Raw genomic sequence first — 57,671 nt, 5'->3', positions numbered from 1 at the left:
AATAGCAGCCTGTCCAATTGGGGTAAACATGGTGCCTTCTGGCAGCCAGAAGGTGAGATAATTGATCACGGCGGCCAGATCGGCAATACCAACCAGCACCCAACCTAACCAATAGGTCCAACCCATGTAATAACCAGCCCATGGTCCAATCAGATCATGCGCCATATCGACAAAGGATTTGTAATGCAAGTTGGCAAGCAACAATTCACCGAGCGCCCGCATTAAGAAGAAGAACATGCCACCAATGATCATGTAAATAAACAGAATTGATGGGCCTGCCAAAGAGATGGTTTTGCCTGAGCCCATAAAGAGCCCTGTACCAATTGCACCGCCGATGGCGATCAACTGCAAATGGCGATTGGAGAGTTTACGTTGTAAGTCTTGGGGCGACTGTTCGCCTTCTGACTGATGAGATGTAACCGTCATATAAAGTTCCTTTTACTTTTTTCCTAAATGAGTCAGCACTTGATTTATACGCCATACCCTAGCTGTCTTTTAAAGACGGCTGACTCATTTCGATTGCAAGAAAATACGTATCTGACTACGTTTTATCTACTGCAAATACGTTACTTTTCTTCTTTTTTTATATTTTTTAAACAAAAATAAAGCGGATCGCTTTATTTTTGTGCTGCAACGACTGCAATTTCGATCAACCACTTCGGATTGACCAAGTCTGCCTGAATGGTGGCACGCGAAGGTGCAACATGACCTTTTAACCAGTCAATCCAGATGGTGTTAACCACAGGGAAATCGGATAGGTCTTTAACAAATAATTGTGCAGACAATAAACGTGATTTATCAGTTCCTGCTGAAGCCAAAAGTTGTTCAATGGTGGCCAACACTTCACGGGTTTGCCCTTCAATATCTAAGTCCGCATTTTTAGGCACTTGTCCTGATAAATACACCACTTGATTGAAGACCGTCACTGCGCTCATGACTTCATTGGTATTGAGCTTTTGAATATCTGAGTTAGACATAAGAAATCCTTATTCCTGAGTAATAAATGAAACACGTGCAGTCACGCCACACATCAGTTCATAACCGATGGTGCCTGAACCTGCTGCCACTTCATCAATGGCTAAAATTGTGCCTGAACTGGACTGGCCCCAAAGCACCACTTCACTGCCAACATCGGCATCGCTGATCGGGCTGAGGTCCACCGCCAGCATATCCATGCTGACCCGTCCAATGATTTGGGTCCGAATCCCATTGACCAAAACAGGGGTTCCTGTTGCTGAAATGCGTTGATAACCATCGGCATAGCCACAGGCCACGATGCCAATTCGGATCGGTTGCTCAGCCACATAGCTGGAACCATAACCGACACTTTCATTGGCACTGAGTTCTTGTACGGCAATAATCTCGCTGCGCAAGCTCATACTCGGCGCAAGGCCCCAGTCCTGAATAGTATGTTTGGGATAATCGGGCGAACTGCCGTACAGCATGATGCCGCCACGGACATAGTCCGACTGTAATTGAGTTTGATATCTTAAGATTGCAGCACTGTTACTGACCGATCTTTCTCCCGGTAAACCTTCAATCGCGGCGTCGAATTGCTGTAATTGATAGTCAATGCCTGTTTGACCAAAACGGTCACCATCGGCATCGGAGAAATGCATCATATGGGTGATGCTGGCAATCTTGTCTGACTGACTCAACTGCTGCCAAATGTCACGATATTGTTGTGGTTTAAACCCTAAACGGTTCATACCACTGTTCATCTTGAGGAAAATATCGAATCGAGCGGGATAGGCATGCTGCTGTATCCAAGCCACCTGTTGCATATTGTGTACGGTAAAACTCAATTGATACTGCACACAATCGAACAGGTCTTGGGCAGAGAAAATTCCTTCCAGCAATAAAATCGGGCCGGTCCAGCCCAATGCCCGCAGACGTTTTGCCTCGTCCAAATCGAGCAAGGCAAAACCATCGGCGTTTTTAAAAGATGCATAAACACGTTCAATCCCATGCCCATAAGCATTGGCTTTGACCACCGCAAACACTTTGCTGTTCGGAACCGATTGCCTCACCACCGCAAGGTTTTGGCGTAAGGCTTGGGCATGGATCACCGCAGTAATTGGACGAGGCATATTGTAACTTCCCTGTCTGTGCAATTAAGCGGCGTGTGAATAACGTTGAATCGACAAACCATCGGTACTGATGTCAGGGCGATGGTTCATGACCAGATCACTGATCAACTTGCCTGAACCACAGGCCATGGTCCAACCTAAAGTGCCGTGCCCTGTATTCAGGAACAGATTCTTGTACTGGGTTGCACCAATAATTGGGGTACTGTCTGGAGTCATTGGACGTAGGCCGGTCCAGAAGGAGGCTTGAGCGAGATCTCCACCCGGGAACAAGTCCTGAGTCACCATTTCCAATGTGGCACGGCGATCTTGATTCAATCCTAGATTGAAGCCGCTCAATTCCGCCATACCACCAACACGGATGCGTTGATCAAAACGGGTAATCGCAACTTTATAGGTTTCATCCAGTACCGTTGATTGCGGTGCAAATTTTGGCTCTACAATCGGAATGGTCAGTGAATAACCTTTCACGGGATAAACAGGTAAATTCAGTTCCAGTGGCTTTAAGAAATCACGTGAATAACTACCAAAGGCCAAGACATAACGATCCGCAGTGAGAACCTCACCATTGACCTTGACGCCTTTGATTTCATCACCTTCAACAATCAGGTTTTCGACATTTTGGTCGAATTTGAATTCAACACCCAAATCTTGCGCCAGTTTTGCTAAGGCATTGGTAAATAAATAGCAATCGCCCGTTTCATCATTCGGTAAATGTAGGCCACCAACCAATTTATCGGTATGGGCTAAAGCCGGCTCTACAGTCGCCAGTTCTTGGGCATTCAGTAAAGCGAAGTCGACACCACACTCTTGCAATACTTGAATATCACGTTGTACCGCTTCAAGTTGCGCGTCGCTACGGAACACCTGTAAGGTGCCCTTCGAACGGTTTTCGTAGTTGATGCGGGTTTGTGCTCTTAAATCACGTAAGCAGTCACGGCTGTATTCTGCCACACGCATCATGCGTTCTTTGTTCACCGCATAGCTTTGTGGATTACAGTTTTTCAGCATCTGTGCCATCCACTGCAACTGCCACATACTGCCATCAATATTGATGGCTAATGGCGCGTGATGCTGAAACATCCACTTGACTGCTTTAAAAGGAATACCCGGTGCTGCCCATGGGGTTGAGTATCCTGGGGAGATTTGACCTGCATTACCAAAACTGGTTTCTTTGGCAGGTCCTGATTGACGGTCAAGTACCGTCACTTGCGCACCTTGTTGTGCAAGATAATAAGCACTTGCCACACCAATGACGCCACTTCCTAAAACGATTACGCGCATAATAGATCCCTTAAGCACACACTAGGTTATTTAACTAGTATATTTTTGGATCAATAGTTTTTTTGACTGATTTTATGGCTATAATCTAGGTAATTTCATACTTTCGTCACGAAAAAATGAAAATAAAAGGGAATAAATGATGCGTAAATTAGACCGTATTGATCGCTTGATTTTAGACATTTTGCAACGTGAAGGCCGGATTGCCATCAGCGAGCTGGCCTCACGGGTCAACCTGTCTACCACCCCCTGCTCTGAACGAGTGAAGCGTTTGGAACGCGAAGGCATCATCATGGGCTATTACGCCCGACTCAATCCTGAATATGTCGATCGCAACTTGTTGGTGTTTTTGGAGATCAAGCTCTCGGCCAAATCGGGTGATGTATTTGATCAAGTGGCACGGGATTTGGTCGATATTCCAGAAGTACTGGAATGCCATCTGATTTCAGGTGAATTTGATTATCTGGTCAAAGCACGCTTAAAGGAAATGAGTGCCTATCGCCGCCTGTTAGGTGATTTACTGAAAAAACTGCCTGCCTCTGCATCCTCACATAGTTATGTGGTGATGGAAGAAGTGAAAGAGTCTTTATATTTAGATGTGGGCGTGTAGTAGGGTATTCAAAGCCATAAAAAAGCCCTTTGATGAAAGGGCTTTCTATTATTTCATCCAGAAATTTTTACCATAATAGGCGCCATTTAACTGGGTAATTTCAATTAGTTTTTCTCTGAATAGATGAAAATAGGCTTCATCAGGTGGAGTCGGATTACACCAGAACGCATCAAGATCACCTTGTACCGTCAGCCCTGGCAGATCATAGAGAGAACGCCCTAAAGTTTTCACAGGAATGTGGTGATACAGTGCCTGAATCCCTGTCGTACTGTTAATCGTGACCAAACCGAGGCTATGTTTCAATAACGTCGGCAAATGGATATCACAGAAATAATGAACACGATCCTCTACACCCAGTTTTGCTGAAACGTCTTGAATCAACTGAGCATATTGGCGATAACCACGGTCCATCGGATGATGCTTGAGTACTAAATGATGCGCGGGATTGGCATGCTGCGCAAAAGAATGAAGAATCTCGACAATACAATCGCGAATATCGGTGTAATCACTATGCACCCGTACCTGTGAATCATTATGCACTTGTAGGGTATAGATAAAATAATTCTTACTGTGTTGCTGAATAAAGGCATCAAAGCGCTTCGGCTCAACCAAGGAGTTTTTAAAGCGACGCAACATCGCCATAAACCAGTAGCCAAACTCTTGCACAGGGTTATAACCCCGATGATGTCGATAAAAAGGATAAAGCCAGAACAGCAAAGCCCAACACAGATAATATTGGAAGCCGCTCCACAGCATCAGATGATAGTGGTTATCACTGGATTCACGATGCAGCTCTACAACATCCTGATCATTTTCAGCTAAAAAAAGTTGTTTAAAATTCGAAAAGTCATTAACCCCATCCGCCTCAAAGGTGAGGTAATCTGGGCGAATATAGCCTTCCTCAAACACATAGAACTGGATCTGCAACTTTTGCGCAACTGCACGTGCCTGTTGGTGGTAGAAACGGCAGTCTCCGAAACAAATAATGGCATCAATCTGATTTTGCTGAATGTGTTCAGACAACCAAGCGCCAAAATCGGTGGATTTTTTTCGGTAATGCCAAATATTCGGGCGAGAATGGTAGTAACGCCAGTCTCCCGCATTAAAATTGACTTTAAAACACTCAATTTGTTTGGTTGTAAGCCAGTCTGACAAATCTGTGAAGAATGAGCCTATTGGTCCTTGTAATAACACAACTTTTTTGGCTGACAATAGCTCATCTAGATATATAGACAATCTCTAATCCTAAAACTTTATTTTCAATCCACGCAAGCGTGTAAACATCCATGACCAAACACTTGATGGAGATTTCTCGGCCGTTTGCTGTAATTTGCATATCTGTTGCATCACGTGTTCTGGTGTGACCAACGGAATCTGTAATATACGCGTCTGAGGTAAATTATAAACAGGATATTCTACCAAAACACTAAACGCTAACTCATCCACCGAGAGCTTACGTTGTCTCCGTTCACATGTGTGTCGATCAACTGTAACTCCCCAACCTGCATAAAACGGCATACCATAACAGTATACTTTAATGTTTCTTAACAGTGCTTCAAATCCAGATAAAGAGGTGATTGTGTGCAGCTCATCAATATATTCGAATAGTGTGATAATTGATACGTTTTTTTCAACCTGATCGACCAGATGTTTCATCTCATCCCATGCAATTTTACCCTTTCTAAGGCCTTCTTCTACGTCAGGATGCGGTTTATAAATAATATAGGCATCGGGGTGGTTTTTTCGCACTTCTTCGATCAAAGCCAGATTGGTCTTAATGTCAATTCCACCCAGCTGGATCGACAAATCATCTTCTACCTGCCCCACCACTAAAATTATTTTTTTCTCAATATTATGAAGTGATTGAATACCATCTGATAACTGCTGACCGACGTTATATTTGGTCAGTTTATTTTGAATGATCTGCTGCACCAATAACTGAATACGCTGCTGTTGTTCTGGGCTAAGTTTTACCTGATTGAGTAGCTGTTCCAAGCGTGATGGACGCGTGGCATCGTAGTAGATTCCGACATCATCAAAGACCAATGAAAAAGGCCTAATAAGTTTAGCACCGAGTCCCAAAGAGCGAAGGAAACCATCTTCAACCGTCCATACCTGCTGGTAGCCCTGTTGCTTGAGTAATGTCGCCTTTTTACCCCACGCCACAATGGCTTGATCTTTAGCTGGTTTACGCCAGTGTTTAAAGCGTAGCTCAACCTGAGGAAAGGCGAGAAAATCTTTGATAAAGCTCTTCTTCCATCGACTAAAACCATAAGCCACTACAGTTGTAGCAGGGATTTGCTTTTGAAATTCAATATTAGGAATTAGAGTATCTACAATTTCCTGCAACTCGCAGATCTGTTGTGAAACAGGCGAAACATATTTGGCATAGCGTACATAGGCGGCGACAAAGAGTTGTTCAATGCTCCGCGAGACCTGTCTACGACTTTGAATCGCTTCAGACAGCGGTACACGATCTTGTGTTAATCCCCAACCTGCATACCACGGTACACCAAAACAATGCACGGTCTTGCCACAGAGTAAGGCCTCAAAGCCCAATTGAGAACTCACCACATAGACTTCCGACATTTGTTGGCACAATTCGACCGGATTATAATTCTCTGTCAGTAGCTTGATATTGGGTGCTTTGAGGTGCTCACGCGAAAAGTGACTCTTGGCTTTTCCTGCCAACACATCGGGATGTATTTTTACCCAGATCTGTGCGTCAGGATGGTCATGTTGTGCTTGTTGCAGCATGTGATTAAAACTTTCTGCCGAAGCCATGGCACAACGAATTGATTGATCACCCACGGTTTGATCTATCACAAGGATATTTTTTTGCTGCTGAAATTTGCTTGATTCAAGTGATTGGTAATGTAAATTGTATTTGCTGATACCCGCATTCAGAATCTTCTGAATGAGTGCTTGTGCTTGTAATACCTGATCTTTTGAAAGTGACAACCCCAAGATGATTTTTTCTAAATCCGAGGATTGTGTCGCATCAAAATAGATACCAGACTGGTCTAAAACGACGGAAAGGGGTTGATAACCCGCTTTACCCAGACCTAAAGAGCGGATAAAGCCATCTTCCGCACACATGGCAACACCATGCTGCTCCGCAGCCAGTATTTGGGCTTTTTTAAAACTATTTTTACGCCCCCACCCCCAAAATATTTTATTATTTCCCGTGTTTGTGCGTTTTTTAATCTCTTGAGTCAATGAGTTATATAAATCATTGTTTTTAAAAAAATATATCTTATTAATCCCAAAAGGAATGTAATCTAACATATGAACATTTACAATGTTGGTGTAGTTCATTTACTATTATATCACATATTCTTTTCGAAAATTTTTCTAACCTATGGCAGGGGAAATTTGAAACTAAACCACTAATTCAAATTAAGTTTTTTTAATGGAAAAATCAATTAATATCTTGGCTGTCTTGGATGACTTTACTTTTACTGCGCTTGAGCTAGAAGCAAATGTAAACTTAATTTCATACCAACATTGGTTTTATCATTTTTTCCCAGGAAAAATTGATTTTGTTTTAGTTGAATCTGCATGGTTAGGTCAGAACCGTAAATGGCAATACCATATTGCAGACTATCCAGAACATCCAAGACGCAATAATGATAAAGTCAAAGCGCTGATTCAATGGGCCAAAAAACATCAAATTCCAACAATTTTCTGGAATAAGGAAGACCCGTATCATTTTGATCAATTTATTGATTCTGCACGCTTATTTGATTTTATTTTTACTACTGATCGTGCATCCATCCCGAATTATCAAAACTTGTGCCCAGACTCAAAAATTAATTATTTAAATTTTCCGTTTCAGCCCAAAATTCACTACCCTGCACCGATCAGCCAAACAGTGTCTCGCTCCAGCTTGTTTATGGGCAGCTATATGCACCATATGTTCCCGGAACGTCGTGAATGGCAGGATATCTTATTTCAAGCTGCAGCCCCACATGGCTTATGCATTATCAATCGACACGATGACAAAAAAGACAAGAATTATAAGTTCCCCGAAACACTGAAAGCAGAATATTTACACTCTGTTCCCTATCGTGAGACGGGACATATTATGCGTAAATTTCAACAAATTATTAATGTTAACTCAGTCACCACCTCGCCCACCATGCTCTCCAGAAGAGTGGTTGAAGGGATGGCCTGTGGTCGTTTGGTGATCAGCAATCCAAGCCTTGCACTCCAGAATTTATTTCAAGACCTGTGTGAAGTGGTTGAAACACAGGAACAGGCAGATGAATTATTTACTCAACTCAGCTTTGGATTAAGTCAGCAACAACATGAAAAAATACGTTATGCTTGTGATCATGTATTCACCCACTATACCGTGAAACAGTGGTTAAAAGACATCCTAAACAGCTGCCAAATCGATCACCCTTATTTATATGCTTAAATTTTTTTTCTCGAAAAAGAAAACACCTGATCATGACTGGGTTGATTTATCCATCGTCATTCCGATCGACTTAAGCTATCGTAGTAGTGATATTTTGCAAAGAATCAAGTGTCTGGTTTCGACAGTACAAGACCAGCCCATTCGTTTTATTTTAGGTTGTAATGCACAGCCCGAACGCCAAGTGCAACAACTCAAAAAGCTGATTGCAGGCTGCCCACAAATCACGTTGGTGATTGATCCAAGTGCCAGTGGACATCTTTCTCGTCTAAGAAATATTGCATTGGCACAAGTACAAACACACTATGTCATGTTTCTTGATATCGATATTCATATCAATCTTGAGCAAATCCACAATGCATTTGCTCAGGTACAACAGCATCCTGCACAGTTATGCATGTATCCATGTCTGTATTTGAGTAAAAAAGGCAGCAAGCAGGTCAAGCGCCTGACATTAGCAGCATTTAGACACGCATATTATGACTTTAGGCGAGACCTGATTTTACACTTGGCCTTTCCATCATCCATCATCATTACTGACTTAAAGTCTGTACAAACAATCGAAGGTTTTGATGAGCAATTTATTGGACATGGTTATGAAGATTTTGACTTCATGCTACGCTTATTTCAGCATAAAGGCTTAATTACATATCAACCTGCTTTGTTGCTTGATGAAACCTATCTAGCACCCATGATGGCCACAGGTTTCCGAGCCATTTTGGCGGAGAGCCAGCTAGAGCAACTCTTTCAAAAAGAATATTTCCTGCATATTTATCATGAAAAAGATAAAAAAAGCCTTTACCACCAACAACGGCAAGCGAATCAGCAGCGCTTTGAACTGAAACTTAAACAACAAATTGAAGATGGAACGCTAATTGATACAGCCCCCCCCTATCTATTGAAAGCATTCTGTCAGTTGTTAACACAGTACTCTCTCAACCGCCCTGAATACTCAGCACTTTGGGCTGAGATCCAAGGGCATAAATTGAGAAAATAATATTCCTATGGCCACTTATATTATTTAATTTCTATCTTGTCATAAAATAACTGCCATATCTGTGATCCATTTTCTTTATAAGCACTCGAGGTCCAATATACATTAAATGAAACACTACCATTTGCATTATACACTGGACTAAAACTGGCTTTATAAGGAGCCAAACATTTACCTATTAACAATGGCTTCTCAGAAACTTTGAAATTTTCACCATCTTGACTTAAAGCAAAATATAAGTTTCTACTGAAGAAATTATCGTTAATTAATAGAACAGTTTGTTGTCCAACAAATCGGGCTTCCAAGTGCCATGGTTCAATATTTTTTGGACTATCAATGAAATGCACATCACTCCACATACCACCTAAATTCGATGCAGTTCTGTATGCAAGCGTTGTTTTATTCTTTCGATACCCAACATAGTATAAATACCATAAATTGTTTTCAGTATTATATAAAATTGAAGGGGATAAAATTGGGTCCTTATAGCTATTTGAAAATAGTACCTTTTCCTCAGACCACTTAAGCCCATCTCTGGATGTAACATAGCGTAAGTCAAATAGTCTATTACTAGCATTACCATGTAGAGAGGTGACAGTTCTCCACATCATAATTAACTCACCCTTGAATGGATCATAACCAAAATCAATATCCGAGTTATATGTTTTATCATCAGTGTTTATTTTTTTTGGCGCATCAGACAAGGGTTGTTTAAACCTTGCAATAAGATTGAACTTTTCTAAATTATTACTCTCATAGACTGTCGGATTTTCATACGCATCCTGTGTATTATGATAAGGCGTAATACCTAGCCAATACCTATTCTTTTCTACAAGTTTGCTCTGAAAGTCTAAAATAATTGGATGAACAACATGATCGTTTACAAAGTATGGCGTATCAAGACGAATTTTATCTCTCTGGTTGAGAGTATTTTTTTCTAGATCATTAATTGAAATATCATTACCAACTTTGCTAGGTAATAAACCACTAGGTATTGGAAAATATTGACCACACTCATCTAAGGAGTGCATAATTTTTGCGCCATTATCAGTCAGATTTGAAAGATCTAAAGCTTTCTTACATGGAACAGGATCTATTGGTTTAGAAGGTTCAACTACCTTGGGTACTTCAGGCTTATTTACAGTTGTTTCACTCCCCCCTCCGCATCCAACGAGAAATAAAGAAAGGAGCAAAATTAGTTTTTTTAGATTCATGAGATACTTATGGTAAAAATGTTCAATTGAAATGCTGATGAGGTGTCAAACCTACAACCACATACAGCCCTAAACATAAAAAATTTTGCATATTGTAAATATTTTGTATTAAAATAATATTAATTTATAAATTTTTTGTAATTTTTTACAAAAATAAGAATAAAAACAATTACTTAAGCCTTGATTTATTGATTTTTTCATTTCAGTTAAACCAATTCTTTAATTCATGATCGTTGATTCAATATACCTTGTTAAAAATGCATGTAAAACATTTCACTAAAATGTAAAAGAAGTGTATTTATCTGATTTTATTATAAATTACAAAACAAAATAAACTTTTAACAGCTAAATAAATTAGCTATAATAAATAACAATTAATTTAAGCTAGAAATCCATTTTTTCTTTAACTATTTAAATTAATAAGACAAGCATATTTTTTCACATTGAATCCAAGATTAAATCATGAAAAAACTTAAAATACTCTGCCTTTTAGACTCATTAACATACACTGGTCTGAAAATGGAGAATAATATTATTTTATTCCCAATGCTAAGAAATATAATATTGAATAAATTTTTTAATCCCGATCTTATACTAGTCGAATCAGCATGGTTTGGTTATAGAAATATATGGAAACATAAGCTTGTTAATTTTCCAGATAAAAAAGCAGATCTAAAAATAATAGTTAAAATGCTTGAATGGGCAAATGAAAAAAAAATTCCTGTTATCTTTTGGAATAAGGAAGACCCTATTCACTTTGAAAAATTCCAAGAGTGTGCAAATCTTTTCGAATATGTAGCTACTACAGACTCCAACTGTATCGAAAAATATTCTGCTGCAAAAGGTTCTTTTTATTTACCTTTTGCTTATCAACCTAGGATTCATAATTTCAAAATAACTGACATAAATAACAGATCAAGAAATGGTATATTTATGGGTAGTTATTTAACAAATAATCATCCCAATAGAAAAGCTTGGCAAGACAGCTATTTCCCTATATTTTCAAAATATGGACTAGATATATATGATAGAAATTCAAAATTAAAAAATAAAAACTACCAGTTTCCTAGTTATGATAATGTTAGAATATTTGATGCAGTAGAATATAAAGAAACAGGTAAAGTTATGAGAAATTATCTCTACTCCATAAATGTTAATTCAATAACTAACTCTCCAACTATGTTTTCTAGGAGAATATTAGAAAGCATAGCATCAGGATGTATTGTTTTCTCTAATAAATCAGAAGCTATTGATAATTTATTTCCAGATTGTTGTTTACAAATAGAAAATAAGGATCAATTGGAATTCCATTTAGAGAATATTCGAAATGGCAATACTTCAGAATATAATGAAATGAGAAAACATGCGTATGATTTAATTGAGAAAAAATACAGTTACGAAAATTGGATAAAAATAATATCTGATGAAATGGGATTGAAAATTAATTAAGTTTAATATTCCTAAAATAGACCTTAAAGTCTTTATTTTGTTCATGTTCTTTATACATTCCAAACTTCAATCTGAACTGATTGCTTGGTTGTATAGATGGGTACCCTAGCTTTCCTTCCCAATTTACAAATTGTTCACCATTTTTCAAAATATTAATATGACCAATATAATCAGAGTCAATTAGGATTTTAATAGAAAAATTTGTCCAATCATCTTGAGGTAAATCTAATCTTTTTATTACAGCCCCTGTAACATGAACATCTGGATTCCTTACTACAAATGCAAGATTTTTTGAAGTACCTCTAGATATACGTCCTGAAAAAACAGGTGGCAATTTTTCATTTTGCCATAATTGCATAACATAAAACCATGTATTCGTAATATCAGAACTTCGGTCTATTTTTATATCATAATTAATATTGTATGTTTGGCCAACTAAAATTGGCTTGTTTACAAATGCTAACTCAGATCTATCAACAGATTTTTTACTACTTACTACAGATTCCTTTGTTTGTGCAGCAGTTTGGAAAGTCAATATTTTATTAGAGGATGATGGTGCAGAAACTTTACCTTGACACTTTCCATATAAAAAACCATTTTGCTCTGAAATTAAGTTTCCACCTCGTCCAATTTTTGATGAACACAGGTTTGAATCAACAATTGAATCAGCAAAAGAGAAATTACTTAACCCAATTAAAAAAATAAATTTAATTAAGAGTTTTGTAGCAATATTTTTCATAGCCAGACTCCACAAATTAAAGATTATTTATAAAAAACTACTACTTTAATATTTTTCAATTTAACAGTTTCAGTCTTATGCCAACTACGGAAACCTATTTTGAAAGATTTTGTATATTGTGGTGTTTTAAATTTTAAGGAGCACCCAACTTTTAGATTTTTATCAGTATTCAAATAATTAAAATACCCAACAGAATTAGAATATCTAAGACCCTCTAAATCATGGGTACTATCATCAGTATTGAATTTCAAACAAAATAAGGCATTATTTTTTATTGCATCTTCATTACAATCAGTTTGGTAGTAAAGCACTATATGAGCGATTTCATATTGAGTTGACCCAATAGCCATCCAGATAGTATCATCTGTTAGCACATTAATATCATCTATTATAAATTCTTCAGATAGTGACTTAGTTTCTTTTGGTAAAAATTTCACTATATTATTAAAAATTAAATCAGAAAATACTCTTCCACCACAATCATTTAAATGCACATCATCATAGAAAAATTTTCTATCCACAATATCTTTGGTTTCAAAATAAGATACGTTATTTTGCTTACAAAATTCAAAAATAGATTTATACAGTGTTTTTCTTTTAACACAAGCATCTTGATGAGCTGCTTTAGAGATTTTATAGAAATTATCATCGATAACATCAATAAATGGTGATGCCGATACCAACAACTTTATATTAAAAACTTTACAAACATTATTCATTATTTCATAAATTTTTACGGTATCTTCAATTTTTTCTGCTGTTAATATATTATCAAAATCAGAATCAATTAATGGGGGCGCTATATTACCAAATAATTTTGTCTTATTCCACATTCCATCCTTATAATTATTCGCATATACATCATTAGTAGGAATAAACACAACAATTAGCGATGGCTTATATAAAACCACTTTATTTAAAAGTGAGTTTAGAATATTTAGTGATGTAGTTCCAGATACACCAGTATTAAAAACTTGAAAATCCAGACCATGATTAAATAGCTCCCTCTCTAAGCATGAGCTAATTCTTAAGTATTCAGTTGAATACATAGATTCAACAAATGAATCCCCCATAATAAAAATTCTTTTAGAAGAAGAAACATAGTTTCCTGTAGTTATAAATCCATCTTGATCTGTATTACATCTAAATTGCAATTTTTTATCTAAAGTTGGTCTAATCTCCCAATAAGTATTCCTAGGCGTATGAATTACAGTTGACAGAGCTTGCTGCTCTTTCAATCTGATATTTCTTTTCATGAAAAACTCCAACGAATGAATTGAGTATATAGTTATTAAATAACGATTCTAAAAATTTAAAACCAATTTATTACAACTACATTAGCAACTTAAATATAAAATTATCAACCGAATAAGACATAACTAATCTCATTACAAGTAACACACCAGAAAAAATACCTGTTAAGGCAATCATTTACTGATTCTTTTAGAAGAATATTTTATTAATCAATACATATAGGAAGTAAAGTTAAAAAACTTTTCTTCCTATATTAAAAGATAAAACCTATTAAACTAAAATCTAAAAAAACTGCACTGAAGAGATTTATAGCTTATTAATCACAATATAATCTCACTATTCAGCTGCTCAAAAACAACTTTTTGAGAATTTAAATTTAATAAAGATGTTCGAAATCTCTTTATCTCTCTGACTATAGTTTCAGGTTTTTTCTTAATCACTTTTTCAATTAATTGTTTTGCCTCATCTACTGAAGAAACAAAATTTTTAATAAAAGGATAACTTTCATCATGGCTAGGCCAGTTCCAAAGTATTGGATAACATCCGGCAACAATACCATCAGCTAATGCATAATGAAAAGATTCATTATCTGAAGGGGATAATATAAAATGTTTATTACTGTACCATTGGTTTACATCGTTCCCCCACCCTTCATATTCTACAAAATTAGTAAGATTATTGCTTTCAATATTCTTATAAATATCATAGTAATATTCAAGCTCATGCTTTCTAGAAGGAGCATGCATAAACTCTAAATCTTCAGGTCTATAACCTTTGATATATAATTTAGCATTAATGTTTTGTTCTCTTAGCTGCTTCAGTAATTCTACGGCTAAATCAAAACGTTTAGTTTGTGGTACTATTCCTAGCATCCCAATACGGATTTCATTTAAATTATCAAACTTATCCTGAACATAAGTTAATTTAGAATCCAAGATATAATTTGGAATTTTTATAATTTTATTTTCTGGCATTTTCTGCCAAAGATTCATAGCCTGATTCTTAATCTCATTTGAAACAAATATCGTTTTGCTTACATTTTCCCACACTATTTGATTACCAAATTTACGGGCACGATCCCTTACTTCTTGAGCATGCATTCTGATAAAGAGCGGTTTTTTCGCTGAGTTAATTTTTGAATACCACGTAGCATTAGCTAATCCCCATTCACAGAAAATCATATCAGCCCATTTATAATTTTCCATTAATTTCTTTTCATTTTTATGGCCACCCCACTCCCATGTTTCTTTTCGGATTGAATAACCTTTAGCCTTTAAAAAAGAAATATAAGAATCAATAAATTTAAAATCATGAGAAGCAAAAAGTATATTTTTATGCTCTTTAATTTTAGTTTGATCACACAAAACTACTTTTGAAAATATATCTACTTGTCTCTCAAGAGTATGCTTTGAGAAAACTTGTTGAGCAATATTCTCACCATTGAAAAGTTTAAAAAACTTCTTGTTCAACAATGACTTAAATTCTGCATATGTTTCTACATAAAAGGGATAATCTGCACTCAACACCTCTGTATTAATAGTACTTGGATAATTAATAATTCTTGCACCTGTTACAGCTGCCTCTATTAATTTTGTCGAAAGCTCTAATGTATTATTTTCTAATTCAGCAGGTCTCCAGCACCAAACAAAATCCATCTCGTTTAGCATTTCCATGCATTGCTCTCGATTGAGATCACTACGATAGTCAGCATTTAACTCCTTCATAAAGGAATGAATATAATGCCTAAACTTCTTACCATCTACTGGTGATGAAATTTTATTTGAAGCAATAAATAATTTTATCTTAATGTTACTTTCTTCTTGAATTCTCTTTGACCACTCTAAAAGTTCTATTACACCCCAAGATGGAGTAATTTTTCCTGCATATCCTATTTTTATTTCACGTTTACTAGTATAAAACGAATTCTTAACTTTGAAATACTTAAGGCTATCTACAGGTAAACAAGGTACAAAGTCAATATCTTTAGCAGTACTGTTAGTTAACTCAAATATTTTATTTTTAATGGCCTCAGTTTGCGTGATTAAATACTCAGTTTTTTCCGCAATGAGTTTCAGCTTTCTTAATTTATCTTCATTTATCAACAACTTATTATCATCAATAGAATAAAAATCAGTAACATAGCTGGCTGTTCGATTTAAGAATTGGTTATCTTGATGAAGTGAATAAGCTACATCTATACCGCGAACAACAATTAAACTCAAATTCGAAGAATAAGAGTCAATATGTTTTATTATAGTAATTGAGTCATCAATATTAAAGATCCCTTTATAATCTAAAGATTTTGGATCAATATAAGTTATAGGATTACTACCTTTAATATTAGATAAAATTTGTTGACTTCTAGGATTTTCCTTTAAAATAATCGCAACACTTCCCAATGAAGACAATACTGATGCCATTGAAGAGAACCATACAGACGAACCATCTACAACATTTACATTAATATCTGCATAAAGAACATACTCAACATTTATATCAGCTAGTTTATCAAAATTAATTTTACTAATTTCAATTTTATCTTCTTTCTTCGGGGCCTCAAGTATATTTTTTTTAATTGGCTCTTTGTAAAAATCCAACTCCAACGCGTCAATAGTTACATTTGGTTTAGCACAGAAAATTTTAATTTGAATATTTTTTAATTCTTTTGAAACTTTAAGCCTATAGGTCTGTTCAAAATATGAATTATCATGATTACTTGAACCGCTACCTATATAAAAAAATGGTCCAGCCTTTTCTGAAAAACCCAAACCAGTAGATGACTTAATCTCATCAGAGTTTTCTAAGCCAAAACCAATATAAATAGACTTTCTATTTACTGATAAAGCTTTATCCTTATATTTTATTTTGAATTCATACTCGCCAATTGGAAGAGACTTTATGCTAAGAAAATTAGAAACATGTTCATTAATTAACAAATCCACCCAAGAATACTTGCTAAAATCACCATTAATATCAATAAATTGATTATTTTCTTTGTAATCAATTTGAAGTTTTTCCACCTCAAATAAATTACAGAGTAACTTATCAATTTTATTTAACTCTCCTCCCTTTTTCTGCTTACGTTGAAGTGACTCAACTCGCAAACCAACCACGCCTTTCAGAATTTCCCCAAAACCAGTATAGTCTTTTTTAGTATTAATCAATAAATTGCCTAACTTATACGAGAGTGTATTTTTCACGCTCAAGGCATTTTCATGTTTAACATTTCCAGACGTCAGCTGTTCAGTTAAAAACTTAATTTTTCTTTGATTAATTAAAACTTCAGTTTGAAGCTTTTGAATTTCATCTAAGATTTCTTCATAGGTCATTTGCTTATTTACCACAGTTAAGTCACTCCCCCAATCCGATTAAAGTCCAACTACATCAATAATTTTATTCAAATCTTGACTACTTAGTTGGCTAAACTGTAAATGTTTTACTAAAACAGCCGCAACATCAGCCTCTTGAAGAGCTGTATTTAAATCCACTAATGTTCCTTTTGTTATTTCTGATGGTAATTTATGAATATTTGGTTCTACTAATAAAAGTTCAATTTCGCTATTACTTCCTACAATTTTTGCAATTTCAATTGCAGGGCTTTCACGTAAATCGTCAATATCTGGTTTAAATGCTAAACCAAGTAAAGCTACTTTTGGTTTACGACCCAACGTACCAAGCTCTTCTATTTTATTTTCAATTTGCTGAATAACCCATTTTGGTTTGTAATCATTTACTTCACGGGCTGAACGTACCATTTTTGCCAATTCAGGGGTTTTGTTAACAATAAACCATGGATCTACTGCGATACAGTGCCCACCAACACCCGCACCTGGTCTTAAGATATTCACACGTGGGTGATGGTTCGCCAGTTTAATTAGCTCCCATACATCAATATCGAGACTGTCACAAATCAAAGAAAGTTCGTTGGCAAACGCAATATTGACATCACGGAAGGCATTTTCAGTGAGTTTGGTCATTTCTGCAGTACGCGCATTGGTTTCTAACAACTCACCTTTAACAAAGATGCGATAAACCTCTTTTGCTTTTTGAGTACATGCTGCAGTCATCCCGCCGATGGTACGGTTGTTTTCCACCAATTCACGAATCACATGACCAGGTAAGACACGTTCAGGGCAATAAGCAACATTAATATCTATATTTGTATCAGTTGCTTGTTTTGGAAATGTTAAATCTGGACGTAGGACAGACAACCACTCAACCATCTGTTCCGTCGCTCCAACAGGAGAGGTTGACTCTAAAATGATGATATTGCCTTTCTCTAGTACAGGTGCAATGGTATTTACTGCCGCTTCAATATAAGAAAGATCTGGTGTGTAATCTTCACCTTTAAAAGGCGTTGGTACTGCAATCAAAAACGCATCGGCTTTTTCCGCTATTAGAGATGCTCTTAAATGGCCAGAAGATACTACTTTTTTTACAATCTCTTCCAGACCAGGCTCAACAATATGGATCTTACCTTCATTAATGGTATCAATCGCATATTGATTCACATCTAGCCCGATTACTTGCGCTCCAGCATTTGCAAACATTGTTGCTGTTGGTAAGCCAATATAACCTAGGCCACTTACTGAAATTTTTAACTCTGACATGAATATTCTCTGCAATATTTAAAATATGGTTCTACTTTTCATTAACAATTTACAATTAAGCAAATTGCTTTAGATGTTCAATAATTCGTTGACACGCCAAGCCATCACCATAAGGATTGTGCGCAAGACTCATTTGCTGATGTAGTGCTTGATCATCTAACAAAGCTGAGGTCTGCTGAATAATTAATTCTTTTGAGGTCCCCACCAGTTTTACCGTGCCTGCTTCAACAGCCTCTTGACGTTCTGTGGTATCACGCATCACCAAAACCGGAATACCCAAAGATGGTGCTTCTTCTTGAATACCACCTGAGTCAGTTAAAATAATATGGCTATGTTGCATTAACCAAATAAACTGGACGTATTCTTGCGGCTCAATCAATTTAATATTGTCTACACCATCAAGGTATTGATATACAGGTTGCATCACATTCGGGTTCATATGTACCGGATATACAAATTCAACTTCTGGATAGCTTTCCGCAAGTGCTTTGATCGCTTTACAGATATTCTCAAAACCTTCACCAAAATTTTCACGACGGTGGCCAGTAATCAGAACACGCTTTTTGTCGAGGTCCAACATATGAAAATGCGCACGCATTTCTTGCTGTAAAGCTTCATTATTATTCAGTTGGTCTTTTACATAAAATAGTGCATCAATTACGGTATTGCCTGTAATACAAATTTTGCTTTTATTGATGTGCTCTTGAAGTAAATGGTTGGCAGAGGTTTCAGTTGGGCAGAAATGCCATTTGGCAATTACACTGGTCAACTGACGATTGGCCTCTTCTGGCCATGGCGAGTAAATATCATAAGTACGTAAACCCGCTTCGACATGGCCGACATCAATTTTTTGATAGAAAGCCGCCATTGCTGTACTGAGTGTTGTTGATGTATCCCCATGTACCAGTACCAGATCTGGTTTGCAATCCACCAAAACCTCCTCAAGTGCCAGCATCATTCTGGCATTCAGTTCCGTCAGGCTTTGACCTGCTTTCATAATATTGAGGTCATAGTCGGGTTGAATATCAAATACAGATAAAACAGAATCCAGCATTTGTCGATGCTGAGCCGTAATACATACCTTTGTTTCAAAAAAAGGATCTGCACTTAACAGTTTTACCAAAGGCGCCATTTTAATCGCCTCAGGTCTGGTTCCAAACACAACTAACACTTTCATACTTTCACCAAGTTATTCAATAATTTATTTAAAAATTATTGTTTCAACACCATATACTCTCAACATATTTTTTTACCTTGATCCAAGTACCCATCAAGGCGCTATAAGCAATCCATGCAAAAAATCAATTTATCCCTATAAATCCAATGCCACTTTGGCTGCAACCGCAATTTGGAATAATACTTGGGTAATGCCCCGCGTTAATTCCACCACTTTGGTCTGTACTTTAGGAAGAACTAAAATTTCATCCCCCTGTTGAATCTTATAGCGTTTACTGACCAGCTCAGACTCACCATTCTGATGAATCACCACTAGTTTCGATTTATTCGACTTCTGGGTAAAACCACCGACCTGATCAATATAAGACTGTGCCGTCATATTGGGTTGCCATACCACCCCATTCGGGAAAGTCACTTCACCATGCACCATAATGACCGAAGTTTTTTCAGGAATATTTAATATATCCCCATTTTCTAAAATGACATCATCAAAGTCTTTCGGATCCAATACCACTTGGCCCTTTGGCTGAATCGTACGGGCTTTTGCAATAAACTGTTTAACCAGTTCAGCATCTTTTACGCGTAGATTAGCCTCTTCCTGCGTGGTTGAGCGTACAGAAAGTGTTGCTTCTTCAAGTTTATCTAAAGAAACGTTTAGCATTTCCTTTTGTCGCTTGGCAACCGATGGACGGAAAAGCTGTAATGCATTGACCTCTGACAAGGTATTCGGCTGAATCTGTTTCATCACTTCAGATAGTTTGGAACCATATGGCAATACCACCGCATGTGCACCATTATGAGCCCCTTCAATGCGTACCTGAATCGTGCCAGCATAACGGTCAGCCGTCACCGTTAAGATATCACCATCTTCAATCACTACATTATTTGCAGCAGAGAGCGGATAATATTCACTGCGGTACTCTGTACCCTGACGACGCATAATGCTGACATTGGTCGCCCCTGGTTTTAGTTTCGCTACCGATAACGCCTGTGCAACGGTGACTTCAGGCACATTAAATTCAAAGTCATAGGCATTAAACACCTCACCCGAGACCGAGAAGGTATGACTTCGTGGCGCAACCACAATGACATCACCATCTCGGAAACTATAAGGCTGTAGTTTGCCTGCAATTAAAAAGTCATACAGATTGACGTATTGCTTGAGCTGGCCATTGCGCATGATACGGATATCAACATAACTACCACGTTGCGCATCGACACCACCGGCACGGTCAAGATATGCCAGTACGCTGTCATTGGCGACACCACCATAAGAGCCAGGCTGATTCACAAAACCTGTAACCATGACTTTAACCGGCTGCGACTGGACCAAGGCAGCATAGACCCCAACATTGGCGACATAGGTTTTACGGACATAGCCTTCAATCAAGGATTGCAAGCGGCCATTGGTGGTACCTGCCACTTTAACAGGACCTACATTGGGAATAAAAATATTACCTTGCGGGTCCACGGTTAGAGTGCCGGCAAACTGGTAAGCGCCCCATAGACGTAAATTGATATTATCGCCAGGATTCAGTACATAGCTGTCGTTAAATGTCGAACCTGCAGTACTGGCAAACGCACCTTTAAACAGCTGTTCACCAAACATTTTGGTTGCTGTGGGATACTTTTGTGCACTGCTTGGAGACAAGCCAACCACAGATTGACTTGGTAAAATGGTATTATCTGGAACCTCATTATTTACTTGAGGTAAATTATTTGCTAACTCTTGTGGTAAAAGAGACTGTGTATCTGCGGCAAAGCTATAAAAAGAAGACAATGCAAACATACTGGTGAATAATATTTTTTTCATTGTGCTTACTCCTTATGCTCACGGATAATCGAGTAAATCAACATCGTGATACCAAATAAAATATTTAAGACCAAAAAATAAGTCGCGATCAAATAGAGTGTTTTTGGATAAACTGCATCTTGTGCCAACTCTGGGGTAGACACTACCACCAGTTTTTTCAGCTTGCGCGAAGCTTCCAAACGGGCTTTTTCAAGCGATGCCAATGAAAGTTTATAAAGATCAGTTGCAAAGTCGACATTGGCTTTTAAGGCTTCAAAATCTGCTACACTCTTATTGAGTTTGCTGGTATTTGGTGAAGTCAATTTAGCCTTTTCATCGGCAATTTGCTTTTGCACCGATTCAATCTGACTACGGATCGCCACCACTTGTGGAGCGGTTTCATTTAAGTAGCTTAATAAGGTTCTTTCCTCAGTGCGTAGTTGTGCCAGATTAGATTCGAGGCTAGCAACCACGGTTGCTACAACTTGCGCTTGCGCCTGTGGATCATACATCTGATTCTTATTCTGATAATCCAATAGCGCATCACGCGAAGCATCTAACTGCTCTTTTGCCTCACTTAATTGCTTTTCGGCAAACTTAAGTTGCTCTTCCGCAATTTGTTGTGAAAGATCATTAATAAAACTTTCACTATTCTTTAGAATTTCTTGGTTAAGACGCAGAGCAAAACCTGAACTAAAACCCTGCGATGCAATGGTCATCATCATGGTTTTTTCATCCAAAGATACTTGGACTCGTTGGTTAAAATACTTTACTAAGTCTTCAATTGACGCATCAGAGTTTAAGCCAAAAATGGGATCATTTTGTGCAATAAAGGCTTTACGCAAGTTAAGTTTTTTATCCAGACTTTCGACCATATTACGCGAACTAATATAAGCCGTTAAAATATGTGCATCCTCATTACTGGTATTACTAACACCAAGTAAAGTACTTAGGCCATTTGAAGCTGATACATCAGATACTTCACCTACTTGCTTCACCAATAAAGTCGATTGAGATACAAAACGCTCTTGAGCAAAGAAACAGAGATAGATAATGATGAGCAATATTGGCAACATCACAATGGCGATGTAACTAATCACCAAACCCTTATTTGTTATTGACCGCATATGCTTTATAAACCTCTATTGCCTCTGCAATATCTGCAAAAAATTCCGCTTGACCATTCCGCATCAAAAAAGCCACATCACAATTTCGGGTTAAGTCCTTTAAATCGTGCGACACCATAATAATATTGGATTTCTGTTTTAACTCATCCAATAGGACTTGGCTCTTCTTCCTAAAATTGGCATCACCAACAGCCCCTGCTTCATCAAGTAGATAATAATCGAAATTAAATGCCATACTCAGGCCAAAACCAATACGACCACGCATACCCGATGAATAGCTTTTAATCGGCATATCAAAATATTTACCAATGTCAGCAAAGGATTCGACAAAATCAATAATTTGGTTTACCTCATCCTCATTACTTAAATAAAGTCGAGCAACAAAACGAACATTTTGTCGTGCAGTCAGGCTACCTTGAAAGCCACCCGATAATGCTACAGGCCAAGAAATGGACTTATTGGTCACTACTTTGCCACTATCAGCAAAGTCAATCCCACCAATAATTCTCAGTAGCGTACTTTTACCTGCACCATTTTTACCTAAGATCGCTACGCTTTTGTTTTCGGGTAAAGTGACATTTAAATCTTTAAAAACATAGTGCCGCCCTTTAGGAGTCACATAGGATTTGGTTAGATTGCGTAGCTCAATCATTTTGTTTTTACCATACGCTGTTCAAAACGTTTATAGAGCAACAAACCTAAGAATAGTGAGCCAATAATCCATTCCAACACATAAGTTAAAGAAATACCTTGAACTAGCGGATAATTGGGTGCAACTGCATGGCGCATCAACTCTAAAAGATGAATAATTGGGTTCCATAATAGATATTGTTGATATTCAATTGGAACTAAATGAATAGTATAAATGACAGCAGATAAGACATAGAGCAGAAGAAAAAGTACTGGGATGAATTTATTTAGTTCATGTGAAATACTGCCAACGACCATAAATACTAATGATAAACTAAAGGCTAAGCTAAACAATAAAAACCAATATCCTAATAATTGTGGAATTGAGTCAAAATTAATATGAAATCCAAACCAAAGTAAAATTGTACTAAAAAAGAGATATGCCACAAAATATAAAAACAGCTCTAAAAAGCTACGTGCAATTAGCGTATCAATCGGTTTTACTGGCCGGTAACTAAATAAACCTTGATTGGCTTGAACCGCTCCTAATGAAGCACTTACAGTCGTACGGAATAAGAAAAATGGGATAATCCCATTGACCAAAAAGACCTCAAAATCTATCCCTGGTAAAGCTCTACTAATGCGTCCTAAAAGAATTAGTAAAACCCCTATATGTAGCGCTGGCTCAAGTAAAATCCAGACATAACCAAGACGGTATTGACCAAAACGGGTTTGCAACTCGCGTAAAAAAAGTGCACGAACTGCTGCATACATGACTTGCAGTCCGCCACGGGGTTTTAACCGTGGTAATCCTTTTAAACTGGATGTTTGCTCATCCATCCGACCCCCTGTGAGTGCTTAATCTTTGCACTGGCGTTATTTTCCAGCGAAGCTTAAATTATTTTTTCAAAAAGTTAAAGTTTCAAAATGTTCCATAATTTCAAATTACGAGAAAGTTCTTGCATTAAAAAACGATAAATTAGGACACAAATTAATTTAAAACATGCAAATAGATCACACAGAAAATTAAAACAATTAAATTTCAGTTACTTATTCAACAAAAAATCAATTCACTCTAGGTAAAAACAGATCAAAATAATGTAGTGAATTGTTATTTCGATAACAATTCACATAATTAAGTTATTCATCTTCGTCGTAAATATAGCTCATACAGCCCCAGCCATCATACTCGCCATTGAACTCTTTAGCGATCTTGGTCATCCATTCTTCCAAGTCTGCAATGTCTTCATATTCCAAAATCATATTCACATGGATGTTCAGCACCCATAGATCTGAACCATCGGAATGAACCTCTTCCTGAAAGAAAGAGATTTTCTGTTCTTGGTGTAACAAATGCAGGGCACATTTTTCGACCTGTTCCTGCTTCTCAAAAACAATCGAAAATTCGACTTCATGCGGCTCGCTCAGGTCATTGCCATCCTCAACCATTTGCCACAGCACATTGCCGTTATCATTATCAGGGAATTGGTCATAGTCGCGTGTCATAGAAATATCCTTTGTTGTGTTTTGGGCTTGATATTTGGCTATAGATTAACCGATTTTTATGTCAGTTTTTATACGCATTAATATAAATATTGTAGTCAAAAAATGATCAAAATAAAAACTATAGACCGAGCTAGATGCTATGCAAACTCAAGCCGAAGGACCACTTGGTCAAGGCAGCGAATGCCATTTTCATAAATGGCTTCTGGATAATCTATAAATACATTAGGCTCAATATGCGACAAACGGAAGCCGCATTTCTGGTAAAGCGCCAACTGATCCAGACTGGAATTACCAGTTTTGACCCATAATGTTTGGATATTTTGATCTTTAGTATTTTCAATGGCAAATTGAATCAATGCCTTGGCAAGACCCTGTTTTTTATAGCGGGAATCCACGGCTAGATTTTTAATTTCAGCTTGATCATCCGTTCTGAATAAACAAAGTTGCGCAATGATCTGCCCCTGATCATTCAATATAAAGAACAGATTCGACTGCAATAAATAGGTTGAGATCTGCTGCCAACTTGGATCGGCCTCTAATAAAAGTGCCTTTAATTGCAGTTGCTGTATCTCTGAGAGTGCTGTCCATTCAGCGTGTTGAATCGAATACATGCGCTTGCCTATTGGTGGTTGTGCTTAGAACTTTAGCTCAGAATGAATTTCAACTGCATGCATTTTTAAAGGATGCTGAAATGCCAGATAAGCCGCATGTAGCGCCATGCGTTTTAAATGGAACTTGGTAGGTTCAGGATGATAAAGCTTATCCCCCATAATCGGATGGCCGATATGCATCATATGCACCCGCAACTGATGGGAACGTCCTGTGACCGGCTCTAAACGCACACGACTTTGGTCCGTTGCAGCATCATATTGCATCAGTTGAAATAAGGTTTTGGCAGACTTACCCAATTCAAAATGCACCATCTGACGCGGACGGTTTTCCCAATCAGTAATGAGCGGGACTTCCACACTGCCCTCGCTCTGAATCTGTCCCTGTACCAAAGCCACATAATATTTTTTGACAGTACGCGCCTGAAACATTTTACTGATCGCCACTTCTGCATCACGGTGTTTGGCAAACATGAGTAAGCCCGAAGTTGCCATATCCAGACGATGCGTGACTTTAGCCGCGGGATATTTTTCCAAAACCCGTAAATAAGCACTGTCCTGATGTTCAGGCAAGCGCCCCATCACCGACAATAGCCCAGCAGGCTTATTAATCACCAGCAAATCTTCATCTTCATAGACGATCTCTAAAGCATCTTGTGGCGGTGTATAAATAAAATTGTCGTTTAGAGCCATAGCAACAGAACAAATGCAATCAGGTACAGGATGGGAAGTGATTATAGTTGCGTCAACGGCTTTCGCAACCACTGATTTTCCTCATCGTTGTCTTGATCAAGATGGTGTTTTTAACCCCTTGCCCAAGCCTTGTTTATAGAGCTCTTCTAATGTGGCAATGTCCCGATTTAAAAATGCAATCAGATAATCTTTGGCACGCGCCAAGCTCAATTGTTTAAATGAAATGCTATCTTTGCTTTTACGCGTGACCAAGCCAAATAGATCTTTTTTAGGAATAATGACTGGGATATCACTGTCCAGTTTGAATTCAAGCTGCTGTGATTTAGCATAGGCATCAAGGGTAATAGAAATGGTCTGTTCTGTCCGATGATCGCTGACAATAAAACTGGTATCGGCACCATTGAGTTGTAATTGACGAACCAACTGCTGACGCCAAGTCATCTCGTCAAACTTGGTTAAAATCGTTGCCAAATCAAAGCGACCGACATGATCGATGTCATTATGATTCATTTGATGTGGATAGCGGATTTTAAGCTCGAACTCATTCATAATGGTGCTGACCTATTGCTGTGATTTTTTTGATTTATTAATATAAAAATAATTATATCATTTTGTTTTTTAATATAAAAATATCGACTTATATTCACAATGACAGGATTTCAGGATTTACTTCACATTCAATTTTGGTTTTATTGATCTAGTTTTTATTATTTAAGCCTGATGGCTGATTTTATATTTACTAAATTTTTTAGGGTATCAAGGGAAAACAGAGGTTGTTTACTTCAACACCTATGACTTTGTAAGCCATAACCTTTGCCTATAAACTTTTGATCTATAGCGTCCTAAGCCGAATCGAGACCTTTTGGGTTCGTACACACTTGCTTTATAAGCGTCGGTGCATGCTACTCTTTTCGATCCCTTTCACACCCTTGAGACATAGTTTAGGCAGATCACGGTGGGATTGTTTTCCTAAAAACAGCTTTTTTTGGTGATCAATGAAATAATTTTGCACACTCTATTCTAAAAGTTAAAATATTTCCCATATCTAACAAAGAACCACGATTTAAATTCCGATAAATCCAAATTTACATGTGTATTTTTTCAAAAAGAACTTTTGATTTATGCCCAAATCACCATAATCGCTGCCACAATCACCAGCCACAGGCCTAAATGATCAGTTTTGGCGAGCTTTTCTTTAAAAAAGAAGGCTGAGATTAATAGACTAAATAGAATTTCGACCTGACCCAGCGTTTTCACAATCGCCACAGTCTGCATACTCATGGCGCTAAACCAGCCGACTGAAGCCAAAAAGCTACAGATACTCACTCTTAAGGTTAAGCCAACACGTTGCCACATTTTAAACAATGTCGGGCGGCTGAAAAATCCGAGATAGACCAACAGTACGATGCATTGAAAACTGATCAGACTACACAGTACCCAAGCCGCACGATGTAAGAATGGCAACATGCTCAGTTCTAAACTGGCTTCGCGCACCAATAAAGAGGTAATCGCAAAACACAGGCCACTCCCAAGTCCAATCATCAAGGTTTTAAAGGAGAGATCGGACTGTTGCTTGCCTTTGCTCAGTAAAAATACCGCAAGTCCACCAATCGCTACCCCAACCCAGCCCCATGTGCTGAGATGTTCCTGTAAAAACAAAACACCGACCAAAGCGGCCAAGATCGCTTCACTTTTGGCCAGTCCCACCCCAATGGCATAGTTCTTTTGCTGGAATAGTTTCACCATCAGGGCAGTCGCATAGATTTGGCTAATGCCTGCAATCACGATATACAACCAGAATTTATCGGAAAAATGCACCGATGCTGTAACCGGTTGATGCCAGTAGAGAAAGGCCAAATAGCTAAAAGCAAAGATCGGTGAAAAGATAAAGCGAGCCAGTGTGGTGCCATAGACATCCACGCTGGTACTGAGTTGTTTTTGAAATGCATTGCGCCAAGCCTGCATAAATGCAGCCATGAGCGTGAACAGAATCCAAGTAAGCATCATAAGCTTGAACGCAATATTGTCAGTGCCGCTAATTTACGCTGTTCTGACTGGTTTTTCGATAGGCGTCAGTGCTTAAAAGCTTAAATCATCAAAGTCCTTCACTTTGGATAGATAGATGGGCACCTGATTGATTTTGCTCCATGTTTCTTTAAACCGTGGATCTTGTTCTGGGTCTTGGCTTAAATTTTCACGAAAAACCTTTTTGCCTGTTAAAAAATTAATACTGGTTTCACTTTGAATGAGCGGTCCATGATTGCTTGAATTATCATATCCAATCAGGCGCAGATCATTGCCTTCCAAGCGAAATAGATAACGCCAGTAGCCATAACGTCCATGCGAATAATAAACGCTCAGCAGATTATTTTTAATTTCCATCCATAGCTCGGGTGGGAAATAGACACCGCCATCTTCATTTTCTGAGCTAAAACAATTGAGATTGCTGACAATAGCTTTGTATTTGCCTTTTTGATTCAGCAATACAATCACGCCACGGCGGTTGCGGTCTAAATGTCCATAATATTCATGTTCAACCAAGGCTTTGGGATCCGTCGCTTTGACCATCAACACCACATCTTTCAAGCCATCTTTATTCAGATCGCCTTCAATGGCTTTAAAGAGTTGGTATTTTGCAGGGATATAGGCTTGATAGGTGACTTTATCTTGACCTAATTTAATTTCTTCCTCTGTCGGTTGTTCTTGGGCAAAGCTGACTTGCGGCAGTGCAGATAGGCTTGAGAATGCTAATAGTGCGGTAATGAGTTGAGTCTTTATCATCTTTTTATTTCATCATTCAGGTCGTTATTGATGCTATTTCTTTTATAAACAATGGTTGAGTTTCTCTTGGCGTTTTGCATGAATCCAACGTGCAGCAACAATATTCAAACTCATCACCCGCCCTTACCTTAAAAGCTTAAATAATCAAACTCTTTAATTTTCGATAAATAGAATGGCGCTTGATTAATTCTACTCCAATTCTCTTTAAATTTTGGATCACCTTCAAAGTCTTGACTTAAATTTTCACGAATCACTTTGTTTGCTGTTAAAAAGTTAATACTGGTTTGGCTTTCAACATAAGGTCCATGATTACTTGAATCATCATAACCAATCAGGCGTAGATCATTGCCTTCCAAGCGAAATAGATAACGCCAATAGCCATAGCGTCCATGGGCAAAGTGTACATTCAGCACATTATTGTTAATTTCTAAGCTTATATCAGGGGCGAAATAAACACCACCGTCTTCATTTTCCGAGTAAAAACAATTTAAGTTACTGACAATCGGCCTGTAAGTACCTTTTTCATTGAGCAATACAATCACGCCACGACGGTTGATATCTAAACGGCCACGATACTCATGTTCAACAAAAGCCTTGGGATCGGTTGCTTTAACCATCAGCACCACATCCTTCACGCCATCTTTATTCAAGTCACCTTCAATGGCTTTAAATAAGCGATATTTTGCAGGGATATAGGCTTGATAAGTGACTTGGTCTTTGCGCAGTTTAAGCTCTTCTACTGTCGGTTGCTCTTGAGCAAAGCTGACTTGTGGCAGTGCAGATAGGCTTAAACAGCCTAATAACATGGCAATGCATCGCATCTTTATCATCTTTTTATTTCTTCATTCGGGTTGTTATCAGACTTATTGCATTTATATGGAATGGCTCAGTTTCTCTTGACGTTTTGAACGAATCCAACGTGCGGCAACAATGATAAAAATAATCACCAAGACGGTAATCACCACAGGCATGATGAAGGCCAAAATCGACAATACAATAGAGCCAATCAACTCACCTGTCGAGATCACAAAATTCCCCAATCCACCGGTGGTTGCCGTCGAGACGCCACGCGCCGCTACGGTACTCATTTGCACCACGCCTGCAGTCCCACCACCGACAATCAATGCAGCAGCCCAAGTCGCAAACTGGGACATTTCACCACTACTCACTGCCATGGTGGTCAGTGTCCCTGCCACCACAGCTGCAGGTGTGGCAATAGTATCTAATAGGTTATCTACCCACGGTACATAGTAAGCTGCAATTTCACAGATGGTAGCAAAACCCAATGCCATACACACTGATGGAAGTGCCAACCATTCAAAGCCTTGCGCAGGTTGATACCATCCCATCAAGGTAGCAATACTCATCGCCAATAGCGGAACAAAAACACGAAAACCACAAGCTGCGCTGAGTCCAACGCCAATACAGAGTCCTAAAATTGTTTCCATCATGGATTACCTTTCTATGCCTATGACAGGTCTTGTTATTTAAATCTTATTTTTAAGGTAACAAAAAGCCCTATCAAGGGATAGGGCTTTTATTCAAACAGTGGGTAACTGTTTGGTATTTTGCGGCTTAGGCATTCTTACTGTTGAATTGATTGCCAAGGCATTTGGTACACGGAGGTAAACGATCAGTACCAATTTCTAAATAGGTGCGGTGTCCGCATTGAACACAAAAATAGAAGCCTGTTCCAGGTTTTTCGCCAGCAGTTACCATCTTTGTTCTCCATAGATTTTAGAAATGGTACATATACTATAGCGTGATAGTTTTGATTATTTATTGACCTTTCCGACGGATGGTGGTGGCGGAAAGGTGAAGGATGAGGGTTATTTACAATTTAAACGAGTTATAAGGGAGTCGACACCCAATTCTCCACACGCAGTCCATCAACACGTAAAAACTCTTTTTCATTATTGGTGACCATTACCCAATTATTTGCTCTGGCATGCGCTGCAAGCCATAAATCGTTAGATCCAATAATCTGACCTTTAGAAGAAAGCGCTTGACGTATTTGCGCATAATGATCCGCAACATCTTCATCTAATTCGGCTACTTGAATCATTGAGATAAACTCATCAATGACTTTTAATGCTTTTTCTTTGCTTTGACTTTTTTCAGCACCAAAACGTAGTTCACCCAAGGTAATCACCGAGATTAAAATATTTCGATTGGGAAGATGTTTTTCAAAATGCTGGCGGACACTTTCAGGCTGATGTTTGCTGATATAAATACAAATATTGGTATCCAATAAATATTGTGTCTGCATTAAAACTCTTCTCGTTCTTGCGGTGGTTGATCCACTCTTTCTTCTGCATAAAAATCATCTGGCATCTGTGCTAATACATTGAATAAGCGTTCTGCAGTGATTGGTTTTTCACGTAGGATCACTTCATCGCCACGGCGAAATATTTCAACTTCTGTGCCTTCAAATCGAAACTCTTTCGGTAAGCGAATTGCTTGACTACGACCGGTCATAAAAACTTTTGCGGTAGACATTGTCGCTACTCCAACCGTTCTGATATATACCTTATGATAGGTACTATTTGATCATTTTACCAACAATATTTGATTAAAATAAATAAAGCCAAATACAGCTAAATACTTAACGTCATTCATCTTCAAAATTAAAAAAAAGATGAAGCCGGATTTCTTTTATATATAAAAATAAAAGACCCTACGCAAAGTAGAGTCTTTTAATCACACTATGATCGCTTTTAGCTAAGGCATTAAGCCACTTGACCTTCTAAAAAGTCTTGTGCAAAACGCTGTAATACCCCACCCGCTTCATACACAGAAACCTCTTCTTCTGTATCTAGGCGGCAAGTCACAGGCACTTCAACAATCTCTTCCTTACCATCTGCTGTGGCACGTTCAATGACCAACGTTAAAGTCGAACGCGGTGCAATATTACCAATCACGCTATACAGCTCAGTACCATCCAGCTTTAAAGTTTTGCGGTTAACACCCGGCTTAAACTCAAGCGGTAGAACGCCCATACCGACTAAGTTAGTACGGTGAATACGCTCAAAACCTTCGGCAACAATCGCTTCAACACCTGCAAGACGAACACCTTTCGCTGCCCAGTCACGGCTTGAACCCTGACCATAATCCGCACCCGCAACAATGATCAACGGTTGCTTACGATTCATGTAGGTTTCAATCGCTTCCCACATACGCATCACTTCGCCTTCTGGCTCGACACGTGCTTTTGAACCCTGCTTAATGGTGCCGTCTGAACGAACCACCATTTCATTAAACAGTTTCGGGTTGGCAAAGGTCGCACGTTGTGTGGTTAGGTGATCACCACGATGGGTAGCATATGAGTTAAAGTCTTCCTCAGGCACACCCATTTTCGCCAAATATTCACCAGAAGCACTGTCTAGCACAATCGCATTCGATGGAGACAAATGATCGGTGGTGATGTTGTCACCCAAAATCGCAAGCGGACGCATGTTGGCTAAAGTACGCGGTGCAGCCAACGCCCCTTCCCAATATGGAGGACGGCGGATATAGGTACTCATTGGACGCCAATCATATAGCGGGCTTGCCGCTTCTTCATTGACACCCAAATCGAACATTGGAATGTAGATTTTACGGAACTGTTCAGGCTTCACTGCTTCTTTCACCAGCGCATCAATTTCAGCATCCGAAGGCCAGATATCTTTCAGGTAAATTGGATTACCGTCTTTGTCATTTCCGAGCGAATCTGTTTCGATATCAAAACGAATGGTTCCTGCAATCGCATACGCTACTACCAGTGGCGGAGATGCCAAGAACGCTTGTTTTGCATATGGATGGATACGACCATCGAAGTTACGGTTACCCGATAGCACCGCTGTCGCATACAGGTCACGCTCAATGATTTCTTGTTGAATCACAGGATCAAGTGCGCCTGACATCCCGTTACAGGTGGTACATGCATAAGCGACGATACCAAAACCAAGTTTCTCAAGATCACCTAACACGCCTGCTTCTTCTAAATACAGCGCAGCTGCCTTAGAACCTGGTGCAAATGATGATTTCACCCAAGGTTTACGTACCAAGCCCAATTCATTGGCTTTACGTGCCAGTAAGCCTGCAGCAACGGTATTACGTGGGTTAGAAGTATTGGTACAAGAGGTAATTGCAGCAATAATCACGGCACCATCAGGAATTAAACCTTCTGCTTCTTGTGCCTTGGCAAGCTCTAAATTGCCTGCAATGCCTTTTGCTTTCAAATCAGCCGTAGAGACACGTGCATGTGGGTTTGATGGGCCTGCAATGTTACGCGTCACCGTTGAAAGATCAAAACGAAGCACACGTGGGTACTCAGCTTGGGTCATATCCGATGCCCAAAGCCCAATTTCTTTGGCATATTGCTCAACCAACGCCACTTGCGCATCTTCACGGCCTGTTAGACGTAAATAATCGATGGTGTTCTGATCGATGTAGAACATTGCCGCAGTTGCACCATATTCAGGCGTCATATTCGAGATGGTAGCACGGTCGCCCACAGACATGCTGTCAGCACCTTCACCAAAGAACTCGAGGTAAGCACCAACGACACGTTCTTTACGCAAGAACTCAGTCAATGCCAACACGATATCCGTTGCAGTAATGCCTGCTTGACGCTGACCAACAAACTCAACACCAATGATGTCTGGCAGACGCATCCAAGACGCGCGACCCAACATCACGTTTTCTGCTTCCAAACCACCGACACCAACTGAAATCACGCCAAGTGCATCGGTATGTGGGGTATGTGAATCTGTACCAACACAGGTATCAGGGAAAGCCAAGCCATCACGGTTTTGAATCACTGGAGACATTTTTTCCAAGTTGATCTGATGCATGATGCCGTTGCCCGCAGGAATCACGTCGACATTTTTAAAGGCTGTTTTGGTCCACTCAATAAAGTGGAAACGGTCTTCGTTACGACGATCTTCGATTGCGCGGTTTTTCTCAAATGCATCAGGGTCAAAGCCACCGAATTCTACTGCCAAAGAGTGATCCACGATCAACTGCGTTGGCACCACAGGATTCACTTTGGAAGGATCACCGCCTTTGTCTGCAATCGCATCACGCAGACCAGCAAGATCCACCAATGCGGTTTGACCCAAAATGTCGTGACAGACTACACGTGCTGGATACCAAGGAAAATCAAGATCCTGACGGCGTTCGATCAACTGGGTTAAATAGGCTGTTAAATTCTCGGCATCAGCTTTACGCACCAGCTGTTCAGCCAGTACTTTCGAGGTATATGGTAGCTTTTCATATGCGCCTGGCTGAATATCTTCAACGGCTTGACGCACGTCATAATATTCGAGCTGGGTACCTGCCAGCGGTTTACGATATTTTGTGTTCATTAACCACGCTCCGCCAATGGTTTGAATTCAAGATTTTCAGGGCCAGTATAGTTCGCGCTTGGACGAATGATCTTGCCGTCTTGACGTTGTTCGATCACATGTGCAGACCAACCCGCAGTACGTGCAATCACGAATAATGGCGTGAACATTGCCGTTGGCACACCCATCAAGTGATAGCTCACCGCACTGAACCAGTCGAGGTTCGGGAACATATTCTTCACCTCTTTCATCACCGCTTCTAAACGTTCAGCGATCACATACATCTTGGTATTTTCTTGCGCTTCAGCAAGTTCACGCGCCACTTGCTTGATCACTTCATTACGTGGATCAGAAACGGTATAGACTGGATGACCAAAACCAATCACCACTTCTTTTTTCTCAACACGGCTACGGATGTCTGCTTCTGCTTCGTCTGCATTGTCATAGCGTTGCTGAATCACAAACGCAACTTCATTGGCACCACCGTGTTTAGGCCCACGCAATGCACCGATACCACCTGTGATGGCTGAGTACATGTCTGAACCTGTCCCTGCCACCACACGTGAAGTAAAGGTTGATGCATTGAACTCATGCTCTGCATACAGAATCAAAGAGGTATGCATGGCTTGAATCCATTCTTCCGATGGCGCTTCGCCATGCAGGAGATGCAAGAAATGTGCAGCAATCGAGTCATCATTGGTTTCAACTTCGATACGACGACCGTTGTTGCTGAAATGGTACCAATACAACAACATTGAACCCAAGCTTGCCATCAATTTATCAGCGATGTCTTTTGCGCCAGCTTCATTGTGGTCTTCATGTTCTGGGGTTAAGCAACCCAGTACAGATACGCCAGTACGCATCACATCCATTGGGTGTGCAGACGGTGGCAGTTGCTCAAGTGCAGTTTTCAATGCTGCAGGTAAGCCACGTAGTGCTTTTAATTTTGCTTTATAGGCTTTGAGTTCGGCTTTGTTTGGTAATTTGCCGTGTACAAGAAGGTGTGCCACTTCTTCAAATTGGCTACCGACGGCAAGATCGAGAATGTCATAGCCACGGTAGTGTAAGTCATTGCCGCTGCGGCCTACGGTACAGAGTGCGGTGTTACCTGCGACTTGTCCGCTGAGTGCAACTGATTTTTTTGGTTTGAAGCCTGTTGGCGTTTCATTACTGCTCATAAGATTGTCCTTTTTATATCCTTAGGTGAATTTAGTAGCGGTGTCTTACCGAACTCTCATCTTATTTGAGGATAAGCCTTCGGCTGGACTTACTTTTGATGGATCAAAAGTAAGCAAAAATCCTTTGTTGGCCTGACGGTACGTCCTGAGCAACTTCAAAGCATCACTTTGAAAGCAGCGCAAGGCAGCCCAACGTGGCGGCATCCATGCCGCCTTCACGATCAGACCTTCATGAAACTGATAAAAAATACGCTTTTTATCTCTATTCAAAAGTCTTCAATTCGTGAAATCCCTCTCCCTCTGGGGGAGGTTAGGAGGGGGTAAAATTATTTATTCTTCGCAAAAGTTCCATCAAGATATTGTTCAAACGCATGATAGTTAATGCGTTCATACAACTCCTGACGGGTTTGCATGGTATCGACCACATTCTTTTGCGTGCCTTCTTTACGCAGGGTCTCATAAACATTTTCTGCGGCCTTATTCATGGCACGGAATGCAGAAAGTGGATACAGCGCAATGCTGACATCGGCAGAAGCCAATTCTTCAGTAGTAAATAATGGCGTTGAACCAAATTCAGTGATATTGGCTAAAACAGGGACTTTAGTTAGATCCGCAAATTGCTTATACATGGCCAATTCAGTGATCGCTTCTGGGAACAGCATGTCTGCACCCGCCTCGATATACGCCCCTGCACGGTCAATCGCCGCCTGCAAGCCTTCAACCGCAAGTGCATCAGTACGTGCCATGATCACAAAGCTATCATCAGTACGAGCATCGACTGCGGCTTTAATACGATCGACCATTTCTTGTTGAGTCACGATGGCTTTATTCGGACGGTGACCACAACGTTTAGCACCGACTTGGTCTTCGATATGCATCGCAGCAGCACCAAACTTGATCATCGACTTAGTGGTACGCGCGATATTAAAGGCAGAAGCACCAAAACCCGTGTCGACATCAACCAATAATGGCAGGTCACACACATCGGTAATACGGCGTACATCGGTCAAGACATCATCAAGGTTACTGATGCCCAAATCAGGTAGGCCCAAAGAACCTGCGGCAACACCACCACCAGACAAATAGATCGCCTTGTAGCCTGCACGCTTTGCCAATAATGCATGGTTGGCATTGATCGCACCGACCACTTGTAATGGTTTTTCATTTGCGACCGCGTCGCGGAATAGCTGACCAGCAGACTGTTTAGCCATGTTGTTGTTCTCCTTGATTTTGTAGCAATGTTTGCTCAACAATTTTGTAGGATGCATTGATGTGACGGTGCATCAGCATTTCGGCAAGCTCACCGTCACCTTCAGCAATCGCATCTAATATGCGGATATGTTCATCCCAAGCTTTACTTGGTCGATCTGGGGTATTTGAAAACTGGATTCGATACATACGGATGAGGTGATACAGCTCATCGCATAACATTTTTTCTAAGGTTTTATTGCCACTGCTTTTGATAATGCAGTAATGGAAATCGTCCTGACCTTCTTGCAGATAGTAGCCTTTACCTGCTTTAAAGTTTTCATCTTCGGCATGCATGCGCAATACATCACGTAAGGCCAGAATCTGTTTTTTATCAATATGCTGTGCTGCAAGTTTGCAGGCTAAACCTTCTAAAGAGGCACGAATTTGATAGAGTTCTTGAAACTGTTGCAATGAAAGCGAGACTACCCGCGCACCGACATGCGCAGTTCGCTCCACCAATTTTTGCCCTTCCAGACGGTGAATCGCTTCACGTAAAGGCCCGCGACTAATGCCATAAATACGCGCCAGTTCAGGTTCTGAAATCTTGCTGCCCGCAGGAATATGTCCCAATACAATCGCCGACTGAATTTGCTTGAATACGTGTTCCGTCAGGGTCATTCCCTGACTTGTGCTGAGGGCTTGAGGAACAAGGGTATCTTGCATATTGTCGACAATCTCTACAATTTTTATGATTTTATAACCAGATAAAAGAAAAAATGCAATAGGATTGTCGACAATAAATTAGACTGATGCTTTCAATCCGACCTGATTGTGATCACTCAGTGGCTGATCAATAGACTGCCAAAAACCTTATATAAAAATAGAAAAAACAATAGCTTAATAGTATTTCCACTCATCACCCAACCCTAAGCTTTGATCGGCTGAACAGGCTTAGACTGTTAATGCTACGACCATGGTATGACAGCTTGATTGTAGACAATCTTTATAATCAGCTTGTAGCGACAAATTTTGTAAGTAAATACTGCACCAAAATGTAAATAACAGCGTGCTTCATGCAGTCTTTATTGATACATTATTGGGCATCAAAGGTTCCGCTTCTAAAGCGCCAACCTCTCCAGACATCTATGCACTTTGTTGAAGAAAAGGACATTGTTAATGTTTCAACATATCCCACCTTATGCAGGCGATCCAATCCTTTCATTGATGGAACAGTTCAATGCTGATCCACGTGCTGAAAAGGTAAACCTCAGTATTGGTTTGTACTATAACGAAGACAGTATCGTTCCTCAGCTTGATACCATTATCGAAGCGCAAAAACGTATTGCACCTAAAAATACGCAAACCAAGCTTTATTTACCAATGGAAGGTTTCAAACCTTACCGTGATGCGATTCAAGCCTTATTGTTTGGTGCAAACAGCCCTGCAATTCAACAAGGTCGTGTTGCAACGATTCAAACGCTTGGTGGTTCTGGCGCATTAAAAGTCGGTGCAGACTTCTTAAAAACCTACTTCCCAAATTCAGAAGTTTGGGTGAGCCAGCCAACTTGGGATAACCACGTTGCCATCTTCAATGGTGCAGGCATCAAGAGCAACTTCTACCCGTACTTCGATGCTGAAACACGTGGCGTTGATTTTGATGGGATGTTGTCTACGCTGAAAACATTGCCAGAACAAAGCATTGTGTTATTGCACCCATGCTGCCATAACCCAACAGGTGCAGACTTGAACCCAGCACAATGGGATCAAGTGATTGTGGTATTAAAAGAGCGTAACCTGATTCCATTCCTCGACATCGCCTACCAAGGTTTTGGCGATGATATGGAACAAGATGCTTATGCCATTCGTGCATTAGACCAAGCAGGTCTAAACTTTATTGTCAGCAACTCGTTCTCTAAAATCTTCTCACTTTACGGCGAGCGTGTCGGTGGTTTGACTTTCGTATGTGATGATGCAGAAGCAGCAAAATGCACATTCGGTCAGTTGAAAGCAACAGTACGTCGTATCTATTCTAGCCCACCTACAACAGGTGCTTGGTTGGTTGATCAAGTGTTAAATGACGCTGATCTCAACCAACAATGGCAAGGCGAAGTCAAAGAGATGCGTGAGCGTATTATCAAAATGCGTAGCATCTTAAAAGATGAGCTAACTAAAGCCCTTCCTGAGCGTGACTTTAGCTACCTTGTGAACCAAAAAGGCATGTTCAGCTACACTGGTTTAACCGCTGAGCAAGTGGACATTCTTCGTGAAGAATATGCAATCTACTTGGTACGCAGTGGCCGTATCTGTGTTGCAGGTCTGAACATGAACAACGTATACAAAGTTGCCAAAGCAGTGGCTGAAGTTTTAGCAAAATCTGCTGCAACCGCTTAAGTTGTAACGCATAAAAAAGGCGCTTGAAGCGCCTTTTTTATTGCCTGTTTTTTTTGGATTTAGGACTTGGTCTTGCCCCAATACTTCAATTTAGAAGTCTGTCCAATCCCGACATTAAAACAATTATTCGGATCAAGTTTCTGATAGAAATTGGCCAAAGCAGGCTTGGCAATATATAGATGCCCAACATTGTGTTCGGCAGGATACTCTGCGCGACGAGCATCCAGTAAATGCCACATTTGATGTTCCATCGCTAAAGGATCATTGCCCTTTTTAAGGATGTAATCCTGATGAAACACATGACAAAAAAAGTGCCCATAATAGAGTTTATGAATGATCTGTTGTTCCATCTGCGCAGGCAATTGCTCGACCCATTCACGATCATTACGACGTAAGGCAATGTCCAAAGCCACAATATCTTCAACCTCATCTCGATGGGTATCACGATAACGAATCGCAGCACCTGCTACCGCAAAACGATGCAAAAAGGCTTTACGTCCTTCATCAGCATCACAAAGAAAAAAATTGCCCGAAGCATGTACCGCAAAATAGTCTTGTAAAAATTGCTCGGTCTGGGCTTTGCAATTATTTTCAACGCGCAACATCAGGTGATGCTCATAATGATCGCGATATTCGGTCATTCGTTTAGGTAAATGACTCGGCAACAAGGCCGTGATCGCTTGTAACAGATGATCGGTCAGCCCTTTGATTTTAAATTGTTCTAAAAAGCCATCGACCTTGTCTTTAAGTGCAAAGGCTTTGGGCACATTGGCGGTGCCAAATTTCTCAATAAACAGGAAGGTATCTTTGCCGTATTTTTCACCAATATGATAAGCATCGCGGTGAATGTATTCCCCTGCAATCGGCAAGCTTGGCAATGAAGTCAGTAAATAACGACGAATCGCGGTTAGATCATCGGCATCATTTGTACCAATATAAAAGACACTGCTCTCTACCTTTTCATAAGTATCAAGACGCACTGCAAACACGCAGACTTTTCCCGCTGAACCTGAGGCTTCAAACAAACGTGAGGGATCAGCATTAAAACGTGCCGGGCTATCGGCATCAACTTGGGTGACATCTTGCGCATAACGTTGATCGGATGCCTGCTTTTCAATATCATCTAAAATATCTGTGGCTTGATAGCGCTGCTGCTCTAAACGGGTCAGGATTTCTTCTGGGCTTGAGCCTAAATTCACACCCAGATGATTGACCAACTCCAGCTGACCTTGCGCATTGACCTGTGCATACAGCGCCAGTTCGGTATAAGCAGGCCCACGACGTACCAAGGCGCCACCTGAATTGTTACACACCCCGCCTAAGACCGAAGCACCAATACAGGAAGACCCAATCACCGAATGTGGCTCACGATCATAGCCTTTCAGTAGCTGCTCCAGATTATCCAAGGTCGCCCCCGGTAAACAAATCACCTGCTTACCCTCATGAATGACTTGAATGCCTTTTAAACGGCGCGTACTCATCACCAAAACAGGTCGATCATAATTATCGCCATACGGTGTTGAACCACCCGTCAGCCCCGTATTGGCCGCTTGCATGATGACGATACAGTCCGCTTCAATCGCGGCTTGTAGCACCTGCCATTGTTCCAGCAAAGTGCCGGGGATCACCACCGCAAAGACTTTCCCCTCACCAAAACGACGACCTTGCCGATACTGGCGGGTACTTTGATCATCACTCAGCACATGTTGTCGCCCAACGATCTGCTGTAAACGATCAATCACCGCTTTGGGAGAAAATGTTTGCATGATGGCTCCTTTGGATCATCCATTTATAAAACTAGACCAACACGACGGAGTCTTACTGTTTGTCATTTATCATTTGAGTAGCTCATTCTTCAATTTGAATCAGCCCTATATTTACTATCGCGGTTGGCGGCAAGGATGCCGCCTGCTTCAATGCGGTAGCAAGGACGTACCGTCATCGAAGCAAAGGTTTTTGGTTACTTTTTTAAAAAAGTAACGTCTGTTAACGGCTTATATCGAACTTTTCTCGATAAGACTCCGTCGCACCAATCTCATCAGAAATAGACAAGCGACGTATTAATACGAAAATTTAGAGTTTCAAAGCCTGTACCAAACAATCCGCATTAATCTCTTGAATCGACTTAGCACCCGTCAACGTCATTGCCACCCGCATTTCCTTCTCAATCAAATCCAGTAAATTCGACACCCCTTGCCCACCCGCAGCAGCCAAGGCATACACAAAGGCACGACCCAATAACACTGTATCCGCACCAAGTGCCAACATACGAACCACATCCAGACCATTACGGATGCCTGAATCTGCCAGAATCGCTAGATCGCCTTTGACCGCATCGGCAATCGCAGGCAAGGCCCGTGCAGAGGACATCACCCCATCCAGCTGACGCCCACCATGATTGGAGACCACGATACCATCGGCACCAAAGCGCACCGCATCTTTGGCATCTTCAGGGTCCAGAATGCCCTTAATCACCATCGGACCATCCCAAAACTCACGAATCCACTCCAGATCTTTCCATGAAATTGATGGATCAAAGTTAGAGCCTAACCAGCCGATATAGTCCTCAAGCCCTGTCGGTTTACCTAAGTATTTCGAGATATTGCCCAAATCATGCGGACGGCCACACATCCCGACATTCCATGCCCAATGCGGATGCAACATCGATTGTAGATAACGACGCATGGCAGCATTGGGACCGCTCATACCTGAATGGGCATCACGATAACGCGCCCCTGGGACTGGCATATCCACAGTAAACACCAATGTCGAACAGCCTGCGGCTTTAGCACGTTCCAAAGCATTACGCATAAAGCCACGATCACGCAACACATACAGCTGGAACCACATTGGACGCTGAATGGCAGGTGCCACTTCCTCAATCGGACAGACTGAAACCGTCGATAAAGTAAACGGAATGCCTTTTTGATCCGCAGCCACCGCGGCCTGCACTTCACCACGGCGTGCATACATACCTGTTAAACCAACAGGTGCCAAAGCCACTGGCATCGACAAGGTTTCATTAAACAGCTTGGTTTCCAGACTCAATGCCGACATGTCATTCAGCACCCGTTGGCGCAAGGCAATTTCAGAAAGATCCTGCACATTACGTTTTAAGGTATGTTCCGAATATGCTCCACCATCGATATAGTGAAATAAAAAGGGCGGTAACCGACGTTGCGCCGCAGCACGATAATCATTGCCAGAAGAAATAATCATTTTGAATCAACTCTAGTTAAACGTGTTGCACGTTTCTGGCGAGCTTCATCTTCGCCCAGAGCACGTACATGATTAATCACAAATTCAATATGACCACACACGGCTTGGCGTGCGGCCTCGGGATCTTGACGATCAATCGCATCCATCACCTGAAAATGCTGCTCACTGAGCAAGTCACCATTGACAGGATGGTTATAAACTTTGTTACGCCCGAGTAAAACGTTGTATTGCAGCAAGTCAAACAGACTACGCATCATTTGAATCAGCACAATATTGTGTGAAGCTTCGGCAATCGCTAAATGAAATTCAGCATCCGCCACCGCCGCCCGAGCTGAATCCCCAGCATTTTGATAACGGCTGATCTCATCAAAACAATGATGGATTTTGGCACGATCTTCAGGGGTCGAACGCAGTGCAGCGTACCATGCAGTGCCGCCTTCTAGCAAAAGCCGCGCTTCCTGTACATCAAAACGGTACAACGGATCTTCTTCAATCAAATGACTGATCGGATTAACGATCAGCTGTTGCGGCCACTGCTCGGGTAATTGTTGAATATAGGTGCCATCACCACGGCGGCTACTGAGCACGCCCTGACTATTCAACTGTTGGATCGCTTCACGTAAGGACGGACGAGATACGCCCAAGCTGGTCGCAAGTTGACGCTCGGCAGGCAAGCGATCACCTTGTTTCATCTGGCGTTGCTCAATGAGTGCCTGTAATTTCATGACCACTTGATCGGAGATTCTCATCACATTTCCTTGATTAGCGTTATGGAATCATCCACGGCACCAGATAAGCCTGAACCGTGACAATGATGCCAACAAAGACTGTAAATATGATGCTATGTTTTACCGTGAAACGGAACAGGTCCGATTCTTTTCCAACCAAGCCCACGGCTGCACAGGCAATCGCAATCGATTGCGGTGAAATCATCTTGCCCGTTACCCCACCACTGGTATTGGCTGCCACCAACAACACTTCTGGAATACCAATTTGCTGGGCTGTGGTGGCTTGCAATGCCGAAAACAGCGCATTGGATGAGGTATCGGAACCGGTCAGGAATACCCCCAGCCAACCCAAGAAGGGCGAGAAAAAAGTAAATGCATGACCTGTATGTGATAACGCTAAAGCCAAGGTCGCAGAGAGACCTGAGTAGTTGGCAATAAAGGCAAAGGCCAATACCATGCCGATCGAATAAATCGGTGTTTTTAGCTCATTTAAAGTTTCCGCAAAGGTACTGACCGCATCAAGGGTTTTCATTTTCAGAAATATGATGGTGATGATGGCGGCAATAAAAATCGCTGTACCTGTGGCAGAGAACCAGTCAAATTTATAGATCGCTTCATAAGCTGTGGTTTCGGGCACAATCGGTGGCATTTTTTCCACCAGCTTATGCAGATACGGGACTTCGATTTTAAAAATCCAATCGGCCAAGGCACCGTCTTTGGCAAATAATGACTTGAATGGTTTGATACTCCAAATCGTCACCATCAACGTCAAAATCATAAACGGCGACCATGCTTTGGCAATCTGTGCAATGCTATAACGCTGTTGTGATGAGGCCGCATAGCTAGCTGCTTGTTCATCAGTCATTTCAAAACGGAAAATATGTTTCGGTTTCCAGACACGGAACAGCAAGGTCAAACTGACCAATGAGGCAATTGCAGCGGTAATATCAGGCAGTTCTGGTCCCAAAAAGTTTGACGTCAAATATTGTGCAATGGCAAAAGCACTACCACCGACCAGTACCGCAGGCCAAGTCTCTTTCACGCCACGCCAGCCATCCATGATTGCCATAATCCAGAACAGCACAATAATGGTTAAAAAAGGCAATTGGCGCCCCACCATCTGGCTGATTTCCATGGTATCGACACCTGAAACCTGCCCAGCCACAATAATCGGAATCCCCATGGCACCAAAGGCCACAGGTGCTGTATTTACAATCAAACAGAGACCAGCTGCATAAAGCGGTTTAAAACCTAGTCCAACTAATAATGCTGCGGTAATCGCAACTGGTGCGCCAAAGCCTGCCGCACCCTCCAGAAAAGTTCCAAAAGCGAAGCCAACCAATAGCATCTGTAAACGCTGATCTTCAGTAATCGATAGAATACTGGAGCGAATCACATCAAACTGCCCCGTTTTTACCGAAATTTTATACAGAAAAACCGCCCCGATAATAATCCATGAGATCGGCCATAAACCATAAAAAAAACCATAAACCACGGAAGCAAATGCCATTTCTACGGGCATCTGATAAAACACTAAAGCGATGACAAGGGCAAGAATCACGGTACAAGTTCCTGCAATACTGCCCTTTAAACGAAAGACCGCCAAAGCCAAAAAGAAAAAGATAATCGGAATCAGTGCAACGGCACTAGATAACCAAATATTATTCAAAGGATCATAAAGTTGTTGCCACACATTAAGCATTCTCATCTCCTTGAAATGCTGGGCGCTATTTTGTTTTCGCTTCGAGATAAAACATCACTACATATATTGGTAAGACCAATATAAATTTTATTGGTAAAACTTATCCATTTACACAAGCAATCCATCTTAATTATATGAATTATCAGGAGCAACCCTTGATGGCACAGCAATATTGGTAAGACCAAAAATAATTAATGTCAAATCAATCCTTTTCTGTTGCTGTGGACTTTCAGCATTCGACTAAAGTCTGATAAAAAATATCCGCCCCATCTATCATGTGTATGGTTCAGGTCACCAATAATGAAAGACAAAACTATAAATATGACTTTTAAACGATATCTGTATAATCTGTTCACAACTCAAAACAGCGATTGAATTGAACAAAATGACGCAACTGACTTGCTTTAAAGCCTACGATATTCGCGGCAAACTCGGTACCGAACTGAATGAAGAGATTGCCTATAACATTGGTCGTGCCTATGGACAAATCTATCAGCCAAAAACCGTGGTGATTGGTTGTGATATCCGCTTAAGCAGTGAAGGTTTAAAACAGTCAACCATTCGCGGTTTAAATGATGCAGGAGTGAATGTGCTTGATTTAGGTATGACCGGCACAGAAGAAGTCTATTTCGCAGCTTTTCATTTGGATGTACAAGGCGGTATCGAAGTGACTGCCAGCCACAACCCAATGGATTACAACGGCATGAAATTGGTGCGTGAAAATGCACGTCCAATCAGTGCGGAAACAGGCTTAAAAGAAATTCAGGCACTGGCTGAATCAGGTCAATTCATTGAAGTTACAAATAAAGGCACTACCCAACCCTACAATATTTTGCCTGAGTTTATTGAACACCTACTCACCTATATTGATCCACAAAAAATTAAACCGCTTAAACTTGTGGTCAATGCGGGCAATGGCGCAGCAGGTCATGTGATTGACGCCATCGAACAAAAATTCCAGCAACTAAATATTCCGGTAGAATTTATTAAAATTCACCACGAAGCAGATGGTCGCTTCCCGAATGGTATTCCGAACCCAATCTTGATTGAAAACCGCGACAGTACCCGTGACGCAGTGCTGCAACATCAGGCTGATATGGGTATTGCTTGGGATGGTGACTTTGACCGTTGCTTCCTGTTTGATGAAAAAGGCCAGTTTATCGAAGGTTATTACATCGTTGGCTTATTGGCACAGGCCTTCCTGATCAAACAATCAGGTGAAAAGATTGTGCATGACCCGCGTCTGGTCTGGAATACCTTTGACATCGTCGATCAATACCAAGGCATCGCAGTACAGTCTAAATCTGGACATGCTTTCATTAAAGATGTCATGCGTGAACACAATGCCGTGTACGGCGGGGAAATGAGCGCACATCACTATTTCCGTGACTTTGCCTATTGCGATAGCGGTATGATCCCTTGGTTACTGACCATTGCCCTGCTTTCGGAAACAGGCCAATCGCTTTCAACTTTAGTTGAAAACATGATTGCCAAATTCCCATGTAGTGGTGAAATCAATTTTAAAGTGGCGGATACACAAGCCACTGTACAAAAGATCTTTGATCATTATGCCGATCAAAATCCGCAAGTAGACCGTACCGATGGTGTCAGCCTTGATTTTGGCGCATGGCGTTTAAATGTCCGTGCTTCGAATACCGAGCCGTTACTGCGTTTAAATATTGAAAGCCGTGCCGATCGAAACCCACAACCGATGCAATATTATGTCGATGAATTAACGGGGTTAATTCAGGGTTAATTCAGCCCAATAAAAAAAGGAGCATATTGCTCCTTTTTTATTGCTGTTCTATTTAGTTAAAGCCGTTGGGATTCTGCTTCTGCCAATTCCAACTATCCGCCAGCATATCTTCCAACGTATATTGAGGCTGCCAACCGAGCTCGCTCAATGCACGTGTATTGTCTGCAAATGAAGTGGCGACATCGCCTGCACGACGTGGTGCAAATTCAAATGCAACAGGCACAGCATTGATTTGCTCAAAGGTATTTTTAACTTGTAATACAGATGAGCCATTGCCCGTTCCAATGTTCCAAGCACGACAGCCTTGCGCAGATAAGCGATTATTTAAGGCACACAAATGCGCATTGGCCAAATCGACCACATGGATATAATCGCGAACCCCTGTACCATCGACGGTGTCATAATCATTGCCATAAATGGACAATTTTTCACGACGGCCCACCGCGACCTGTGTGACATACGGCATCAGGTTATTTGGAATCCCCTGCGGATCTTCACCAATCTGACCGCTTTTATGCGCGCCAACAGGGTTAAAATAACGAAGTAAAGCAATCGACCAACGTGCATCTGCTTGTGCCAGTTTTTGCAGCATTTGCTCAACAATCAGTTTGGTATAACCATAATTGTTATTTGGCATTCCTGTTGGCATATCTTCATTCAAAGGCGAAAGATTAGCTTCGTCATAAACCGTGGCAGATGAGCTGAATACCAAGCGGAATACACCCGCGCGCTCCATCGCCTTGACCAACTGGATACTACCCGCAATATTATTATCAAAATAAGCCAATGGAATCTGCTGGCTTTCACCAACCGCTTTCAGACCAGCAAAATGAATCACCGCATCAATCTGATGGTCTTGGAAAACTGAATCTAACTCAGCCTGATTGCGAATATCACCCTGCACAAACACCAAACTTTTATTTGCTAACGCTTCTACTCGACGTAAAGATTCATCTGAGCTGTTTGAGAGGTTATCAAAGGCAATCACCTCGTGACCTGCAGTAAGCAACTCTAAACAGGTATGGGAGCCAATATAACCCGCACCACCTGTGACTAAAATTTTAGCCATCTATTTTTCCTAACAATATTTTCAACAAACCTTGCGTCGATGTATCAAAAGCAGATAAATCATCTTGCTCACGGTTTAAAATCGGTAACAGTTGATTGGCAATCTCTTTACCTTTTTCAACGCCCCATTGGTCAAAGGGATTAATATTCCACAATACCGACTGCACAAAAACTTTGTGTTCATACGTCGCGATCAGCATCCCTAAACTATAAGGATTCAGCTCTTTGAGTAAAATGGTTGAACTTGGCTGATTGCCTTCGTATTGCTTATAAGCAGGTAAATCTTCAAGTTCATCTGCTGCCAAAGCTTGATTGCCAAAGGCCAATAATCGCGACTGCGCCAAACAATTCGATAAGGCCAGATGATGCTGTTCTACCAAAGCCTCTGCACTTTCAGCATAAGTAAATTGATTGGCATTATAGCGTTTCACAGGGGCAATAAAGTCACAACTGACTGAATGCGTGCCTTGATGCAGCAACTGATAAAAGGCATGCTGAGCATTAGGTCCAACCTCCCCCCACACAATCGGGCAAGTTGCGGTATTCACCTTTTCGCCATTACGCTGAATCGATTTACCATTGGACTCCATTTCAAGCTGCTGCAAATAAGCAGCGAAATATTTGAGTCGGCCGTCATAGGGCAACACAGCATGGGTTTGGATTTCAAGGAAATTATTATTCCATGCCCCTAACAATCCCATCAATACCGGAATATTCTGCTGAAATGGTGCTGTTTGAAAATGTTGATCAATCTCGTGCGCGCCCGCTAACAACTGCTTAAAACCATCAACCCCAATCGTCAGCGCAATCGGCAGACCAATACATGACCACAGTGAATAACGACCACCGACCCAGTCCCATAGCAACAGCTGTTTATCAGCGGCAATACCCCATTCCGTCATTTTTTCAGGTTTGGTCGAGACCCCAATAAAATGATTCTGCAGAATTTTTTCATTCTGTCCAAGCGACTTTTCTAACCATTGACGCACAGTTTGTGCATTCGACAAGGTATCAATGGTGCCAAATGACTTCGAGGAAATAATAAATAATGTCGTTTCTGGGCGCAGCTGATGTAGCAGGTCAGACAGTTGACTACCGTCCATGGTCGAGACAAAGTGCACATCTAAAGGCTTTGTACTCGTCACCTTAAAATCGGAGAGTGCATGGGTCACCATGAGTGGGCCGAGATCAGAACCCCCGACTCCAATATTGACCACATCCTGAATGACTTCACCTGTTGCGCCACGGTATTGTCCAGCATGGATTTTATCCACCAAAGCATACATCCGCTCCAGCTGTTGCTGTACCTGTTGATTCTCATGAGGAAAATCTGGACTCGATTGTGGCAAGCGTAGAGCCCAATGCATGGCTGCACGATGCTCGGTATAATTGATTTGTTCCGAAGAAAATAATGTCTTAATCCATTGTTTTAAATCTTGTGCCTGAGCTAAGTCGACCAAGCCATTTAAAATATTTTGATCAATACGATGTTTACTAAAATCTAGAACAATTTGATCATGTTCAACTGAGAACCGTTTAAAGCGTGAGGGATCTGCTGCAAATAAAGTCTTGAGATGAACCTCTTTAATTTGCTTTTGCAAAGATGATAAATGCTCAAGCACTAACGCTGGTGCCTTAACGGCAAAAGGCTGAATTTGCTTGATCATCATTAACGCCCCACGCCCATATATGCGAAACCTTGTAATTTCACATAGTCTGGATCATAAATATTGCGACCATCCAATATCAAAGGATGTGCCATCAGTTGTTCGAGCTGTTTAAAGTCCGGACTCCAATATTGTTTCCATGCGGTTAACACACATAGACCGTGCACATTTTTCACCGCATCATACTGATCATCACAGAGGACTAAATCGTCACGCTGCCCATACATCTGTTTAATTTCATCCAAAGCCTGCGGATCATGTAGATGAACCGTCACCCCTTGTGCCCATAGTGCTGCAAGCATTTGGTGAATGGGTGATTGCTGAATACTTGAGGTATTTTCTTTAAAAGAAGCCCCCCAAATCGCAACAGACTTGCCCTTTAAATCACCATGATAATAATTCCAAAACTTACGGAATAGGATTTCTTTTTGTTGCTCGTTAATTTCCCATACTTGTGCAAGCAATTGGCTTTTCAACCCTGTATTTGCAACGGTATTAGAAAGTGTCAAAATATCATGAGAAAAATTTTCACCACCAAAACCAGCACCAGGGGCTAAGTAAGCTGAACCAATCCGGTTATCCGCCGCCATGCCTTGGCGCACAGACGCAATATCAATTCCCAGTTTCTCTGCCACTACCGCCAAATCATTGATATAGCTAATCCGTGTCGCCAACATACCTGAAATACTGAGCTTGGTAAATTCAGCATCTAAAATCGGCATAAACAGATATTGCTGGGCCAAAGGGAAAAAAGGCCGAAGCAATTCTTTTACTTTGATCTGAACATCGGGTTGAGTACATCCTACAATCATTTGTTTTGCTTGAGTTAAACTCTGTAAAGCATTTCCTTCTTGAATCGTATCTGGTAAATAGACCCAGTCATCTTCGGAAAGGATTTGCTTAAAGTGATCAGTCCCCTGTAAACCAAAGGTTGAAGCATTAATCATCAGTTTTGGATGAATAATCGGGCGCTGTTTTAACGACTGTAGCAGTTGAAAAACTTGTTGTTCTTGTGTTTGATTAAAACTAAATAAATAGGCATCTATATCTAAAGGGATAGCATCCAAATCACGATAACTGAGAAAACCACTGTTTAACTGTTGTTCCAGTAAACGGCTAACATTTTCATCATGAAATGAGTACTGCTGATCAGCGGAATTATCATTGAGATGTGAGCACCAATACACAAAGTGCCCAGATTCAGACAATAATGCAGACATCACGCCTGCATATAATGTATTGCCAAAGATTGCAACTTTCATAACCACATGCCCTAAACTACAGGGCCAATTCTTGAATTAAGCCCTTAAAATCTGCGCCCAATTTGGGATGCTCAATACCATAGTGTAATACAGCTTTTAGGTATCCAAGCTTACTACCACAATCGAAAGTCTGCCCTTTCATTCGATACGCTTCAACAGCTTCTGCTTGCTGTAATGCTGCGATGGCATCAGTGAGCTGAATTTCATTTCCAGCTCCACGTGGGGTATTTTCTAAAAGCGCCATAATCTGTGCTGGTAAAATATAACGACCAACCACAGATAGATTTGAAGGTGCTGTACCGACCGCAGGTTTTTCAACAATTCCCTGCATAATCGTACTTTCACCTTCTTTCAGAGAAACAGCAACATCTACAATACCATATTGATCAACCAAATGATCGGGCACGGCCTCAACCATAATTTGCGCGGCTTGGGATTGATCAAAACGTTGGATCATGCGAGACAAATCATTATCAGACGTCTGATTTTTGACTAAAACGTCTGGTAATAACACAGCAAAAGCCTCATCTCCAACGATGTCTTTTGCACAAAGTACAGCATGTCCAAGCCCTAAAGGTTGTGGTTGGCGTACGCTAACTACACTGACATGCTTCGGCAAAATATCAGTAATCTCTTTGAGTAAATCAAATTTCTTTTTTTGTTCTAATGTTGTTTCAAGCTCAAAATTACGATCAAAATAATTCTCAATCGATGCTTTAGATGAATGCGTGACCAAAATGATTTGCTCAATACCAGCTTCAATCGCCTCACGCACCACATATTCAATCGCAGGACGATCCACAACCGTTACCATTTCCTTTGGAATAGACTTGCTTGCTGGTAAAAAACGTGTGCCTAAACCTGCGACAGGTAAAATTGCTTTTTTGATCATATTTAAAATCTTTACTTTACAATAGAACTAGATTGTGACTCTGTACCAGTGAAACGACTCGCCCCAACTTGTTGATCTGGCGCATTAATCCCTTCTCTTTTCATCATAACATCAACGGTTTTCAGCATGATTTTAAAATCCAATACTGTATTATGTTTTTCCACATACTGGACATCTAAATCAAACTTTTCCTCCCAAGATAAATTATTACGTCCACTCACTTGAGCGAGCCCAGTCATACCAGGTTTGACCTCATGCCTACGCATTTGATCGGCTGTATAGTATTCAAGAAACTCTGGCATTTGTGGTCGAGGTCCAACAATACTCATGTCACCCTTTAATACATTGAATAATTGTGGCATTTCATCCAACGTTGTTGCACGCAATTTTTGGCCAAATGGTGTAATACGCTGTTCATCTGGTAAAAAATTGCCTTGTGAATCAACCGCATTTTTCATTGACCGAAATTTAATCATTTTAAAGATTTTACCATTTATTCCAGGTCGTTCTTGGCAAAAAAAGATAGGTGAACCTAAATGCTTACGGACTTTGTAAGCAACAAAAATAAAAACCGGACTAAGAAGTAGAATTGCTATTGATGCAACAACAATATCAACGAGTCTTTTCATTTTCAGCATTTAAACCCATAATTTCAAATAATTTTTCATTTACTTTATTTACATCGAACTTTTCTTGAGCAATTCTGTAACTTTCCCGCCCCATAATATTGACCTGTTCAGGATGCTCAATGAAATAGCACATTTTATCAGCTAATACTTGAACATTCCACTTTGGTACAAGAAAACCATTTATCCCATCGATGACAGTTTCCCTACAACCAGGTACATTTGTGGTAATTACAGGACGTCCGATTGCCATTGCCTCTTGAGTACTGCGTGGTACACCCTCCCGGTAATATGAAGGTAAAACAAAAACTGATGTATTTTTTATACGTTGTGCTACATCTTTTACAAATCCAGCATATTCTACAATATTTAAGCTCACCAATTCATCAAGCTGACTTTGTGTTAAACCATATGGGTTTTCCTTATCAAGCCCCCCAATAATCTTAAAAATCGCTTGTGGATATTTATTTTTTACAATTTTAGCAGCTTCAATATATTCATAAATTCCCTTTTCTGCCAATAAGCGGGCAATAAAAATAAATGAAACTGGCTCCGTCTCATTCCATTTTGTATACGAATATTCATCTAAATTAAGACCAATAGGTCCTAATATATTAACAGCACTATTTTTATGCCAAATCTTATGCTTTTTAATTAAATCTACAGGATCATCCGAGTTTAAAAAAATAATCTTATCCAAAAATGGAAAAACTATTCTATATAAACAGATTTGTATAAAACGAATAAGTTTAACTTTTAAACTTTGCCCATTTTTGTGAATTGTAAATGGAGTACCTAGCCCTTCCACCATTCCTATGATCTTCGGAGTATGACTTAGCTTCGCAGCCAATGATCCGTATATAATTGGTTTGGTAAAGTATGAAAAAACGAGTATCGGTTGAATTTGAGCAATCTTAGACTTCAACTCGATAAGTGTTTTTAAGTCAGCAAAAGGATTGACACCTCCTCGACTCATTTGATAAGGAATCGGTATACAACCTAATTCTCTTAATTGTTCAAGTTCATTCGAAGAATACTCACTAGTAAAAGTATAAACCTCGTATCCCAAACCAATTAACTGCTTGATCATATCCAAGCGAAACCCTAGCAAACTTGATGCCGTGTTTCCAATTAGAACAACTTTTTTACTATTAACTGTCATTTTAAACACTTAAAATTTTATCTAAATTTGCTTTATATCGCGCTTGATCAGAAACAGTAATATTGTTTACTCTACGCATCTGTAGAATAAACATTAAATTAAAGAAGTTAAATATTTTCACAATAATTTTTTTTAGTTCAAACTTAAAAACTATTTTATTTTTCAAGTTATTAGAAATAACTCCAGCGTAATACCTATTGATTACTTCTATTTGTGTATTATAACCTTTAATCATCTTTTCTTTTTTGACATTTTCCACCTCACGATAATAGTAAAGAGGCTCCTGTAACACATTGTATTTTAAATCATTTTTTATTGCAGCAGAAAGCCATAGCTCATAATCCTCCGCCAACGCATTATCTTCTCTATACGGATTTCGTAAACACCATTGCTTTTTTGCGAGCATAGATGCATGTAATAAATTTGTTAATCCACCAAGAATCTCATTCGCTTGCATGATCCGATTTTCAGGTAATCTTTTTCCCAATACCTCGTTACTCTGATCAATTGAATACATACCTGTTGTAACCAAATCATATTCTGGGTTTGCACTTAAAAAAGCATATTGTTTTTCTAATCGCTCAACATCCATTAAATCATCAGCATCCATGCGAGCAATTAGGTTAAATTTTGCTTCCTTGATGATTTCATTCAGTCGAGTTGGGAGTTTTTTATTTAAACCATCAGATATTACACGTACTCTAGAGTCCAATTGCTCATATTTTTTTGCTATATCTAGTGAACCATCTGATGAACCATCATCGACCAATATCAGCTCCCACTCTTGGAAAGTTTGTGCCAATACCGATTTAATTGCATCTTCAAGATATGCTGCAGCATTAAAAAAAGGTATTCCGATAGAGATCATAAAACTATTTCCAAACAAATACAGATTTATACTTTTATCTTATTCGGATCATAGATCGAAAAAAGATAGATAAGTAAGAGATATGGCAGAAGATTGGTTACACCTTTAGCATTTAGCACAACAAGTATGCCAGCTAAGAGTAACTTAGCTATAGTACTAATATATTTCTTATTTATTTCTAATAGCACATAAAAGTGAATAGACAAGAAAATAATCAGGCCAATTATACCATTTACAAAAATAATTCGTAAAAAACCTACATCAGTATCTTGGTAGTAGAATCCTGTATTTACATCACGGTATAAGCTATCTCCTATCAGCCAAGTTTTGATGTTATTAGGAAGTATCTCATACATACTTTGCAAATCAGACACAGAGTCTGAAGCTTGCGAAGAAGAAAAGTCTGTTAAAAAACCAAAACCAAATTTAATTAAAGCATCTAAATTTTGTAAATAGGATGAAATAACTATTGAACCCAAAAATAAAACACCACCACCAAAAACAAAATATTTATATGTAGACTTATTAAAAAATTGAGTCAATACTAAGAGAACAAAACAAATGATACCAAATATGGTACTTCTTGCACTAAAAAGACCTAGCATCATAATGACCAAAGCCATTAGAAAAAATAAGTATTTTTTTTCATTTTTTATTAAATATTCAGCTGCAACAATTAAGATAAAGCAGTTTAAAATAGCCGAGCCAAAAAAAGGTGTCCCCAATGCAATCAAACGCATTTTAGCAAAACTTTCAACATTATCTAACTGCACATTATCAGAAAATATCGAAAATAAAATATTATAAAAAGCAGGATTTAAAAATGCAGCAAGACTCAAACATAACTGAAGAAAAACACAAAATACACCCAAATAAAAGATCTTATCAATATTACCAGCAGGGAAAAATTTAAAATAAAGGTATACTAAAAATCTAACGTAAAAAAGAGATAGAATTGTATATATAAAAAATTCTCTAAAAAAGAAGAAATCATTATACTGGTTTACTAAAAAAGATATTAATCCAATAACAAAAAAAATAAAAATCAGTATAAAAAAATTAACTACCCCTTTGTATGCTTTACCAGTTAAAAAGTCTTTTCCCAGTAACAGCAAACCTAAAGGAGATAAAAAATAAAAAATAGGTAAATCAGAAAAAAATAACTTAATATTAATTAAATAAATAAATAATAAAATAAAGAAAATAAAATTTTTAAAAACTCCATCATTTATCACAGCACACCTACATATAGCCATTTTATCAATGCTTAAAGCATGATTGTTCATATACTTGAATCCATTGCTCAAGCATAACGTCTACGCTAAACTTTTCTACAGCAATCTGATGATATAAGCTTCCAAGTTGACTCTTGTTTCCTAATAAAGAGACTTTTATCAATTGATTGCTTAGATCGATTTCATCACCACTCTTAACAAGAAATCGTTGGCCTTCTGGTAAAATTTCAACCACACCACCAACCTCCGTAGCTACAACCATTTTTTTACAACTCATGGCTTCTATAATTACTGTGGGTAGTCCTTCCGTTGTACTACTTAGACATAAAATATCTATAGCGTTCATATAGTCTGCAATTTTATCTGTAAAAGGAATATAAATCAGTTCATTTGTCAGATTTAACTCTTTTACTGCACTTAAGACACTATCTTTTTCCGTACCATTTCCAATTAAAAAAAATTTAAACTTGACTCTTCCTTTCAACCTTACAAGAGCTTTTAGAAACAATTCAATATTTTTCTCAGGTGCCAATCTCCCAAATGAGCCATACACGGTAGTCTCTTCATCAATAGAATATTGACTACGCATAAAATTTCTTATCTCATTGTTTTCTTCAAATTTTTTTATATCAATGCCATTATATACAACTTGGCTCTTTAAGTTGTTATTAATAATATTGTATTTCTCATAACTTTTTAGGCTAGCAGAACTAACAAATGTCATTAAATCAACAACATGATTTATTTTCTTAAATATTTTCATATAATGAGTTTGAGATTCACTTTTGCTCAAAGTCCCATGTTCTGTACATATTAACTTTATATTATTAACAAAAAACTTCTTAATGATAGAAACCAATAGATGACTAAATATAGTATGACTATGAACTACATCTGGACTTTCATTTAATATAATTTTTCTTAGTTTAAAAATTGCTTGAGGTAAATCTAAAATATTTTTCACACCTAAAGTTTTCACATTAGGTTCTAAGATATCAGCCGGTTTATCAAAAATAGATACAACAACAACTTGATAGTTTCTTACTTTTAAATGTTTTACTAAATTTCCAACTATCGTTGTTACTCCACCAACAACTAAATCAGGAACTAAAAGTAAAACCTTCATTTGAATCTCACCATTACTGACATGAGTTTAATTAATATTTGATTAATTTTACTATACTTTTTTTGAATAAAGCATAATTTTAGCATCTTAAGCAAAGCCAAAATATAGCTTTTTTTTACAAACATAAAATCATTAAAATAGCTTAAACTTTTTTCATAGACTCTAATTTTTGTGTCAATCATTTTGATTAAAATTTGTTTATCATTCGCCATTAATCCAACATTTAAGCGATAAACGCCTAAATTCTCACCAATATGATATATTGAACCAAACTTTAAACTCTCTAAATGCAATTCGAAATCATATGTATTTTCCTCCATACACTCAATAAATTTAATTAAATGTTCTTTAACAAACATTTTAGATGAATGCGCAAAAAAAGGCATATTTTTCATATAAAATTTCCAACTATACTCTCCATCTTTAAAATGCCAAAATGCCTTATCCGTATCACCATATTGATCAATAGAACAAACATTATGTGAACAAATAGCAAAGCCCTGTTCCATTTTCTCATATTGTTTTTGTAATTTATTTGGCAAAGAAAAATCATCACCATCTATATGAGCAATGTATTTACCTTTGGCTAATTTATATACTTGCTTAATATTTTCAACTGCGCCAACATTTTTTTTATAGAACAAAGGAACAATCAAATCAGGATATTTTTCGATATATTTTTGCACAATTTCTCTAGTGCGATCTGTGGAACAGTCTTCACCTACAATTATTTCAAATTTAAATTTCGTTTGCTGCGAAACTAAGCTTTCTAAACACTCAGCAATATAATTTTCCTGATTATATGTTACAACACAAACTGAAACCTGAATATCAGTATTATTCATGACGCACTCTTTAATAATTTATGTTTTAGTACGCTTCTTACTGAATTCGAGCACAATAGTGCAATAAATAGACTCATGATACTAAAGATGGCTATTTGCATAAATGCAACTAAACGAAGCTGAGAAAAGTTAAAAAAATATGATATTGAAAAAGCAAAAAGAGATACCATAAAAATAGTCGGCAAAAAAGATTTAAACCATTTAGTATTAATACCAGTTTCTATTTTCATATGAACAAAGCTTACCCAACTTAATAAATAGACTATTTGAAATATAAGCCAAACCCATCCTGCTCCAATTGCCCCATAAATTTGAGCAAACCAAATTATAACAGGTATCAACAAAACAACACTGATGATATTGCCTAAAAAATGATATTTTAGATCACCTTTTGCATATTGCAAATAATAAGGGAAAGCACCTAACGCTAATAAAGCATTACCTAAAGCATATAATT

At 39.4% G+C, this 57,671-nt stretch carries 52 protein-coding genes (2 of these 52 only partly in view); 6 read left to right on the top strand and 46 right to left on the bottom strand.

Annotated features, from left to right (window positions below):
• The 4 genes from NDN13_RS15090 to NDN13_RS15075 all read right to left on the bottom strand — a co-directional run.
• Positions 1-426: the start of an amino acid permease gene (locus tag NDN13_RS15090; protein WP_033133740.1), read on the bottom strand. Its footprint begins 1,011 nt before the window's first position; the window shows 426 of its 1,437 coding nt (coding positions 1-426); it begins with the start codon at positions 424-426; its stop codon lies off the left edge, out of view.
• A gap of 191 nt (positions 427-617) precedes the next feature.
• Positions 618-977 (bottom strand): RidA family protein, encoded by a 360-nt coding sequence (locus NDN13_RS15085; RefSeq protein ID WP_251116049.1) that lies wholly within the window; start codon positions 975-977, stop codon positions 618-620.
• Between the two features lie 9 nt (positions 978-986).
• Positions 987-2,090, bottom strand: a complete 1,104-nt coding sequence (gene alr, locus NDN13_RS15080; protein ID WP_251116048.1) for an alanine racemase — start codon at positions 2,088-2,090, stop codon at positions 987-989.
• Positions 2,091-2,114: 24 nt separating this feature from the next.
• Complete coding sequence (locus NDN13_RS15075; RefSeq protein ID WP_251116047.1) at positions 2,115-3,371, bottom strand: D-amino acid dehydrogenase; 1,257 nt, start codon at positions 3,369-3,371, stop codon at positions 2,115-2,117.
• Positions 3,372-3,510: 139 nt separating this feature from the next.
• Here NDN13_RS15075 and NDN13_RS15070 point away from each other — a divergent pair, with 139 nt between their 5' ends.
• A complete protein-coding gene (locus NDN13_RS15070) occupies positions 3,511-3,978 on the top strand; it encodes an Lrp/AsnC ligand binding domain-containing protein (RefSeq protein WP_032812567.1) in 468 nt (155 codons plus the stop codon).
• Between the two features lie 48 nt (positions 3,979-4,026).
• Here NDN13_RS15070 and NDN13_RS15065 read toward each other — a convergent pair whose 3' ends face one another.
• A complete protein-coding gene (locus tag NDN13_RS15065; protein WP_251116046.1) occupies positions 4,027-5,214 on the bottom strand; it encodes a capsule polysaccharide biogenesis protein in 1,188 nt (395 codons plus the stop codon).
• 9 nt (positions 5,215-5,223) lie between these two features.
• On the bottom strand, positions 5,224-7,296 hold the full coding sequence (locus tag NDN13_RS15060) for a capsule polysaccharide biogenesis protein (protein WP_502799545.1): 2,073 nt from the start codon (positions 7,294-7,296) through the stop codon (positions 5,224-5,226).
• 94 nt (positions 7,297-7,390) lie between these two features.
• On the opposite strand from NDN13_RS15060, the gene NDN13_RS15055 reads away from it, so the two are divergent.
• Both NDN13_RS15055 and NDN13_RS15050 read left to right on the top strand, forming a co-directional pair.
• Positions 7,391-8,401, top strand: a complete 1,011-nt coding sequence (locus NDN13_RS15055; protein WP_251116044.1) for a CgeB family protein — start codon at positions 7,391-7,393, stop codon at positions 8,399-8,401.
• Positions 8,394-9,395, top strand: a complete 1,002-nt coding sequence (locus NDN13_RS15050; protein WP_251116043.1) for a galactosyltransferase-related protein — start codon at positions 8,394-8,396, stop codon at positions 9,393-9,395. The genes NDN13_RS15055 and NDN13_RS15050 overlap by 8 nt, the downstream gene beginning before the upstream one ends.
• A 20-nt stretch (positions 9,396-9,415) precedes the next feature.
• Here the strand turns inward: NDN13_RS15050 and NDN13_RS15045 are convergent, their stop codons facing one another.
• The gene (locus tag NDN13_RS15045; protein WP_251116042.1) at positions 9,416-10,606 is read right to left on the bottom strand and encodes a hypothetical protein; all 1,191 of its coding nucleotides are present in this window, start codon (positions 10,604-10,606) and stop codon (positions 9,416-9,418) included.
• Positions 10,607-11,068: 462 nt separating this feature from the next.
• Here NDN13_RS15045 and NDN13_RS15040 point away from each other — a divergent pair, with 462 nt between their 5' ends.
• Complete coding sequence (locus tag NDN13_RS15040) at positions 11,069-12,055, top strand: CgeB family protein (RefSeq protein WP_251116041.1); 987 nt, start codon at positions 11,069-11,071, stop codon at positions 12,053-12,055.
• On the opposite strand, the gene NDN13_RS15035 is transcribed toward NDN13_RS15040, so the two are convergent.
• From NDN13_RS15035 to NDN13_RS14920, 24 genes are all read right to left on the bottom strand, one after another.
• The gene (locus NDN13_RS15035; RefSeq protein WP_251116040.1) at positions 12,048-12,794 is read right to left on the bottom strand and encodes a heparin lyase I family protein; all 747 of its coding nucleotides are present in this window, start codon (positions 12,792-12,794) and stop codon (positions 12,048-12,050) included. The two genes, NDN13_RS15040 and NDN13_RS15035, sit on opposite strands and share 8 nt — an antisense overlap.
• A gap of 23 nt (positions 12,795-12,817) precedes the next feature.
• Complete coding sequence (locus NDN13_RS15030) at positions 12,818-14,050, bottom strand: SGNH/GDSL hydrolase family protein (protein ID WP_251116039.1); 1,233 nt, start codon at positions 14,048-14,050, stop codon at positions 12,818-12,820.
• 318 nt (positions 14,051-14,368) lie between these two features.
• A complete protein-coding gene (locus NDN13_RS15025) occupies positions 14,369-17,377 on the bottom strand; it encodes a glycosyltransferase family protein (RefSeq protein ID WP_251116038.1) in 3,009 nt (1,002 codons plus the stop codon).
• A gap of 39 nt (positions 17,378-17,416) precedes the next feature.
• Positions 17,417-18,658 carry a UDP-N-acetyl-D-mannosamine dehydrogenase gene (gene wecC / locus NDN13_RS15020; RefSeq protein ID WP_251116037.1) on the bottom strand — a complete coding sequence of 414 codons (1,242 nt, stop codon included), beginning with the start codon at positions 18,656-18,658 and terminating at the stop codon, positions 17,417-17,419.
• Between the two features lie 55 nt (positions 18,659-18,713).
• A complete protein-coding gene (gene wecB / locus NDN13_RS15015) occupies positions 18,714-19,835 on the bottom strand; it encodes a non-hydrolyzing UDP-N-acetylglucosamine 2-epimerase (RefSeq protein WP_101236752.1) in 1,122 nt (373 codons plus the stop codon).
• A 135-nt stretch (positions 19,836-19,970) separates the two neighbouring features.
• Positions 19,971-21,647 carry a polysaccharide biosynthesis/export family protein gene (locus NDN13_RS15010; RefSeq protein ID WP_251116036.1) on the bottom strand — a complete coding sequence of 559 codons (1,677 nt, stop codon included), beginning with the start codon at positions 21,645-21,647 and terminating at the stop codon, positions 19,971-19,973.
• A 5-nt stretch (positions 21,648-21,652) separates the two neighbouring features.
• A complete protein-coding gene (locus tag NDN13_RS15005) occupies positions 21,653-22,753 on the bottom strand; it encodes a KpsE/RkpR family capsule polysaccharide export protein (protein WP_251116035.1) in 1,101 nt (366 codons plus the stop codon).
• On the bottom strand, positions 22,734-23,405 hold the full coding sequence (locus NDN13_RS15000; protein ID WP_251116034.1) for an ABC transporter ATP-binding protein: 672 nt from the start codon (positions 23,403-23,405) through the stop codon (positions 22,734-22,736). The genes NDN13_RS15005 and NDN13_RS15000 overlap by 20 nt, the downstream gene beginning before the upstream one ends.
• The gene (locus NDN13_RS14995) at positions 23,402-24,223 is read right to left on the bottom strand and encodes an ABC transporter permease (protein WP_251116033.1); all 822 of its coding nucleotides are present in this window, start codon (positions 24,221-24,223) and stop codon (positions 23,402-23,404) included. The genes NDN13_RS15000 and NDN13_RS14995 overlap by 4 nt, the downstream gene beginning before the upstream one ends.
• Before the next feature lie 300 nt (positions 24,224-24,523).
• Positions 24,524-24,889, bottom strand: coding sequence for a ribonuclease E inhibitor RraB (locus tag NDN13_RS14990; protein ID WP_070076677.1), 366 nt, complete (start codon positions 24,887-24,889; stop codon positions 24,524-24,526).
• 137 nt (positions 24,890-25,026) lie between these two features.
• Positions 25,027-25,500: a GNAT family N-acetyltransferase gene (locus NDN13_RS14985; protein ID WP_251116032.1), complete on the bottom strand. Its 474-nt coding sequence runs from the start codon at positions 25,498-25,500 to the stop codon at positions 25,027-25,029.
• Between the two features lie 24 nt (positions 25,501-25,524).
• Positions 25,525-26,190: a pseudouridine synthase gene (locus NDN13_RS14980; RefSeq protein WP_251116031.1), complete on the bottom strand. Its 666-nt coding sequence runs from the start codon at positions 26,188-26,190 to the stop codon at positions 25,525-25,527.
• A gap of 96 nt (positions 26,191-26,286) precedes the next feature.
• Positions 26,287-26,739: a hypothetical protein gene (locus tag NDN13_RS14975; RefSeq protein ID WP_251116030.1), complete on the bottom strand. Its 453-nt coding sequence runs from the start codon at positions 26,737-26,739 to the stop codon at positions 26,287-26,289.
• Between the two features lie 570 nt (positions 26,740-27,309).
• Positions 27,310-28,197 carry a DMT family transporter gene (locus NDN13_RS14970; protein WP_251116029.1) on the bottom strand — a complete coding sequence of 296 codons (888 nt, stop codon included), beginning with the start codon at positions 28,195-28,197 and terminating at the stop codon, positions 27,310-27,312.
• A 72-nt stretch (positions 28,198-28,269) separates the two neighbouring features.
• Entirely contained in the window at positions 28,270-28,971 is a 702-nt protein-coding gene (locus NDN13_RS14965) for a hypothetical protein (protein WP_251116028.1), read from the bottom strand.
• A 128-nt stretch (positions 28,972-29,099) separates the two neighbouring features.
• Entirely contained in the window at positions 29,100-29,801 is a 702-nt protein-coding gene (locus tag NDN13_RS14960) for a hypothetical protein (protein ID WP_251116027.1), read from the bottom strand.
• A 42-nt stretch (positions 29,802-29,843) separates the two neighbouring features.
• Positions 29,844-30,419 (bottom strand): DUF4126 domain-containing protein, encoded by a 576-nt coding sequence (locus tag NDN13_RS14955; protein ID WP_251118245.1) that lies wholly within the window; start codon positions 30,417-30,419, stop codon positions 29,844-29,846.
• 127 nt (positions 30,420-30,546) lie between these two features.
• Entirely contained in the window at positions 30,547-30,690 is a 144-nt protein-coding gene (locus NDN13_RS14950; RefSeq protein WP_004637424.1) for a zinc ribbon-containing protein, read from the bottom strand.
• 130 nt (positions 30,691-30,820) lie between these two features.
• The gene (gene vapC, locus NDN13_RS14945) at positions 30,821-31,240 is read right to left on the bottom strand and encodes a type II toxin-antitoxin system tRNA(fMet)-specific endonuclease VapC (RefSeq protein WP_251116026.1); all 420 of its coding nucleotides are present in this window, start codon (positions 31,238-31,240) and stop codon (positions 30,821-30,823) included.
• Positions 31,240-31,470 carry an antitoxin gene (locus tag NDN13_RS14940; protein WP_251116025.1) on the bottom strand — a complete coding sequence of 77 codons (231 nt, stop codon included), beginning with the start codon at positions 31,468-31,470 and terminating at the stop codon, positions 31,240-31,242. The genes vapC and NDN13_RS14940 overlap by 1 nt, the downstream gene beginning before the upstream one ends.
• Positions 31,471-31,700: 230 nt before the next feature.
• Positions 31,701-34,319 (bottom strand): Fe/S-dependent 2-methylisocitrate dehydratase AcnD, encoded by a 2,619-nt coding sequence (gene acnD, locus NDN13_RS14935; RefSeq protein WP_004656675.1) that lies wholly within the window; start codon positions 34,317-34,319, stop codon positions 31,701-31,703.
• Positions 34,319-35,476 (bottom strand): bifunctional 2-methylcitrate synthase/citrate synthase, encoded by a 1,158-nt coding sequence (prpC, locus tag NDN13_RS14930; RefSeq protein WP_004656677.1) that lies wholly within the window; start codon positions 35,474-35,476, stop codon positions 34,319-34,321. Before prpC ends, acnD begins: the two co-directional genes overlap by 1 nt.
• A 326-nt stretch (positions 35,477-35,802) precedes the next feature.
• Positions 35,803-36,687 (bottom strand): methylisocitrate lyase, encoded by an 885-nt coding sequence (gene prpB / locus NDN13_RS14925; protein ID WP_005209856.1) that lies wholly within the window; start codon positions 36,685-36,687, stop codon positions 35,803-35,805.
• Positions 36,680-37,390 (bottom strand): GntR family transcriptional regulator, encoded by a 711-nt coding sequence (locus NDN13_RS14920; RefSeq protein ID WP_005186499.1) that lies wholly within the window; start codon positions 37,388-37,390, stop codon positions 36,680-36,682. The genes prpB and NDN13_RS14920 overlap by 8 nt, the downstream gene beginning before the upstream one ends.
• Positions 37,391-37,843: 453 nt before the next feature.
• On the opposite strand from NDN13_RS14920, the gene NDN13_RS14915 reads away from it, so the two are divergent.
• Entirely contained in the window at positions 37,844-39,058 is a 1,215-nt protein-coding gene (locus NDN13_RS14915) for an amino acid aminotransferase (protein ID WP_004801828.1), read from the top strand.
• 59 nt (positions 39,059-39,117) lie between these two features.
• Here the strand turns inward: NDN13_RS14915 and dld are convergent, their stop codons facing one another.
• From dld to lldP, 4 genes are all read right to left on the bottom strand, one after another.
• On the bottom strand, positions 39,118-40,824 hold the full coding sequence (dld, locus tag NDN13_RS14910) for a D-lactate dehydrogenase (protein WP_251116024.1): 1,707 nt from the start codon (positions 40,822-40,824) through the stop codon (positions 39,118-39,120).
• 307 nt (positions 40,825-41,131) lie between these two features.
• Entirely contained in the window at positions 41,132-42,277 is a 1,146-nt protein-coding gene (gene lldD / locus NDN13_RS14905) for an FMN-dependent L-lactate dehydrogenase LldD (protein WP_241305418.1), read from the bottom strand.
• Complete coding sequence (gene lldR, locus NDN13_RS14900) at positions 42,274-43,008, bottom strand: transcriptional regulator LldR (RefSeq protein ID WP_235716447.1); 735 nt, start codon at positions 43,006-43,008, stop codon at positions 42,274-42,276. Before lldR ends, lldD begins: the two co-directional genes overlap by 4 nt.
• 37 nt (positions 43,009-43,045) lie before the next feature.
• A complete protein-coding gene (gene lldP, locus NDN13_RS14895) occupies positions 43,046-44,713 on the bottom strand; it encodes an L-lactate permease (protein ID WP_251116023.1) in 1,668 nt (555 codons plus the stop codon).
• Positions 44,714-45,092: 379 nt separating this feature from the next.
• On the opposite strand from lldP, the gene NDN13_RS14890 reads away from it, so the two are divergent.
• Positions 45,093-46,463 carry a phosphohexomutase domain-containing protein gene (locus tag NDN13_RS14890; RefSeq protein WP_251116022.1) on the top strand — a complete coding sequence of 457 codons (1,371 nt, stop codon included), beginning with the start codon at positions 45,093-45,095 and terminating at the stop codon, positions 46,461-46,463.
• Between the two features lie 52 nt (positions 46,464-46,515).
• Here the strand turns inward: NDN13_RS14890 and galE are convergent, their stop codons facing one another.
• The 11 genes in view from galE to NDN13_RS14835 are tightly spaced (at most 26 nt apart) and all read right to left on the bottom strand, a layout consistent with a single transcriptional unit that may run on beyond the window.
• On the bottom strand, positions 46,516-47,532 hold the full coding sequence (gene galE / locus NDN13_RS14885) for a UDP-glucose 4-epimerase GalE (RefSeq protein WP_251116021.1): 1,017 nt from the start codon (positions 47,530-47,532) through the stop codon (positions 46,516-46,518).
• A complete protein-coding gene (gene pgi / locus NDN13_RS14880) occupies positions 47,525-49,201 on the bottom strand; it encodes a glucose-6-phosphate isomerase (protein ID WP_251116020.1) in 1,677 nt (558 codons plus the stop codon). The genes galE and pgi overlap by 8 nt, the downstream gene beginning before the upstream one ends.
• The gene (locus NDN13_RS14875; RefSeq protein WP_251116019.1) at positions 49,201-50,460 is read right to left on the bottom strand and encodes a nucleotide sugar dehydrogenase; all 1,260 of its coding nucleotides are present in this window, start codon (positions 50,458-50,460) and stop codon (positions 49,201-49,203) included. The genes pgi and NDN13_RS14875 overlap by 1 nt, the downstream gene beginning before the upstream one ends.
• A gap of 16 nt (positions 50,461-50,476) precedes the next feature.
• Positions 50,477-51,352, bottom strand: coding sequence for a UTP--glucose-1-phosphate uridylyltransferase GalU (gene galU / locus NDN13_RS14870; RefSeq protein ID WP_251116018.1), 876 nt, complete (start codon positions 51,350-51,352; stop codon positions 50,477-50,479).
• Positions 51,353-51,363: 11 nt separating this feature from the next.
• Entirely contained in the window at positions 51,364-51,981 is a 618-nt protein-coding gene (locus NDN13_RS14865) for a sugar transferase (RefSeq protein WP_285292154.1), read from the bottom strand.
• On the bottom strand, positions 51,965-53,140 hold the full coding sequence (locus NDN13_RS14860) for a glycosyltransferase family 4 protein (RefSeq protein WP_251116016.1): 1,176 nt from the start codon (positions 53,138-53,140) through the stop codon (positions 51,965-51,967). The genes NDN13_RS14865 and NDN13_RS14860 overlap by 17 nt, the downstream gene beginning before the upstream one ends.
• 1 nt (position 53,141) lies before the next feature.
• A complete protein-coding gene (locus NDN13_RS14855; protein WP_251116015.1) occupies positions 53,142-54,008 on the bottom strand; it encodes a glycosyltransferase family 2 protein in 867 nt (288 codons plus the stop codon).
• Between the two features lie 26 nt (positions 54,009-54,034).
• Entirely contained in the window at positions 54,035-55,294 is a 1,260-nt protein-coding gene (locus NDN13_RS14850; protein WP_251116014.1) for a hypothetical protein, read from the bottom strand.
• Entirely contained in the window at positions 55,269-56,369 is a 1,101-nt protein-coding gene (locus tag NDN13_RS14845; RefSeq protein ID WP_251116013.1) for a glycosyltransferase, read from the bottom strand. Before NDN13_RS14845 ends, NDN13_RS14850 begins: the two co-directional genes overlap by 26 nt.
• Positions 56,366-57,214 (bottom strand): glycosyltransferase family 2 protein, encoded by an 849-nt coding sequence (locus tag NDN13_RS14840; RefSeq protein ID WP_251116012.1) that lies wholly within the window; start codon positions 57,212-57,214, stop codon positions 56,366-56,368. Before NDN13_RS14840 ends, NDN13_RS14845 begins: the two co-directional genes overlap by 4 nt.
• A protein-coding gene (locus tag NDN13_RS14835) for an oligosaccharide flippase family protein (protein ID WP_251116011.1) crosses the window boundary here: on the bottom strand, positions 57,211-57,671 show its end. 1,045 nt of this gene lie beyond the right edge of the window; 461 of the gene's 1,506 nt are visible here — the last part of the coding sequence; the start codon falls outside the window, past its right edge; the stop codon is at positions 57,211-57,213. Before NDN13_RS14835 ends, NDN13_RS14840 begins: the two co-directional genes overlap by 4 nt.

Source organism: Acinetobacter sp. C32I (assembly GCF_023702715.1).
Classification (GTDB): domain Bacteria; phylum Pseudomonadota; class Gammaproteobacteria; order Pseudomonadales; family Moraxellaceae; genus Acinetobacter.
This window is presented reverse-complemented; position numbering and strand designations above follow the sequence as displayed.

Coding starts and splice junctions, on each gene's coding strand:
- NDN13_RS15085 (WP_251116049.1), bottom strand. CDS start 977: ATGTCTAACTCAGATATTCAAAAGCTCAATACCAATGAAGTCATGAGC.
- alr (WP_251116048.1), bottom strand. CDS start 2,090: ATGCCTCGTCCAATTACTGCGGTGATCCATGCCCAAGCCTTACGCCAA.
- NDN13_RS15075 (WP_251116047.1), bottom strand. CDS start 3,371: ATGCGCGTAATCGTTTTAGGAAGTGGCGTCATTGGTGTGGCAAGTGCT.
- NDN13_RS15070 (WP_032812567.1), top strand. CDS start 3,511: ATGCGTAAATTAGACCGTATTGATCGCTTGATTTTAGACATTTTGCAA.
- NDN13_RS15060 (WP_502799545.1), bottom strand. CDS start 7,296: ATGAACTACACCAACATTGTAAATGTTCATATGTTAGATTACATTCCT.
- NDN13_RS15055 (WP_251116044.1), top strand. CDS start 7,391: ATGGAAAAATCAATTAATATCTTGGCTGTCTTGGATGACTTTACTTTT.
- NDN13_RS15050 (WP_251116043.1), top strand. CDS start 8,394: ATGCTTAAATTTTTTTTCTCGAAAAAGAAAACACCTGATCATGACTGG.
- NDN13_RS15045 (WP_251116042.1), bottom strand. CDS start 10,606: ATGAATCTAAAAAAACTAATTTTGCTCCTTTCTTTATTTCTCGTTGGA.
- NDN13_RS15040 (WP_251116041.1), top strand. CDS start 11,069: ATGAAAAAACTTAAAATACTCTGCCTTTTAGACTCATTAACATACACT.
- NDN13_RS15035 (WP_251116040.1), bottom strand. CDS start 12,794: ATGAAAAATATTGCTACAAAACTCTTAATTAAATTTATTTTTTTAATT.
- NDN13_RS15030 (WP_251116039.1), bottom strand. CDS start 14,050: ATGAAAAGAAATATCAGATTGAAAGAGCAGCAAGCTCTGTCAACTGTA.
- NDN13_RS15025 (WP_251116038.1), bottom strand. CDS start 17,377: ATGACCTATGAAGAAATCTTAGATGAAATTCAAAAGCTTCAAACTGAA.
- wecC (WP_251116037.1), bottom strand. CDS start 18,658: ATGTCAGAGTTAAAAATTTCAGTAAGTGGCCTAGGTTATATTGGCTTA.
- wecB (WP_101236752.1), bottom strand. CDS start 19,835: ATGAAAGTGTTAGTTGTGTTTGGAACCAGACCTGAGGCGATTAAAATG.
- NDN13_RS15010 (WP_251116036.1), bottom strand. CDS start 21,647: ATGAAAAAAATATTATTCACCAGTATGTTTGCATTGTCTTCTTTTTAT.
- NDN13_RS15005 (WP_251116035.1), bottom strand. CDS start 22,753: ATGCGGTCAATAACAAATAAGGGTTTGGTGATTAGTTACATCGCCATT.
- NDN13_RS15000 (WP_251116034.1), bottom strand. CDS start 23,405: ATGATTGAGCTACGCAATCTAACCAAATCCTATGTGACTCCTAAAGGG.
- NDN13_RS14995 (WP_251116033.1), bottom strand. CDS start 24,223: ATGGATGAGCAAACATCCAGTTTAAAAGGATTACCACGGTTAAAACCC.
- NDN13_RS14990 (WP_070076677.1), bottom strand. CDS start 24,889: ATGACACGCGACTATGACCAATTCCCTGATAATGATAACGGCAATGTG.
- NDN13_RS14985 (WP_251116032.1), bottom strand. CDS start 25,500: ATGTATTCGATTCAACACGCTGAATGGACAGCACTCTCAGAGATACAG.
- NDN13_RS14980 (WP_251116031.1), bottom strand. CDS start 26,190: ATGGCTCTAAACGACAATTTTATTTATACACCGCCACAAGATGCTTTA.
- NDN13_RS14975 (WP_251116030.1), bottom strand. CDS start 26,739: ATGAATGAGTTCGAGCTTAAAATCCGCTATCCACATCAAATGAATCAT.
- NDN13_RS14970 (WP_251116029.1), bottom strand. CDS start 28,197: ATGATGCTTACTTGGATTCTGTTCACGCTCATGGCTGCATTTATGCAG.
- NDN13_RS14965 (WP_251116028.1), bottom strand. CDS start 28,971: ATGATAAAGACTCAACTCATTACCGCACTATTAGCATTCTCAAGCCTA.
- NDN13_RS14960 (WP_251116027.1), bottom strand. CDS start 29,801: ATGATAAAGATGCGATGCATTGCCATGTTATTAGGCTGTTTAAGCCTA.
- NDN13_RS14955 (WP_251118245.1), bottom strand. CDS start 30,419: ATGGAAACAATTTTAGGACTCTGTATTGGCGTTGGACTCAGCGCAGCT.
- NDN13_RS14950 (WP_004637424.1), bottom strand. CDS start 30,690: ATGGTAACTGCTGGCGAAAAACCTGGAACAGGCTTCTATTTTTGTGTT.
- vapC (WP_251116026.1), bottom strand. CDS start 31,240: ATGCAGACACAATATTTATTGGATACCAATATTTGTATTTATATCAGC.
- NDN13_RS14940 (WP_251116025.1), bottom strand. CDS start 31,470: ATGTCTACCGCAAAAGTTTTTATGACCGGTCGTAGTCAAGCAATTCGC.
- acnD (WP_004656675.1), bottom strand. CDS start 34,319: ATGAACACAAAATATCGTAAACCGCTGGCAGGTACCCAGCTCGAATAT.
- prpC (WP_004656677.1), bottom strand. CDS start 35,476: ATGAGCAGTAATGAAACGCCAACAGGCTTCAAACCAAAAAAATCAGTT.
- prpB (WP_005209856.1), bottom strand. CDS start 36,687: ATGGCTAAACAGTCTGCTGGTCAGCTATTCCGCGACGCGGTCGCAAAT.
- NDN13_RS14920 (WP_005186499.1), bottom strand. CDS start 37,390: ATGCAAGATACCCTTGTTCCTCAAGCCCTCAGCACAAGTCAGGGAATG.
- NDN13_RS14915 (WP_004801828.1), top strand. CDS start 37,844: ATGTTTCAACATATCCCACCTTATGCAGGCGATCCAATCCTTTCATTG.
- dld (WP_251116024.1), bottom strand. CDS start 40,824: ATGCAAACATTTTCTCCCAAAGCGGTGATTGATCGTTTACAGCAGATC.
- lldD (WP_241305418.1), bottom strand. CDS start 42,277: ATGATTATTTCTTCTGGCAATGATTATCGTGCTGCGGCGCAACGTCGG.
- lldP (WP_251116023.1), bottom strand. CDS start 44,713: ATGAGAATGCTTAATGTGTGGCAACAACTTTATGATCCTTTGAATAAT.
- NDN13_RS14890 (WP_251116022.1), top strand. CDS start 45,093: ATGACGCAACTGACTTGCTTTAAAGCCTACGATATTCGCGGCAAACTC.
- galE (WP_251116021.1), bottom strand. CDS start 47,532: ATGGCTAAAATTTTAGTCACAGGTGGTGCGGGTTATATTGGCTCCCAT.
- pgi (WP_251116020.1), bottom strand. CDS start 49,201: ATGATGATCAAGCAAATTCAGCCTTTTGCCGTTAAGGCACCAGCGTTA.
- NDN13_RS14875 (WP_251116019.1), bottom strand. CDS start 50,460: ATGAAAGTTGCAATCTTTGGCAATACATTATATGCAGGCGTGATGTCT.
- galU (WP_251116018.1), bottom strand. CDS start 51,352: ATGATCAAAAAAGCAATTTTACCTGTCGCAGGTTTAGGCACACGTTTT.
- NDN13_RS14865 (WP_285292154.1), bottom strand. CDS start 51,981: ATGAAAAGACTCGTTGATATTGTTGTTGCATCAATAGCAATTCTACTT.
- NDN13_RS14860 (WP_251116016.1), bottom strand. CDS start 53,140: ATGACAGTTAATAGTAAAAAAGTTGTTCTAATTGGAAACACGGCATCA.
- NDN13_RS14855 (WP_251116015.1), bottom strand. CDS start 54,008: ATGATCTCTATCGGAATACCTTTTTTTAATGCTGCAGCATATCTTGAA.
- NDN13_RS14850 (WP_251116014.1), bottom strand. CDS start 55,294: ATGAACAATCATGCTTTAAGCATTGATAAAATGGCTATATGTAGGTGT.
- NDN13_RS14845 (WP_251116013.1), bottom strand. CDS start 56,369: ATGAAGGTTTTACTTTTAGTTCCTGATTTAGTTGTTGGTGGAGTAACA.
- NDN13_RS14840 (WP_251116012.1), bottom strand. CDS start 57,214: ATGAATAATACTGATATTCAGGTTTCAGTTTGTGTTGTAACATATAAT.